At 74.0% G+C, this 55,932-nt stretch carries 53 protein-coding genes, 3 tRNA genes and 1 pseudogene (2 of these 57 cut by a window edge); 37 read left to right on the top strand and 20 right to left on the bottom strand.

Annotated features, from left to right (window positions below):
• The 4 genes from BLU95_RS31685 to BLU95_RS31670 form a co-directional block, all read right to left on the bottom strand.
• Window positions 1-1,319: the 5' portion of a methylaspartate mutase gene (locus tag BLU95_RS31685; protein WP_093862989.1), read on the bottom strand. 115 nt of this gene lie to the left of the window's left edge; only the first 1,319 of its 1,434 coding nucleotides appear in the window; the start codon lies at window positions 1,317-1,319; its stop codon lies beyond the left edge, outside the window.
• Window positions 1,316-1,882 carry a cobalamin B12-binding domain-containing protein gene (locus tag BLU95_RS31680; RefSeq protein WP_353653515.1) on the bottom strand — a complete coding sequence of 189 codons (567 nt, stop codon included), beginning with the start codon at window positions 1,880-1,882 and terminating at the stop codon, window positions 1,316-1,318. Before BLU95_RS31680 ends, BLU95_RS31685 begins: the two co-directional genes overlap by 4 nt.
• Window positions 1,883-2,146: 264 nt before the next feature.
• Window positions 2,147-3,406 (bottom strand): helix-turn-helix domain-containing protein, encoded by a 1,260-nt coding sequence (locus BLU95_RS31675; RefSeq protein ID WP_093862987.1) that lies wholly within the window; start codon window positions 3,404-3,406, stop codon window positions 2,147-2,149.
• Window positions 3,407-3,825: 419 nt separating this feature from the next.
• Window positions 3,826-5,469 carry an alkaline phosphatase D family protein gene (locus BLU95_RS31670; protein WP_093862986.1) on the bottom strand — a complete coding sequence of 548 codons (1,644 nt, stop codon included), beginning with the start codon at window positions 5,467-5,469 and terminating at the stop codon, window positions 3,826-3,828.
• A gap of 817 nt (window positions 5,470-6,286) precedes the next feature.
• Between BLU95_RS31670 and BLU95_RS31665 the strand changes: the two genes are divergently transcribed.
• The 5 genes from BLU95_RS31665 (at window position 6,287) to BLU95_RS31645 (ending at window position 8,617) form a co-directional block, all read left to right on the top strand.
• Window positions 6,287-6,360 (top strand) — tRNA-Met (locus tag BLU95_RS31665).
• A 169-nt stretch (window positions 6,361-6,529) separates the two neighbouring features.
• Window positions 6,530-6,603: transfer RNA gene (locus BLU95_RS31660), tRNA-Met, on the top strand.
• A 138-nt stretch (window positions 6,604-6,741) separates the two neighbouring features.
• A tRNA-Met gene (locus BLU95_RS31655) sits at window positions 6,742-6,815 on the top strand.
• Between the two features lie 163 nt (window positions 6,816-6,978).
• Entirely contained in the window at window positions 6,979-7,572 is a 594-nt protein-coding gene (locus BLU95_RS31650) for a GNAT family N-acetyltransferase (protein WP_231977923.1), read from the top strand.
• A gap of 58 nt (window positions 7,573-7,630) precedes the next feature.
• A complete protein-coding gene (locus BLU95_RS31645; protein ID WP_231977922.1) occupies window positions 7,631-8,617 on the top strand; it encodes a serine hydrolase in 987 nt (328 codons plus the stop codon).
• Here BLU95_RS31645 and BLU95_RS31640 read toward each other — a convergent pair.
• A complete protein-coding gene (locus tag BLU95_RS31640; protein WP_093862985.1) occupies window positions 8,604-9,683 on the bottom strand; it encodes an alpha/beta hydrolase family protein in 1,080 nt (359 codons plus the stop codon). The genes BLU95_RS31645 and BLU95_RS31640 overlap by 14 nt on opposite strands.
• A gap of 112 nt (window positions 9,684-9,795) precedes the next feature.
• Here BLU95_RS31640 and BLU95_RS31635 point away from each other — a divergent pair, with 112 nt between their 5' ends.
• Complete coding sequence (locus tag BLU95_RS31635; protein ID WP_093862984.1) at window positions 9,796-10,449, top strand: GNAT family N-acetyltransferase; 654 nt, start codon at window positions 9,796-9,798, stop codon at window positions 10,447-10,449.
• Entirely contained in the window at window positions 10,446-11,336 is an 891-nt protein-coding gene (locus BLU95_RS31630) for a PaaX family transcriptional regulator C-terminal domain-containing protein (protein ID WP_093862983.1), read from the top strand. Before BLU95_RS31635 ends, BLU95_RS31630 begins: the two co-directional genes overlap by 4 nt.
• A gap of 14 nt (window positions 11,337-11,350) precedes the next feature.
• Here BLU95_RS31630 and BLU95_RS31625 read toward each other — a convergent pair whose 3' ends face one another.
• Window positions 11,351-11,674, bottom strand: a complete 324-nt coding sequence (locus BLU95_RS31625) for a cupin domain-containing protein (protein ID WP_231977921.1) — start codon at window positions 11,672-11,674, stop codon at window positions 11,351-11,353.
• A gap of 146 nt (window positions 11,675-11,820) precedes the next feature.
• Entirely contained in the window at window positions 11,821-12,939 is a 1,119-nt protein-coding gene (locus tag BLU95_RS31620) for a serine hydrolase domain-containing protein (protein WP_093862982.1), read from the bottom strand.
• Window positions 12,940-13,172: 233 nt separating this feature from the next.
• Between BLU95_RS31620 and BLU95_RS31615 the strand changes: the two genes are divergently transcribed.
• Both BLU95_RS31615 and BLU95_RS31610 read left to right on the top strand, forming a co-directional pair.
• Entirely contained in the window at window positions 13,173-13,934 is a 762-nt protein-coding gene (locus BLU95_RS31615) for a class I SAM-dependent methyltransferase (RefSeq protein WP_093865262.1), read from the top strand.
• A 222-nt stretch (window positions 13,935-14,156) separates the two neighbouring features.
• Complete coding sequence (locus tag BLU95_RS31610) at window positions 14,157-14,645, top strand: hypothetical protein (RefSeq protein WP_093862981.1); 489 nt, start codon at window positions 14,157-14,159, stop codon at window positions 14,643-14,645.
• 239 nt (window positions 14,646-14,884) lie between these two features.
• Here the strand turns inward: BLU95_RS31610 and BLU95_RS31605 are convergent, their stop codons facing one another.
• Window positions 14,885-15,367 (bottom strand): ATP-binding protein, encoded by a 483-nt coding sequence (locus BLU95_RS31605; protein ID WP_093862980.1) that lies wholly within the window; start codon window positions 15,365-15,367, stop codon window positions 14,885-14,887.
• Between the two features lie 141 nt (window positions 15,368-15,508).
• Here BLU95_RS31605 and BLU95_RS31600 point away from each other — a divergent pair, with 141 nt between their 5' ends.
• The 3 genes from BLU95_RS31600 (at window position 15,509) to BLU95_RS31590 (ending at window position 16,874) form a co-directional block, all read left to right on the top strand.
• Window positions 15,509-16,384 carry a helix-turn-helix domain-containing protein gene (locus BLU95_RS31600; protein WP_093862979.1) on the top strand — a complete coding sequence of 292 codons (876 nt, stop codon included), beginning with the start codon at window positions 15,509-15,511 and terminating at the stop codon, window positions 16,382-16,384.
• A gap of 2 nt (window positions 16,385-16,386) precedes the next feature.
• The gene (locus tag BLU95_RS31595) at window positions 16,387-16,572 is read left to right on the top strand and encodes a DUF397 domain-containing protein (protein ID WP_093862978.1); all 186 of its coding nucleotides are present in this window, start codon (window positions 16,387-16,389) and stop codon (window positions 16,570-16,572) included.
• A 62-nt stretch (window positions 16,573-16,634) separates the two neighbouring features.
• On the top strand, window positions 16,635-16,874 hold the full coding sequence (locus tag BLU95_RS31590) for a DUF397 domain-containing protein (RefSeq protein WP_093862977.1): 240 nt from the start codon (window positions 16,635-16,637) through the stop codon (window positions 16,872-16,874).
• Between the two features lie 48 nt (window positions 16,875-16,922).
• Here the strand turns inward: BLU95_RS31590 and BLU95_RS31585 are convergent, their stop codons facing one another.
• On the bottom strand, window positions 16,923-17,384 hold the full coding sequence (locus tag BLU95_RS31585; RefSeq protein WP_093862976.1) for a winged helix-turn-helix transcriptional regulator: 462 nt from the start codon (window positions 17,382-17,384) through the stop codon (window positions 16,923-16,925).
• A gap of 73 nt (window positions 17,385-17,457) precedes the next feature.
• On the opposite strand from BLU95_RS31585, the gene BLU95_RS31580 reads away from it, so the two are divergent.
• The 3 genes from BLU95_RS31580 to BLU95_RS31570 all read left to right on the top strand — a co-directional run bounded on the left by BLU95_RS31580 (window position 17,458) and on the right by BLU95_RS31570 (window position 21,081).
• Complete coding sequence (locus BLU95_RS31580; protein ID WP_093862975.1) at window positions 17,458-18,693, top strand: MFS transporter; 1,236 nt, start codon at window positions 17,458-17,460, stop codon at window positions 18,691-18,693.
• A 210-nt stretch (window positions 18,694-18,903) separates the two neighbouring features.
• Window positions 18,904-19,584, top strand: a complete 681-nt coding sequence (locus BLU95_RS31575) for a hypothetical protein (protein WP_093862974.1) — start codon at window positions 18,904-18,906, stop codon at window positions 19,582-19,584.
• Window positions 19,585-19,881: 297 nt separating this feature from the next.
• Window positions 19,882-21,081 (top strand): serine hydrolase domain-containing protein, encoded by a 1,200-nt coding sequence (locus tag BLU95_RS31570; RefSeq protein WP_159425058.1) that lies wholly within the window; start codon window positions 19,882-19,884, stop codon window positions 21,079-21,081.
• 121 nt (window positions 21,082-21,202) lie between these two features.
• Here the strand turns inward: BLU95_RS31570 and BLU95_RS31565 are convergent, their stop codons facing one another.
• The 3 genes from BLU95_RS31565 to BLU95_RS31555 all read right to left on the bottom strand — a co-directional run bounded on the left by BLU95_RS31565 (window position 21,203) and on the right by BLU95_RS31555 (window position 23,305).
• The gene (locus tag BLU95_RS31565; RefSeq protein ID WP_159425057.1) at window positions 21,203-22,252 is read right to left on the bottom strand and encodes a M12 family metallopeptidase; all 1,050 of its coding nucleotides are present in this window, start codon (window positions 22,250-22,252) and stop codon (window positions 21,203-21,205) included.
• Window positions 22,253-22,413: 161 nt separating this feature from the next.
• Window positions 22,414-22,632, bottom strand: coding sequence for a hypothetical protein (locus BLU95_RS31560; protein ID WP_093862971.1), 219 nt, complete (start codon window positions 22,630-22,632; stop codon window positions 22,414-22,416).
• A gap of 313 nt (window positions 22,633-22,945) precedes the next feature.
• Entirely contained in the window at window positions 22,946-23,305 is a 360-nt protein-coding gene (locus BLU95_RS31555) for a DoxX family protein (protein ID WP_093862970.1), read from the bottom strand.
• Between the two features lie 194 nt (window positions 23,306-23,499).
• Here BLU95_RS31555 and BLU95_RS45280 point away from each other — a divergent pair, with 194 nt between their 5' ends.
• Window positions 23,500-24,111: a hypothetical protein gene (locus BLU95_RS45280; RefSeq protein ID WP_197698640.1), complete on the top strand. Its 612-nt coding sequence runs from the start codon at window positions 23,500-23,502 to the stop codon at window positions 24,109-24,111.
• 121 nt (window positions 24,112-24,232) lie between these two features.
• Here BLU95_RS45280 and BLU95_RS43455 read toward each other — a convergent pair whose 3' ends face one another.
• Window positions 24,233-24,946 (bottom strand): hypothetical protein, encoded by a 714-nt coding sequence (locus BLU95_RS43455; protein ID WP_093862969.1) that lies wholly within the window; start codon window positions 24,944-24,946, stop codon window positions 24,233-24,235.
• Window positions 24,947-25,115: 169 nt separating this feature from the next.
• On the opposite strand from BLU95_RS43455, the gene BLU95_RS31540 reads away from it, so the two are divergent.
• The 3 genes from BLU95_RS31540 (at window position 25,116) to BLU95_RS31530 (ending at window position 28,751) form a co-directional block, all read left to right on the top strand.
• Window positions 25,116-25,763, top strand: a complete 648-nt coding sequence (locus BLU95_RS31540) for an MOSC domain-containing protein (protein WP_093862968.1) — start codon at window positions 25,116-25,118, stop codon at window positions 25,761-25,763.
• A 122-nt stretch (window positions 25,764-25,885) separates the two neighbouring features.
• Window positions 25,886-26,914, top strand: a complete 1,029-nt coding sequence (locus BLU95_RS31535; protein WP_093862967.1) for a polyprenyl synthetase family protein — start codon at window positions 25,886-25,888, stop codon at window positions 26,912-26,914.
• Window positions 26,915-27,008: 94 nt separating this feature from the next.
• On the top strand, window positions 27,009-28,751 hold the full coding sequence (locus BLU95_RS31530) for a WD40 repeat domain-containing protein (protein ID WP_159425056.1): 1,743 nt from the start codon (window positions 27,009-27,011) through the stop codon (window positions 28,749-28,751).
• 102 nt (window positions 28,752-28,853) lie between these two features.
• Here BLU95_RS31530 and BLU95_RS31525 read toward each other — a convergent pair whose 3' ends face one another.
• Window positions 28,854-29,426 (bottom strand): helix-turn-helix domain-containing protein, encoded by a 573-nt coding sequence (locus tag BLU95_RS31525; protein ID WP_093862965.1) that lies wholly within the window; start codon window positions 29,424-29,426, stop codon window positions 28,854-28,856.
• A gap of 98 nt (window positions 29,427-29,524) precedes the next feature.
• Between BLU95_RS31525 and BLU95_RS31520 the strand changes: the two genes are divergently transcribed.
• From BLU95_RS31520 to BLU95_RS31510, 3 genes and pseudogenes are all read left to right on the top strand, one after another.
• Window positions 29,525-30,262, top strand: coding sequence for a class I SAM-dependent methyltransferase (locus tag BLU95_RS31520; RefSeq protein WP_093862964.1), 738 nt, complete (start codon window positions 29,525-29,527; stop codon window positions 30,260-30,262).
• 255 nt (window positions 30,263-30,517) lie between these two features.
• Window positions 30,518-30,757 (top strand): annotated as a pseudogene (locus tag BLU95_RS31515) (glycoside hydrolase family 19 protein); the annotation flags it as partial.
• A 355-nt stretch (window positions 30,758-31,112) separates the two neighbouring features.
• On the top strand, window positions 31,113-32,393 hold the full coding sequence (locus BLU95_RS31510) for a serine hydrolase domain-containing protein (RefSeq protein WP_093862963.1): 1,281 nt from the start codon (window positions 31,113-31,115) through the stop codon (window positions 32,391-32,393).
• 172 nt (window positions 32,394-32,565) lie between these two features.
• Here BLU95_RS31510 and BLU95_RS31505 read toward each other — a convergent pair whose 3' ends face one another.
• The 3 genes from BLU95_RS31505 to BLU95_RS31495 form a co-directional block, all read right to left on the bottom strand.
• Window positions 32,566-32,952 (bottom strand): hypothetical protein, encoded by a 387-nt coding sequence (locus BLU95_RS31505; protein WP_093862962.1) that lies wholly within the window; start codon window positions 32,950-32,952, stop codon window positions 32,566-32,568.
• Window positions 32,949-33,620, bottom strand: coding sequence for a GNAT family N-acetyltransferase (locus BLU95_RS31500; RefSeq protein WP_093862961.1), 672 nt, complete (start codon window positions 33,618-33,620; stop codon window positions 32,949-32,951). Before BLU95_RS31500 ends, BLU95_RS31505 begins: the two co-directional genes overlap by 4 nt.
• 90 nt (window positions 33,621-33,710) lie before the next feature.
• Window positions 33,711-34,091, bottom strand: coding sequence for a VOC family protein (locus BLU95_RS31495; protein ID WP_093862960.1), 381 nt, complete (start codon window positions 34,089-34,091; stop codon window positions 33,711-33,713).
• A 137-nt stretch (window positions 34,092-34,228) separates the two neighbouring features.
• On the opposite strand from BLU95_RS31495, the gene BLU95_RS31490 reads away from it, so the two are divergent.
• On the top strand, window positions 34,229-35,344 hold the full coding sequence (locus tag BLU95_RS31490) for a transposase domain-containing protein (protein WP_093862959.1): 1,116 nt from the start codon (window positions 34,229-34,231) through the stop codon (window positions 35,342-35,344).
• A 455-nt stretch (window positions 35,345-35,799) separates the two neighbouring features.
• On the opposite strand, the gene BLU95_RS31485 is transcribed toward BLU95_RS31490, so the two are convergent.
• Window positions 35,800-36,714, bottom strand: coding sequence for a helix-turn-helix domain-containing protein (locus tag BLU95_RS31485; protein ID WP_093862958.1), 915 nt, complete (start codon window positions 36,712-36,714; stop codon window positions 35,800-35,802).
• Between the two features lie 178 nt (window positions 36,715-36,892).
• Between BLU95_RS31485 and BLU95_RS31480 the strand changes: the two genes are divergently transcribed.
• From BLU95_RS31480 to BLU95_RS31420, 13 genes are all read left to right on the top strand, one after another.
• On the top strand, window positions 36,893-37,714 hold the full coding sequence (locus BLU95_RS31480; RefSeq protein ID WP_159425055.1) for a class I SAM-dependent methyltransferase: 822 nt from the start codon (window positions 36,893-36,895) through the stop codon (window positions 37,712-37,714).
• 148 nt (window positions 37,715-37,862) lie between these two features.
• Window positions 37,863-38,936 carry a polyprenyl synthetase family protein gene (locus BLU95_RS31475; RefSeq protein WP_093865261.1) on the top strand — a complete coding sequence of 358 codons (1,074 nt, stop codon included), beginning with the start codon at window positions 37,863-37,865 and terminating at the stop codon, window positions 38,934-38,936.
• A gap of 97 nt (window positions 38,937-39,033) precedes the next feature.
• A complete protein-coding gene (locus BLU95_RS31470) occupies window positions 39,034-39,357 on the top strand; it encodes a hypothetical protein (protein ID WP_197698639.1) in 324 nt (107 codons plus the stop codon).
• An 874-nt stretch (window positions 39,358-40,231) separates the two neighbouring features.
• A complete protein-coding gene (locus tag BLU95_RS31465) occupies window positions 40,232-41,725 on the top strand; it encodes an amino acid adenylation domain-containing protein (RefSeq protein ID WP_197698638.1) in 1,494 nt (497 codons plus the stop codon).
• A 215-nt stretch (window positions 41,726-41,940) separates the two neighbouring features.
• Window positions 41,941-42,183, top strand: coding sequence for a phosphopantetheine-binding protein (locus tag BLU95_RS31460; protein WP_093862955.1), 243 nt, complete (start codon window positions 41,941-41,943; stop codon window positions 42,181-42,183).
• Entirely contained in the window at window positions 42,180-43,652 is a 1,473-nt protein-coding gene (locus BLU95_RS31455) for a flavin monoamine oxidase family protein (protein WP_093862954.1), read from the top strand. Before BLU95_RS31460 ends, BLU95_RS31455 begins: the two co-directional genes overlap by 4 nt.
• A gap of 135 nt (window positions 43,653-43,787) precedes the next feature.
• Entirely contained in the window at window positions 43,788-45,551 is a 1,764-nt protein-coding gene (locus BLU95_RS31450; protein WP_093862953.1) for a class I adenylate-forming enzyme family protein, read from the top strand.
• A 7-nt stretch (window positions 45,552-45,558) separates the two neighbouring features.
• Complete coding sequence (locus BLU95_RS31445) at window positions 45,559-47,145, top strand: KamA family radical SAM protein (protein ID WP_231977920.1); 1,587 nt, start codon at window positions 45,559-45,561, stop codon at window positions 47,143-47,145.
• The gene (locus tag BLU95_RS31440) at window positions 47,142-48,281 is read left to right on the top strand and encodes an ATP-grasp domain-containing protein (RefSeq protein WP_093862952.1); all 1,140 of its coding nucleotides are present in this window, start codon (window positions 47,142-47,144) and stop codon (window positions 48,279-48,281) included. The genes BLU95_RS31445 and BLU95_RS31440 overlap by 4 nt, the downstream gene beginning before the upstream one ends.
• Window positions 48,278-49,510: a phenylacetate--CoA ligase family protein gene (locus tag BLU95_RS31435; protein ID WP_093862951.1), complete on the top strand. Its 1,233-nt coding sequence runs from the start codon at window positions 48,278-48,280 to the stop codon at window positions 49,508-49,510. The genes BLU95_RS31440 and BLU95_RS31435 overlap by 4 nt, the downstream gene beginning before the upstream one ends.
• The gene (locus BLU95_RS31430) at window positions 49,507-50,808 is read left to right on the top strand and encodes an MFS transporter (RefSeq protein ID WP_107452618.1); all 1,302 of its coding nucleotides are present in this window, start codon (window positions 49,507-49,509) and stop codon (window positions 50,806-50,808) included. The genes BLU95_RS31435 and BLU95_RS31430 overlap by 4 nt, the downstream gene beginning before the upstream one ends.
• A complete protein-coding gene (locus tag BLU95_RS31425) occupies window positions 50,805-51,680 on the top strand; it encodes an SDR family NAD(P)-dependent oxidoreductase (RefSeq protein ID WP_093862950.1) in 876 nt (291 codons plus the stop codon). The genes BLU95_RS31430 and BLU95_RS31425 overlap by 4 nt, the downstream gene beginning before the upstream one ends.
• Window positions 51,681-51,713: 33 nt before the next feature.
• Window positions 51,714-52,967 (top strand): phenylacetate--CoA ligase family protein, encoded by a 1,254-nt coding sequence (locus BLU95_RS31420; protein WP_093862949.1) that lies wholly within the window; start codon window positions 51,714-51,716, stop codon window positions 52,965-52,967.
• Between the two features lie 48 nt (window positions 52,968-53,015).
• Here BLU95_RS31420 and paaI read toward each other — a convergent pair whose 3' ends face one another.
• The gene (gene paaI / locus BLU95_RS31415; RefSeq protein ID WP_400746327.1) at window positions 53,016-53,516 is read right to left on the bottom strand and encodes a hydroxyphenylacetyl-CoA thioesterase PaaI; all 501 of its coding nucleotides are present in this window, start codon (window positions 53,514-53,516) and stop codon (window positions 53,016-53,018) included.
• Between the two features lie 138 nt (window positions 53,517-53,654).
• Complete coding sequence (locus BLU95_RS31410) at window positions 53,655-55,106, bottom strand: WGR domain-containing protein (protein WP_093862948.1); 1,452 nt, start codon at window positions 55,104-55,106, stop codon at window positions 53,655-53,657.
• A gap of 332 nt (window positions 55,107-55,438) precedes the next feature.
• Between BLU95_RS31410 and BLU95_RS31405 the strand changes: the two genes are divergently transcribed.
• On the top strand, window positions 55,439-55,932 hold the beginning of the coding sequence (locus tag BLU95_RS31405) for a hypothetical protein (RefSeq protein ID WP_093862947.1). The gene runs 2,350 nt beyond the window's last position; only the first 494 of its 2,844 coding nucleotides appear in the window; its start codon is at window positions 55,439-55,441; its stop codon lies beyond the right edge, outside the window.

Below are 55,932 nucleotides of genomic sequence, written 5' to 3'. Positions count from 1 at the left end.
TCGCCGGTCGTCCGGCCGAGCTCCCGGGCTTCGGCGGCGCGGCTGTCGTAGCTCCACTGGACGTAGGAGAGCGCGCCGAGCAGTTCGGCGGAGCCGAGGATCGGCGGGCGCGGGCCCCCGGACAGGCCGGCGATCGGCATCGAGCCGACGTTCGACCACTGGAGGCGCCCGTCCGGCCCGAGCGAGCTGCGGGCCCGCCCGGCGTTGTCGGGGTGCAGGCAGTAGGGCACGTCCAGGTAGCCGGCCGCGAAGGCGCGGACCAGGGCCCGGCCGATGTCGGCGTCCAGCTCCAGCACCGCCCCGATCAGCGCCCGCGCCTCCGCCTCGACCCCGGTGTCCGGTACGGCGGTGAGCGGCGGGCGCAGGCGCTCGGCGGCGGCCGCGGCGGCGGCCGTCTCCAGCGCCGTCACGTTCTCGCCGACGGTCGGGATCCGGTGCGCCTCGGCCGTCGTCTTCACGATCAGCCGGGCCGCGCCGGTCCGCACCGCCAGCCGGGCCGCGTCCTCCAGCAGCAGCCTGGCCCCGCCGGGGGTGCGCGGGAAGACACCCATGTAGGCGTAGAGGACGATGTGCCGCTCGACGTCGGGCAGCAGCTCGTCGGCGAGCCGGCCCAGGACGGTGATGGCCTCCTCGTCGTACCGCGGCTCGGGCTGCTGGGCGTAGCTGAGCGAGACGCTGCGCAGCCCGTGCTGACGGAAGAACATCGCCTCCAGCACACTGATCGCGATCAGCAGGCTCGGCGGGCAGAGCTGGCCCATGAGACAGCCGCCGAACGTCTCCAGGTGCGGCTCCGCGCCGAACTCCCTCAGCGAGGCCAGCAGTTCGCAGCTGCGGCGCCAGCAGGCCACCGCCTCGCTGAGCGGGGTGCGGCTGTACGGCAGGCAGTAGGAGACCGGGCCGCCCTCGGTCGCGTCCAGACCGACCGCGATCAGTGCCCTGATGATGTGCTCGGGCATCGCCGAGCCGTGCCGGACCTGCACCGGGAAGCGGGCGTCGGCGATCCCGCGCAGCACGGCCCGGGTGACGTCGACCGGGTGGCTGGCGATCGGGTAGCCGTTGAGGCCGACACCCTCGGTGAGGGCGCTCCGGGCGGCGGCGAGGTCCCCGGTGCGGGTGTAGCTGTCCAGGGTGATGGTGCCGACCGTGGTGGCGGCGGCGCCGCGGGTGGCGAGCAGGCCGTCGCGCATCCGCAGCGGGTCGGCCATGCCCATCCGGGGCTGGACCACCAGGGTCCCGGCGGCCCTGGCGCGGGCGACGAAGGCGCCGAAGCCCGGGGCGGCGGGGGCGTCCCCGCGCGGCGCGGTGGCGAGGCCGCTCATCGCCGCGTCCCGGAGGCGGTGGCCCCGGACCGCACCCCGACGACCGCCTCGGCGGACAGCGCCCGGCCGGGAGCGGGCAGGGCGAGCCCGGCGGAGGCCGGGAGCGACCGCCCGGCCGACGCGGGCAGGGCGCCGACGAAGGAGCGGAAGTCGGCGACCGAGCGCCCCTCCTCGAACACCCCGTCGTACCCGGCGGCGAGCAGCGAGCGCTGCCGCTCCGGGTCCCCGGAGCCGGCGATGCCGAGCTTGCCCCCGATCACCGTGGGCGTGCGGGCCAGTTCGGGACAGGCCCGCAGCGCGGCGATCACCCGCAGGCCGTCGTGGTAGCCGTGTCCGTTGACGCTGCTCAGCACGATCAGGTCGGGCTCGATCCGGCGGCACTCGGAGACCAGCAGCTCGTCCGGGACACAGGCGCCGAGGTTGGTGACCCGGTGACCGAGCTCCTCCAGCAGCAGCTGCAGGAAGACCAGGTTCCAGGTGTGCGAGTCCGAGGACATGGTTGTCACGACGACCTCAAGACCCGCCGGTACGGCCTCGCCGCGCTGCGGCTCCAACTGGTTCACGGCGCAAACCCTCTGTAGTCGGTGGGTGGTGGGAGTCCCGGCCGGCGGCACCGGCGACCGGCCGGCCCGGCCTGAGCAGAACGCTAGGGACGATCCGGCGGGCGGACCGGCAGCTCGCCCGGCAAGTGACGGGCAGTATCGGGCCCGGCGGGGCGGTGCCCCGCCGTCCGGCGGTCCGGCGCCGAGCCGTCCGGCGGCCCGGTGCTGGGCGTCCGGCGGTCCGGTCCTCAGCGTCCGGCGCCCGGTCCTGGGCCGTCCGGCGGTTCAGCCCGCCGCCGCCAGCAGCGGGTACGCCCCGGCGCCGCCGAACAGTCGGCGGCAGAGGTTCAGCACGGTGAACCGGACGCCGTCCCGGGCCGGCACGCTGCGGATCAGCCCACTGGCCAGCAGTTCGTGCACGGCGGCCAGCGACTCCTGCGGCGGCCGTCCGCTCAGCTCCACGGCGTCCTCCCCGGACCAGTCCCCCGGCTCGGCCGCCAGCCGCTCCAGCAGGTCGCGCTGGCCCAGGGTCAGCCGGTCCACCGCCGCGTCCAGCGCCTCGCCCACGCCCCCGCGCCCGCCGAATCCGGCCGGCGGCGGCCCCAGCTGGAACGGCCCGTCCGCCATCCGCGCCACCAGCTGGCGCGGCGAGAGCACCGTCGACCAGCCGGCGGCCAGCTCCAAGGCGCCGGGCAGCCCGTCCAGCTGCCGGCAGAGCGCGGCGACCGCGGGCGCCTCCTCCGGCTCCAGCCGGTACCCGGGGCGCAAGCGGCGCAGGTGGGAGAGCAGCAGCCGGACGGCACCGACCTCGGCCAGCGCCACCGGGTCGTGGTCGAGTTCCGGGCCCGGTGTGGGCAGCGGCGCGAGCGGGACCACCTGCCCGCCGGGCAGCGGCTGCGCGACCCGGGCGGTGATCAGCACGCTGAGGCCGGGGCAGCGCTGGAACAGCTCGTCCAGCAGGGCGGTCTCCACGCCGGCGTCGGCGCCGTCCAGGACCAGCAGGGTGGGGTGGGCGCCGATCGCCGCGACCAGGTCGGCCCGGCGCTCCGGGCCCATTCCGGGCTGGCGGGCCCAGTCGATCCAGCGCACCGACCAGCGGGCGGTCAGGTGCAGCCGGCGGGCCACCTCCAGCACCAGCCGGGTCTTGCCGACCCCGCCGAGGCCGGCCACGGTGACCAGCCGGTCACCGTGCACGGCGAGGGCCTCGGTGAGCACGTCGATCTCCGGTTCGCGGCCGACGATCGCGCCCCGGGCGACCGGCGGCGCGGTCGGCTCGTCGCGCGGCTCCTCGGCGAGCGCCTGGCGTCGCGCGGCCGCCTCGAAGACCGAGCGGCTGCGGCCCTCCAGCCGCAGTGCGTCGGCGAGCAGCCGGACCGTCTCCTGCCGGGGGCGCTGGACCCGTCCGCTCTCCATGTCGCGGATCGCCCGGACGCTCAGTGTCGCGTGGTCGGCGAGCACCTGCTGGGTCAGTCCGATGCGCTCGCGCCGGATCCTGAGCAGCTCGCCGAAGCCCGCCGTCAACTGCAGGGTGTGACCGCCGTCCATGCTCCGTCCGCCTTCCGTGGGTTGGCCAAGTACCGGGGACCAGGGGCCCGCGCCCCCGTCAGGCGGGCCCGAGTGCGGCGCCGGACGGTGGTGACCGTCGGACCGGCTTTCCCCTGGCGCCGATGGTCCACGGCCCGGCTCTACGGCCGATCAACGGCCGATCACCACAGATTCACGGCACCTCCGCATCGTCCACGAACCCCCCGGACGCCGGAAGGCGGGGAGCGGGATCGACGGCGGTCGGCGGGACGGCCGGGAAAAGGGCAGCGGGACGGGACCGGCCCGGGCGTACCGCATCGGGGAACGGTACGACCGGGCCGGTGGCTCGGGGGCGGGACGGGGCGGGACCGGAAGGGGCAGGACGGGACCGGGGCGGGACCGGAAGGGGCAGGACGGGACCGGGGCGGGACGGGGAGGCGTCAGGCGGGCCTGAGCCCCGGGTTGTACGCCTCGCTGACGAAGGACGCGGCGGTGGACACGGTCCCGCCGGGGCGGGTGATGTGCGAGACCACCCGGTAGTCGGCGCGGGCGTGCTCCTCGTCGAGCGTGATCGCGGTGTAGCCGCGCCGCCCGTCGTAGAACTTCAGGTGCGGGTTGGCGGCGGTCAGCGTGGCCCAGTTGCCCGGGTGCTCCTCGCCGTCCCCGTCGCTGGCGATCGAGGTGCCGACGATCTCCACGCCGACGGTCCGCGAGTCCGGGTCGTCGAAGTCGCGCTTGACGTCCATCGCGTAGGCGACGTGCACGTCGCCGGTGAGGACCACGAGGTTCTCGACGCCGATGTCCTCCACTCCGGCCAGCAGCCGTTCGCGCGCGGCCGGGTAGCCGTCCCAGGCGTCCATGGACAGCTTGGAGACCTCCGCGGTGGTGTTCTTGCGGCGGGAGAGCACCACCTGCTGCGGCACCACGTTCCACACCGCGCGGGAGCTGCGGAAGCCGTCCAGCAGCCAGCGCTCCTGGGTGGCGCCCATCAGGGTGCGGCGCGGGTCCGCCGACTCGGTGGTGGGGTACTGCCAGCCGTCGCCGTTGGCCTGGTCGGAGCGGTACTGGCGGGTGTCGAGGATGTCGAACTGCGCCAGCCGCCCGTAGTGGTGGCGCCGGTACAGCTTGAGTTCGGCGGCGTTCGGCCGCGGCATCCGCAGCGGCATGTTCTCCCAGTACGCGCGGGTGGCGGCGGCGCGGCGGGCGACGAAGGCCTCCGGGGACTGGCCCTTCTCGGGGATGCCCGCCGCGTAGTTGTTCTCCACCTCGTGGTCGTCCCAGGTGACGTACCAGGGGAAGGCGGCGTGCGCGGCCCGGAGGTCGGGATCGGTCTTGTAGAGCGAGTAGCGCAGCCGGTAGTCCGCCAGGGTGGTGGTCTCGTGGGCGAACAGCGAGGGCAGGGTCCGGTCGGTGTACTTGCGGTCGCCGCCGGCGGCGTCGATCCCGTACTCGTAGATGTAGTCGCCGACGTGGAAGACGGCGTCGAGGTCCTCCTCCGCGAGGTGCCGGTAGGCGGTGAAGTAACCGTCCTCGTAGGCCTGGCAGGAGACCAGACCGAAGCGGACCCGGTCGACGTTGCGGTTGCGGGCCGGGGCGGTGCGGGTCCGGCCGACCGGGCTGGTCCAGGCGCCCACCCGGAAGCGGTACCAGTACACCCGGTCGTGGTCGAGGCCGTCGACGTCCACGTGCACCGACCAGTCGAACTCGGCGTGGGCCCTGGCGGTGCCGCGCCGGGCGACCCTGCGGAAGCCCTCGTCCCGGGCCACCTCCCAGTCGACCCGGACCAGTCCGGCCGGCGGCAGGCCGCTGCCGGGCTCCAGCGGACGGGGCGCGAGCCTGGTCCAGAGCACCACCGCGTCGCCGAGCGCGTCACCGGAGGCGACACCGAGGGTGAACGGGTCCTCGGTCAGGGTGCGGGGCGCGAGTTCGGCGTCGGCGGCGTGGGCGCTCGGCAGCTCGGTGGTGAACGCGAGCGCGGCGGCCGCCGAGGCGACCGTCAGGAAGCGGCGGCGGCCGAGGCCGAGCCGGGCCGCCGCCTCGGTCAACCGCCGGTCGGGCGAGGGCTGCTGGTCTGTACTGGCCACGGGCTGGACTGCCTTCCGTACGCGGGGACGGACCGGCGGCGCACGTCGGCCGGGCAGACCGGACGTACGCACCGACTGTGTACGGAGGGAAATTGGACCGGCCCGGGCGGTACGGCGGGCGTCGGAGCACCGGCCGACAGGTGATCATCGTGTGATCACAGCGGTCGGACCGGACAATCGGGAGATTCGTCCCGGAGACCCGGCGGGGTCGCTCCGGGCGCACCGCGCGGAGCCCGCTGCGGTCCGTACCGGGCCGGGCTCGTTCCGGCTTCGTTCCGGGCCGGGGCTCGCCCCGGCTTCGCACCGAGCGGGGCGGTCGGCGCGGACCCGCCCGCCCCACTCGGCCCGCCGGTCCTGCCCCGCGCGCAGGTGGACGAGCGCCGCCCGTCCCTCCACCGCGCACGGGGTGCACGCCCGTCGGCGGGACCTCAACGGCCCCGCGCCGGACGGCGACCGGCAGGTCCTCGGCCACCGCGAAGGCCGAGGTGAACGGCGTTCGCGGCAGAGCCCGGAGCGAGATCACCCCGGTGGGCCTGCGGGTGGGTGGCGGCAGCCAATCACGACACCGCACCCACCCGCAAACCCGCCGCTCACGGGACCGGACGCTGCGTCATACTCCGAGCCCGGAAGGGTTGTTCACGGCCTACGGGCAGGTGCGGAGCAGCCTGCCGGCCGGCCACCGGGAGACCGACGCACGAGGGCCGGGCGCAGCCGCGCGGAGGTCGCCGCCGACGGCCGGGCGGATGCCCGGGGCGGACCGTGCGGGAACAACCGATTGGCTTTCGACCGGCCAGGTGCGTAAGGTCGTGTTCACCGACGCGGGGTGGAGCAGCTCGGTAGCTCGCTGGGCTCATAACCCAGAGGTCGCAGGTTCAAATCCTGTCCCCGCTACTCAGTAGCACCGAAGGCCCGGAGGATCCGTCCCCCGGGCCTTCGCCGTTCCCGGACCCGAAAGCCGGCCCCGAGCCGTTCCCCCCGACCGGAGAACCGAGCCCGGCACCCCCGCCCCGAAAGCGATTCGCTTCCACCTCACCCGATGCCGTAAGGTCGTGTTCACCGACGCGGGGTGGAGCAGCTCGGTAGCTCGCTGGGCTCATAACCCAGAGGTCGCAGGTTCAAATCCTGTCCCCGCTACTCAGTAGCACCGAAGGCCCGGAGGATCCGTCCCCCGGGCCTTCGCCGTTCCCGGACCCGAAAACCGGCCCCTCCCACCCTCGCCCCGCAAGCGATTCGCTTCCGCCCCACCCGATGCCGTAAGGTCGTGTTCACCGACGCGGGGTGGAGCAGCTCGGTAGCTCGCTGGGCTCATAACCCAGAGGTCGCAGGTTCAAATCCTGTCCCCGCTACTCAGTAGCACCGAAGGCCCGGAGGATCCGTCCCCCGGGCCTTCGCCGTTCCCGGACCCGAAAACCGGCCCCTCCCACCCGGCAGCACCCGGCAGGGCCTGGCCCCGGTGGCACGTGGTGCGCGAGAGTGGCCCGACCGCTGCCGCGACCGATGGAGCCGCCCGTGACCGTCGCCAGGATCATCCACTACCACCCCGAGTTGCCGGTCGACTTCGATCAGTTGCTGCTCGGCATCCACGCCGACGTCCGCTCCGACCGGATGCTCGACCCGTTCACCCACCGGTTCCACCAGGTCGTCGGCCACTGGACGGCCCGCCCCGGCTTCTCCTGCGTCGTCTCCTACGACGGCCGCGAACCGACCGGCTTCGCCTACGGCGCACCGCTGGCGGCCGGCCGTGAGTGGTGGCGCGGGCTGCTCGCTCCCGCGCCGGACCCCGCCGTGACCTTCGGCCTGTCCGAGCTGATGGTCCGCCCCGCCTGGCGCGGGCAGGGCCTCGCCGGGCGGCTGCACGACGCCCTGCTGGAGGACCGGCCCGAGGACTTGGTGTGCCTGCTGACCGAGTCCGGCCAGCCGCGCGTGCGGGCCCGCTCCGAGGCGTGGGGCTACCGCCCGGTGGGCCCGACCCGGCCCGTCGCCGGCAGTCCCGCGTACACGGTGATGCTGCGGCGACTCCGGCCCGCGCCCCGGGGATCCGGCGAGGAGTACCGTGAAGGAGCAGTCGCACATCCGGACGGTCGGGCGGCCGGCGGGTCCTGAGAAAATGTCCATGCCGTCCTCATGATGTTCAAAGCCGCGCGCCCTACTCTCATCGATCATGGCGATACGAAGCGTCCCCCGGGCAAGAGTGCTGGTGCCGGTCGGCCTCCTCGTGGCGGCGGGGGCGGTGGCCGCGGCGCTGCAGGGGCCGTCCGGCGGTGTGGGCAGCGGGCCGCAGATGTCCGTCGTGGCCGACACGACCTCGACCGCTCCGCCGGCGGTCACCCCGGCCGCCCCCGGGAACGGCCCTGCGGTCACGCCCACCGCCCCGGCCGCACCCACCACCGCCCAACCCACCACCGCGGCAGCAGCCGCCCCCACCGCCTCGCCCGGAGACGCCGTCGCGGCCCTGCACAGCGCCGTCGACCGGGCGGAGGGCGCGGTCTCGGTGGCGGTCACCGATCTGGGCACCGGGCAGTCGCTCAGTTACGGCGGCCCCGGCCACGGCTTCGCCACCGCCAGCATCGTCAAACTCGACATACTGGCCACGCTGCTGCTGCGGACCCAGGACGCGGGCGCCGCCCCGACCGCCGCCCAGCGCGACCTGGCCACCACGATGATCGAGAACAGCGACAACGACTCCGCCACCGGCCTGTGGGAGGAGATCGGCGCGGACCCGGGTCTGGACGCCGCCAACGCGCGCTTCGGCCTGACCGCCACCGAGGCCGGCCAGGACGGCTACTGGGGCCTCACCACGACCACCGCCGACGACCAACTGCGGCTGCTGCGCCAGGTATTCACCGGCGATTCGCTGCTCTCCGCCACCTCCCGCGACTACATCCGGGAACTGCTGGACCAGGTGGAGGAGGACCAGCGCTGGGGTGTCGGCGCGGCGGCGAGCGACGGCGGGTTCGCGGTGAAGAACGGCTGGCTGCCGAGGGACTCGGACGGACTGTGGGTGATCAACAGCATCGGCCGGGTCGAGCGGGACGGGCACGAGCTGCTGATCGCCGTGGTCTCGGACGGGAACACGACCGACACCGACGGCGTGGACCTGGTGGAGTCGGTGGCCCGGGCGGCGGCCGAGGCGGTCACCGGGAGCTGAGGGCCCGTCCCTGAACCGGGGCCCGGCCCGATCGGTCGAGGAACCGCCGCTGGCCGTCCAGGAAGCCGTCCGCGAACAGCGAGCGGGGCGAGAACAGCGCGGTGAGCGCGAGCCTGAGCTCCGACCGCTCGACGGACCGCTCGACCAGCGAGTGGGCCGCGTCCGGGTAGTGCTCGACCGTCAGCGCGCCGCCCGTCTCCAGCGCCTCGCGGTAGCCGCGCTCCGTGTCGGCGGTGTCCACGTTGGTGTCCTGGCCGGCGAGGACCAGCAGCACCGGGACGCCGCGCAGGGCGGGGAGGTCCGGGGTGGCGTCGGCGGTGTGGTTCCTAGAGACGAAGCCCCAGCGGTCGGCGGTCATGCCGTGCGCGTCGCCGCCCATGGCCGCGACGTACTCCTCGAAGCCCGCGTGGCGTGCGAGCAGCGCCCGGACGGTGTCGCTCCTGGCGGTCTCGGCCTCGATCCGGGCGGGCGAGGCACCGTCGGCGCGCAGTTCGGCGAGAAGGTTGTAGCGACCCTGCCGGAGCCAGTTGATCGCGGGCGAGACGGCGACCACGAATCCCACCGGCGTCCTGGCCGCGACCTTCGGCAGCACCCAGCCGGCCTGACTGGCACCCCAGAGCCCGATCCGGTCGCCGTCGACGTCCGGGCGGGCGCGGGCCCAGGCGATCGCGGCGGCCACCTCGTCGGCCCGGTCGTCCATGGACTGGTCGAGCCAGTTGCCGGGGGCACCCCCCACCCCGGGCTTGTCCCAGGAGAGGGACGCGTACCCGGCGGCGGCGTTCGCCTCCCAGATCGGCCTGTAGCCGTCGTCGTGGGTCGCGTCGACGGGACCGTCGCCGTGCACGTACACGACGAGGCCGTGGCGCTCGCGCCCGTCCCTGGGGACGGCGAGCACGGCGTTGAGGACGTGGCCGCCGTGGCGGATCGTGACCCGCCGCTCGTCCAGGTCGTAGGAGTGCTGCCACAGCACCGTGCCGGCGAGGCCGGCGGCCACGAGGACGGCGGCGACGAGCGACCGCACGGCGATGCGGATCCCCCTCCGCCGGGGGCGGGTCTTCGGGCGCACGGAACGGCACCTCCGCTCGGGTTCGAACAGGCCAAATAACTATCGCAGCGAGAACGATCGTAGCGAGTCTGATAGATTTGAGCCCTGGGCACAAGACGACGAGGGGCACGGCATGAGCCGGAACACACCCGACCCCGGCGCCGGAGCGGTGACCGTACGGCGGGGCCTGCCCGCGGGCACCGAACGGCGGGCGGCGGAGCTCTACTGGGAGGCCTTCGGCCGCAAGCTCGGCCCCGCCCTGAACCCGCCGGACAAGGCCGTACCCTTCATCGCCGCCCATCTCGACGCCGACCGGGCCGTCTGCGCCCTGCTCGACGGGCGGCTCGTCGGCCTCGCCGGGTACCGGCACCAGGGGCGCGGCCTCACCGGCGGCTCGGCCCGCGCCGTGCTGCGCGCGTACGGCCACCTGCGCGGGCTGCACCGGCTCCCGCTGCTGGCCCTGTTCGAGCGCAGGCCCGCCCCGGGCCGGCTGCTCATGGACGGGATCGCCGTGGGTCCGGGCCTACGGGGCCGCGGCATCGGGAGCCTGCTCATCGAGGAGGTGGCCGCGGTCGCGGCGGAACACGGCTACCGTGAGATCGCGCTCGACGTGATCGACACCAACCCGCGCGCCCGGGCCCTCTACGAGCGGCTCGGCTTCACGGCCGTACGGACCGAGCGGACGCCGTACCTGCGCGGGCTGCTCGGCTTCGGCGCCGTCACCGCCATGCGCCGCCCCGTCGACCCCGTCGACCCCGTCAACCCCGGAACGGAGGCTCCACGATGAACACCGGAACCGACCGCGTCGAGGTCCCCACCCGGATGCTCGTCCACGCGCTGGTCCGCGAGGACGGCACCGTCGCCACAGGCGAGCTGTACGACGTCGCCACCACCCTGGGCATGACCGACCAGCAGGTGCGCCTGTGCGTCAAACGCCTGGTGGCCGAGGACCGGTTCACCCACGAGGGGCGGGGCCGCAAGGCGGTACTGCGCGCGACCCCGGACACCGTCCGGGCCCTGGCCCCCGACGTGGACTTCCTGCGGCACGCCTTCCGCCAGGACACCGGGGGCGCACCCTGGGACGGCGTCTGGCACCTGGCCGCCTTCGCGGTGCCCGAATCCGCGCGCACCGCCCGGGACACCCTGCGCGAGACGCTCGTCCACCTCGGCGGCGCCCCGCTCCAGGGCGGGCTGTACGTCAGCGCCAACGCCTGGGAACCGTACGTCGAGGAAGCGGCCCACCGCCTGGGCGCCCACGGCGCGCTGACCCTGCTCACCACGACCGACCTGCGCCGGGGCGACACCCGCGAGCCCGCCGAACTCGCCCGGGAGCTCTGGCCCTTGGCGGAGATCGCCGAGCGCTACCACCGGCTCGACCGCGTCACCGGGCCCCGACTCGCCCGGCTCACCGGCCCCGCCGAACTCTCCTCCGCCGAACTCCTGACCATCGCCGTCGAGTTGGCCGCCGAACTCACCCGCGCCATGGACCCCGACCCGCTGCTGCCGCCCGAACTGCTGCCGCAGCCGTGGCCCGGCGCCACGGCCAGGGAGCAGGTCGCCCGCTGCTGGACCGCCCTGTACGCCCGCGACCGGGGCGGAGCCGAGGCCCGTCCGGTGCTCTTCCGCCACTACGCCGACGTCGCCCGGGAGGCGGCCGAGCGGGTCACGGACTGACCGGCCCGCGGCCGTCATTCCGCCTCCGGGACCTCCACGATCAGCAGCGTCCCCCGGCTCCCGGGCCGCACGGCGTGCTCCGCGCGCGCCGGGATCCGGTGCAGCTCCCCCGGCCCGACCGTCACCTCGGCCCCGTCCAGCAGCAGTTCGAGCCGGCCGTCGAGGACGACCAGCACCTCGGCGTTGTCGTGCGACTCCACGGGCAGCGGCCGCCCGTCCATCCGCAGCACCTTCACGGCGGCCGTGCCCACCTGCTCCAGCAGCTGCGACGCCCACGGCGCGGGCAGGGCCGACGCGGCGGCGGACAGGTCGATCGGGTTCACGGCGACGGGGTTCACGGCATACCTCCACGGCGGACCGGACCCGCCGTGGAGGCAGGGCCGGACCGCGCTGTGTTCGTTCGAAGGGGACGTGCTGGACGCTATCCGAGCAGCCGGACCCGTTGGTCGACCGTTTGGTAAAACCTCGCGCCGCCCGCCCTCCCTCACTGGCAGAGGGCCGCGTCGAGCACGCCCTCCAGCTTCCGGGCGGCCGCCTTGTCCGGTGCCTGGACCGTCATCGTCACGGTGGCCGCGCGGCCGTCCGCCGTGACGCCGACCCGGGTCTCGTAGCCGGGGATGCTGCCGCCGTGCCCCCAGTACTCGCCGCCGCAGGACAGCGGGGTGCTCACCAGCCCCAGCCCGTACGCCGACCCCGGCGCGAACGGGTCCCCGGCCGGGGTGGTGGTGCGCATCTCGGCGAGCTGCTCGGGCGGGAGGAGTTCACCGTCCAGCAGTGCCGCGAAGAAGCGGTTCAGCTCGGAGGGGGTGGAGACGAGCTGGCCGGCCGCCCAGGCCCAGGACGGGTCCATGTCGGTGATGTCGACCAGCGGCCCGTCCGCCGACTCGCGGTAGTAGCCGTGCGGATGGGCCCCGCGGACCGTCGCGTCCCCCGGAGCGGGGAAGTAGGTGCGGCGCAGGCCGAGCGGCCGCACGATCCGCCGCTCGATCTCCTGGGCGAGGCTGTGCCGCGTCACCGCCTCCACGACCAGCCCGGCCAGCACGTAATTCGTGTTGCTGTAGGCCCATTTGTGGTCCTCCGGCGCGGCATCGGCCGGGTGGCGGAGGGCGATGTCGAGCAGTTCGCGCGGCTCGTAGCGGCGGACGTCGTCGCCGAGGTGGAGGGTGTAGTTCGGCAGCCCGCTGGTCTGTTGGAGCAACTGCCGGAGGAGGATCCGGTCGCCGTCGATCCCGTCGCCCCGGACGACGCCCGGCAGGTAGCGTTCTACCGGCGCGTCCAGGTCGAGCCCGCCCTCGGCGACGAGTTGGAGCACGACCACGGACGTGAAGGTCTTGGTGTTGCTGCCGACCCGCACCCGCCCGTCCTTCGGCACCTTCGCACCGGTCGCCACGTCGCCGACCCCGGCGGTGTAGCCGCGGGTGCGCCCGTCCAGGTAGCGGACGGTGCCCAGCGCACCCGGTGCGCCCGTCTCCGTGAGCAGCGCGTCCAGCCGCTGCTGGACGGCGTCCGGCCGGGGGCCGGCGGCGGCCGTCGCCGGGGCGGCGGCCGTGGCGGCCAGGACGGCGGCGGTGACGACCAGGGTCGCGGTCTTCCAGCGGCTCATGAACTGCCTCTCGTACGAAGGTGCGTGTGCTCGGTGCGGTTCCACGTGATCACGCGACCGTTCGAGCGGTCGTCAGCTCGCCGGAGGACCGGAGGCGGCCGACCATGATCCCGAAGTCTGGTCCGCGTTCCTCCTCCGGGCTGACACGGCCGACCGCGGCGGAGTGGGAAGTCGGCGCCGTCGACTTCCCACTCCCCTTGTGCCGGGCGACCCGCCCCGGAAGCATGGCCCGCATGATCGACTACGACGGCGAGGCCCGGGCGTACGACGCGACCCGGGGCGGCGAACCGCGGGCGCGGGCGGCGGCGGAGGCGCTGGAGCGGCTGCTCCCGCAGGGGCCCGGCACGGTGCTGGACATCGCCTGCGGGACCGGGATCGTGACGCGGCGGCTGCAACGGCCCGGCCGTGTCGTGCTGGGCGTCGACCGCTCGCCCGGGATGCTCGCCGCGGCCGCCCGGCGGATACCCGGTGGCGCGGTGTGCGGCGACGCGACCCGGCTGCCGTTCGCCTCGGGGAGCGTGGACGCGGTGGTGATGGTCTGGCTGCTGCACCTGCTGCCGGAGGACGCGGCGGACGCCGTCCTGTCCGAGGCCGCCCGGGTGCTGCGGCCCGGCGGGAGGCTGGTGACCACGGTCGACAAGGAGCAGGCGTACTTCACCGAGGACAGCGAAGTAGCCCGGGCGACAGCCGAGTTGCGCGACTCGTACACCCCGCACGCCCCCGACCGCCACGCCCGGATCCGGGACTGGGCGGCGGGCCGCGGCCTGCGCCCCGCCGGGGAGGCGCTGTTCCCCGGCACCGGGCAGGGGCGCGGAGCCCAGAAGTGGCGGGAGGCCATCGACGCGGGCCGCATCCCCTGGTGCAGGCGCGCCGAGCCCGCGCAGGTCGCGGAGGTGGTCCGGCGGCTCGCGGAACTCCCCGACCAGGACACCCCGATCGCCGACCCGCTCTACCGCCTTGTCGCCCTGGAGGCGAGCGGGCCGTCGGTTCCCTGACTGTGCCCGTTCCGTCGCCGCGACAGGAGCCATCGGACGTACGGGTGACCGTGCGGCGGGCAGCGGCTCGGCGCAGGATCGTTCCTGCGGGCGGGCGTCGACAAGCCGCACGACTCGCGCGATCTCCCACCCGGGACACGCACCCGGCGGTTGTTTCCCCAGGTCAGAAGCGATTGCTACGGTGCGCACCGGTTCTCTGTCCGACCTTGTGGAGAGGTTCGCATGGCCCACCGTACGAAGCTGCGCGTCACGATCACCGGCGCCTGCGCCTGCGCCGCGATGCTGATGGCCGGCATCACCCCGCTGACGCTCCCCGCCCAGGCCGTTGGCCACCACGTCTCGGCGGGCCGTACCGCCCAGGAGGACCCCCGGGCCCGACGACAGGTCGAAGGCTTCATCTCCGAGTACCACGACGCCAGCCTCCAGGTGCACCACGAGGGCAAGAACACGATCACCGTCCGGTCGGAGTACCTCACCCCTGAGCTCGACGAGGCCCTCGCCGCCTGGACCGAGGAGCACGGTGTCGACCCGGTCTTCCGGCGGGACGAGGTCGACAAGTACTCGGCCGCCGTCGACGCGGGCAGCGACCTCGCGGGCCACGAGAAGATCGTCCTCACGATGACCTTCGAGGACGGCACCAGCACGGACGTCTGGTACCAGGTCCGCACCGACAACTACCTCATCGACGGGCTCCAGGACCCCACGCCCTGACGGGACCGGGAGGCGGCACCGGGCCGGGCCGGTGCCGCCTCGAACAGCACCGGGACCGACGGCGGTCCGCCCGCCTCCTCAACGCACCGTGGCGGTCGCGGTGGGGTCGGGGCCGGGCGGGGGCGGGCGTGGTGACGGGTGGTGAGGGGTATGCCCAGGCGAGGAGGGCGAGCAGGAGGACGAACGGGAGCAGGGTGCAGAGCGCGGCGCTGCCGGCGGCAGTCGCGGCACGGCGGGACTCAGCGGGCATCGGCGATGGCGAGTTCGGTGAGGTCGAGTTCGGCGAGGTCGACCTCGGCCCAGACGGTCTTGGCGCCGGGATCACGGGGGTCCGTGCCCCAGCGGTCGGCGAGGGTGTCGATCAGGACCAGCCCCCGGCCGGACTGCCCGTCGGAGATGCGCGCCGGCGGGAGCACGGGCAGGCGGTCGCCCCGGCAGTCGGACACCTCGATCCGGAGGGTGGCGCCCCGGCGCACGGTGGTGGTGAGGCACAGGCAGAGTTCGAACCCGCGCCCCGGAACGCGCCCGTGCGTGATGGCGTTCGCCGCCAGCTCGGCGACGATCAGCAGCGCGGAATGGAACGGCTCGCCGAGAGCGGAATCCACTCCCCAGTGAGCGAGTTGGCGTCTGACGATGCGTCGGCAGAGGCACGCGCCCTTCGGCGTCGCGGCGAGGACGACAGTGTGGCGGCGGGGGTTGTCGAGCGGAATTTCGGTCGTCATGGGGAAAAGCCTGACGGCCCGGACGTACGCTGACCACGAATCCGGCGGGCACGGAGCGTGCTTGTACGGACGCGGAGGGTCCGCTTGTTGGCGGAGCCCGGATCAACAGGTCGCAAACTCGTGTGAGCAGGGGTGGTTCCCATGGTGAGTGGCGTCGAGCGCACGGTCTCCGACGACGGCGAGACGGCGGAGAACTCGGACGGGATCGCGGAGTTCTACAGCGCCGTGGGCAAGCTGGTCAAGCTGTTCCGCGAGCGGGCTGGGCTGACGCAGCGCGAACTCGCCGAGCGGATCGGGTACAGCGAGGACATGGTCGGCCTCATCGAGCGGGGCAAGCGCACGCCCAGAATCGAGTTCCTGACGGTGGTGGATCCCATCGTCAACGCGGGTGGGGCGCTGACGGTCGTCGCGGACGACGTGATGAAGGCGAAGGTGCGGGTGAGCGAGCGTCACCCAGCGTTCTCGAAGGCTTTCACGGCGGAGGAAGCCAAGGCGATCGAGATCCACGACTACAGCACGATGGTGATCCCGGGACTGCTCCAGACCGAGGCTTACATCCGGGCGCTCTACGAGATGCGTCGGCCGCTGCTCTCCCCCGAAAAGATCGACGAATGGGTGGAAGCGCGACTGAACCGGCAGCAGATTCTGACCCGTTGGCCCCTCCCGGTAGTGACGTGGGTGATCGATGAAAGCGTCCTTCGTCGCCCGCTGGGTGGCTGGGACGTTCACACCGAGCAGCTCGAACATCTCCTCAAGGTCGGTCAAATGCGCGGCCCTGAGCTCCAGGTGATGCCACTCGACCGACTCACGCACGCCGGGATGGGCGGCTCCTTCATCCTGCTCACGCCTGCCGGACGCTCGCAGATGGGATATGTCGCGGCACAGCACGTCAATCGGTTGGTCACGGACCCGGTCGAGGTACGTAATATGGCCGCACGGTACAGCAGCATCCGGGCCCAGGCCCTGAGCCTGAGGGAGTCCCTGGCCCTGATCGAGCAGATTCTGGGAGAGCGGTAGGCATGGCCGAATTGGCATGGTTCAAGAGCAGCCACAGCACCAATGAGGATGCTGCGTGCGTCGAGATCGCCGAGACGCCCGGCACCGTCCACGTCCGTGACTCCAAGGACAAGAGCGGCCCCCAGCTGGCCTTCGAGCCGGCCGCATGGAAGGCATTCGTCGACTTCGCCGCGAACGCCACCGTCTGAAACACCACCACCCCCACGGCCCGCCGCTTCCCTGCGGCGGGCCGTCGGCGCATCCTGGTCCCATGACCGAGCTGACATGGTTCAAGAGCAGCCACAGCAGCAACGAGGACGCCGCATGCGTCGAAGTCGCCTGGCGCAAGAGCACGTACAGCAGCAACGAAGGCGCACAGTGCGTCGAGGTCGCCGAGACGCCCGGCACCGTCCACCTCCGTGACTCCAAGGACAAGACCGGCCCGCAACTGACCTTCGAGCCGGCCGCATGGAAGGCGTTCATCGACTTCGCCGCGAACGCCGACGTCTGATACAGCGCACCCCGACAAATTCCACCTGTACGACCAGCCGACGGTCCGTCAGGCCTGGTCCGGCTCAGCCACCTTGCGCACGGCGGTGTCCGCCGGCCCGACCGGGCGGCCGTCGGCGGCCAGTACGGTCAGCTCGCGCAGGGGCCGGTCGTCGCGGCGGTCCAGGAGTTCGGAGTGCGGCTCGTCGGGGTCGAAGAAGTGCCGCTCACCCCACTGGCGGAGCGCGACGACCACCGGGAAGAGGTCCTCGCCCTTCGGAGTGAGCACGTACGCCTGGTAGGCGCTGCCGTCGGCGGCGGGTTCCACGGCGAGGATCCCGGCCTCGACCAGCGCGCGCAGCCGGGCACTGAGGATGTTCTTGGCGACACCCAGGCTGCGCTGGAACTCGCCGAACCGGCGGCTGCCGTCGAAGGCGTCGCGGACGATCAGCAGTGACCACCAGTCGCCGATCGCGTCCACCGAGCGCGCCACGGGGCACGAGCTGTCGTCGAACCTGGTCCGCTTCACCATCTCCGGCCTCCTCGGCACCGACCATCACCACATCTGGTTGCAACATGCTACCCCTCCGGCCTATGGTGCGACCATGTCGGTAGCATCATGCAACCAGAATCCCCCGCGGGTCCTGACCCGCCCCCTCACCCTGCTGTTCGCGCTCGCCGCCGGGGCCGCCGTGGCCAACGTGTACGCGGCCCAACCCCTGCTGGTCGCCATCGCCGACGAACTCCACATCGGCCGGGCCGCCGTCGGCGCGGTGGTGACCTGTACGCAGATCGGCTACGGGCTGGGCCTCGTCCTGCTGGTCCCGCTCGGCGACCTGCTCGAACGTCGGCGCCTGGTCACCGTGCAGGCCGTACTGCTCGCCCTCGCCCTGACCGCCGTGGCCACTGCGGGCAGCGCGGCGGCGCTGCTGGCCGGGCTGATGGGCGTGGGCCTGCTCGCCGTGCTCACCCAGGCCCTGGTGGCCTTCGCCTCGGCCCTCGCCCCGGACGGCGAGCGCGGGCGGGTCGTGGGCACCGTGACCAGCGGCGTCGTGCTCGGCATCCTGCTGGCCCGGACCGTCGCCGGGGCGGTCGCCGACCTCGCCGGGTGGCGCGCCGTGTACGCGCTCTCCGCCGTCCTCACTCTCGCCCTCGCCGCCGCCCTGCGCCGCGCCCTCCCCCGAACGGCTCCCCGCGCCGCTCCGCGCGCCCCGGCAAGGTCGGTGGCCGCCGAGTACCGCCGCGCGCTGCGCGAACTCGCCCGACTGCCGCTGCGGGAACCGGTCTTCCGGCGGCGCGGGCTGATCACCCTCCTGGTGTTCGCGTCCTTCAGCACGCTCTGGAGCAGCGTCGCCCTCCCCCTGAGCGAAGCCCCGCTCTCGCTCACCCCAGCCGCCGTCGGAGCCTTCGGCCTGGCCGGCGCGGCCGGTGCGGCGGCCGCGGCTCCGGCGGGCCGGCTCTTCGACCGCGGACTCGGCCAGTGGACGGCGGGCGGTGGCCTCGCCCTGCTCGCCCTCTCCTGGCTGCCGCTCGCGCTCACCCGGCAGTCGCTCTGGGCCCTCGCCCTCGGCGCGGTCCTGCTGGACTTCGCCGTCCAGGCGGTCCACGTCACCAACCAGAGCACCGTGCTCGCCCTGGACCCGGCCGCCGGCGGGCGGCTGATCGGCGGCTACATGGTGTTCTACTCCCTCGGCAGCGCCCTCGGCGCGATCACCTCCACGGCGGCGTACGCGGCGGCCGGCTGGTCCGCCGTCTGCCTGCTCGGCACCGCGTTCAGCCTGCTCGCCCTGCTCGCCTGGGCCCGCGACCTCCGCCCGGCGGGGAACGCGGCCGGGCGCTGAACGACGGGACGCGGCGCCGGTGGTCACCGCCCGTCCCGACAGAACGCAGCTGTACGCGGCCTCGTGCAGGCTCGGCAGACAGCGCGCCCGGCCGCGCGGACCCACCACCTCCTTCCAGGAAAGGCCGGTTCATCACGCGTGACGGGTTGTTGATCAGTAGGCTGGCCAGCCGACTATCAGGTCGTGTTGCTACGACGAGGCGGGGGCTCCGTGTCGGATGCAGTGCTGAATGTCATGATCGGGCTCATCACGAGCGTCGTCAGCGGAGTGTCCGTCTGGGCCTGGAAGCGTGTCAGCACGGCTCGCGTCCTGCATCAGAGGCAGGCGCTGCTCGGTCTGCGGCCCGGCGTGCCGTGCGTCATCATCCTGAACAGCCACTGGCAGATTCCCGCCGTCACCGAGCACAGTGACGTCTACGCGATCATCGACCTCGCGATGCTCGCGGAGGAGTCCGGGTGCGCGTTCTCTCTCGTTGCCGCGGACGCTCCGGAGCTGAACGGGGACCGCACCGAACTCAGTATCGGTGGCCTGGGATCGAACCGGCGCAACGTCGAGTACCTGGCGCGGCACTTGCCCGGTGTGACGGTCGATCGAAGTGGCGACTTCAGCGTCGGCGGTGAGCACTTCCCTCACGAATACGGTCGGACGGACCACGCGTTGGTGGCGAAGTTCACCCCACCGCAGTCCGCACAGCCCGTTCTCATGATCATGGGACAGTCGGCGATCGCCAACCGTGCGGCGGTACACCTGCTCAAACACGACCACAAGCGCCTCGTCAGGGAGGTCGAGTCCCTCGACCGATTCTGTCTCATGCTGCGCGTCGACGCGGCCGACACCTACGGCTACCAGGCCGTCGAGGTCGCCACCGATCTCTCGGGCTCCGCGTTCTGACACAGTCACGCTTCCACAGCGACCGACCTCGGTCGCCGATCGCGTGCCCGGGGGCCGGCCTCGAGTTCGCGGACCTGCGGCCCCAAGAACCCGCAGGTCGCCGACCGGCGCCGGGGATCCGGCACCCGGCCCGCCTGCCCCTAGGGGGCACCCCTCCGTGCCGTCGGGGCTGATCGCCCGCGCCGTAGTCCTCCTGAAGGACCGTCGGTTCGTCGTTCGGAGCGACTGATCGCCGATGGTTCGCTGACAGGCTTTTCCCGAAGCGGACGCACGTCCGCCGGATCGGGAGGAAGCCCCTTGTCACCTCGCACGTCACCTCGCACGTCACGTCGCCTGTCCCGTTCGCTGGCCGCCGCCGCGGTCGCGGCGCTCTTCCTCGGCGCCGCCGTGCCGGCCTCCGCCGACACCTCCGTCTCCGCCTCCGCCCCGGCCGACACCTCCGCGACCGCCGTCGTCGGCGGGCCGCTCCAGCCGCTGCTGAAGGGCATGACGGACGCCGGAGCGGTCTCCGTCATCGCCAAGGTCACCGACGGCCGCCAGGTCTGGACCGGCGGTTCGGGTGTCGCCGAGCAGGGCCGCCGGGCACCCGTCGACCCCGAGGGACGGTTCCGGATCGCCAGCGTCACCAAGACCTTCGTCGCCACCACCGTGCTGCAACTGGTCGGCGAGCACCGGCTCGGCCTGGACGACCCGGTGGCCCGGCACCTGCCGGGGCTGCTGCCCGAGGAGCAGAGCACCATCACGGTCAGGCAGTTGCTCAACCAGCGCACCGGCCTCTTCGACCCCACCAACGACGGCGTCTCGATCATCCCCGACCCGGGCAACGAGTTGGCCTTCCGGACCTGGGCCGCGCTCGGCGGGCTGAACCGGACCTACACCCCGGCCGGGAAGGTGGCGGCCTCCGTCCTCCACGGACCGCTGTTCGCCCCGGGCGAGCGCTGGGACTACTCCAACACCAACTTCGACGTGCTCGGCATGCTCGTGGAGAAGGTCACCGGCCGCCCGTACGGCGAGGAGATCACCCGCCGCATCCTGCGGCCGCTCGGCATGAACCGGAGCTTCCTGCCCGGGACTTCCTCCGGCATCCCCGGCCCGCACGCCCACGGGTACACCGACGGCGTCGACGTCACCGAGCAGAACCCCTCGTGGATCGGCGCCGCGGGCGAGATGATCTCCACCACCGGCGACCTGCTGCGCTTCGGCCGGGCCCTGCTCCAGGACAGGCTGCTGCCGCCCGAGCAGCAGCGCGAGATGACGACGATGCTCGCCACCGGGACCGCCCCCAGCTACGGCATGGGCCTGGCCGGTGTCCGGCTCTCCTGCACCACCGTGCTCGGGCACAACGGCGAAGTCCTGGGCTTCAAGAGCGACTTGTGGGGCACCGCGGACCGGCAGCTCGCCCTCTCCTACGCGCCGGGCGGCGACGCCACCGCCCAGGCCGCCCAGTCGGCAGCGGAGTTCAAGCTCCTCGACGCGGCCTTCTGCGGCGGGAACTGAGGTCGGCGTCCGACGGTCCTCCGCGCCGCACGCGGGCACGGAGGACCGTCGGGCGTGCCCCGCGCGCGGGCAGCGGCCGGGAGACCCGGGCACCACGCGGTCGTGGGGTGTGAGGACCGGCCTACTCGTACATCGCCTTGACGCCCGCGATGTCGCCCGCGGACAGCTCCTTGGCCGCGCCCATGACGACCCCGGCGGGGAGCTTCTGCTTCGGCGTGATCGTGTTCTTGCCGTTCTTCGAAGCCGCCGTCGCGCCGTAGTGCATGATCGACGCGAAATCGTAGGCCGTGCCGAACGTACTCTCCTTGCGGATCTGGAAGTTCGGCTTGGCCGACGCCGCCATGTTCTCGAACGAGACCGTGACGTACTTGTCCCGGTCCGGGCGGCTGTGCTCGTGCATCAGGCCGACCGTGTGTCCGATCTCGTGGATGAGGTCGGTGGCACCGCACCAGTCGGGGACGTAGACGCCCTGCTGCCCGCCGGTGCGGCCGACGACGGAGCCGCAGCCGCCGTCCTTGCTGGGCTGGAACGCCACGTAGTCCGGGTACTTCCTCGCGTTCCCGACGGCACGCTCGACGAACCTGATGGGGGTCTTCCGCTCCCAGTGGGCCATCGCCGCCCTGATGTCGTTCTGCTGGTCCCGGGAGAGTCCGGCGTCGATGAGGTAGGGGACGACTCCCTGCTTCCAGCGGTAGGAGGTCTTCGACCGGCCGAGGGAACGCCGCGGGCGTTCCTCGTCCTCCTCCCCGACGACGAACTCCTCCTCGACGACCGGCTCGTCGGTGCCGGCCAGCGTGACGACGACCTGACCGGTGGCAGGGTCCGTGTAGTCCGCGCCGCCCTCGCTCCTGGGGATGTCGACGGTCACGGTCCGGACCTCGTCGTCGCAGGTGATCTCCTCGATCTCCGCGCTCCCCGCAGCTTCCTCCTCCTCGTCCAACTCCTCCTCGTAGCCGACCGCCAGGAACGTGGCGGTCTCGGGCGAGCAACTGTAGGAGACGACGGCCGTCACGGTGTCCGGCGTCGAGAAGGTCAGGCTCTCCAGGGAGACCGTGCCCTCGGGGTCGTTCGGGTCGGGTTCTGCGACGGCGGACGGGCTCAGCGGCCCGGCGACGGCGGCCAGCATCAGGACGGAGGCGGCGACATGGGTCAGGAATCGGCGGACGGCCACGGTTTCGGAGTCCCTCGGTGTCTGGAGGAGGAGGTCCGGACCGGGGCCACGGTTCATCAGCGTCGCCCCGGTCCGCACGAACGATCGGTCGTTCGGTGGTGGGACCCGGGCGCACGCGGAACAGTGCCCGGCCCCTGCGGCCGGCCCGGATCCCCGCCGGGTCAGTCCCCCGCACCCACGGTGACGGACCCGTCGGCACTCCCGCCCCAGGTGAGCACCCCCGGGTTCACGAGGTCGTTCCCGGGAACGGCGACGGCACCGGACCGGGAGCCGTCGATGTCGATCTGCCCGACAACGGCGGCCGCACAGCCGGCCGCCGGTGCGGTCAGGACCAGGGCGAGTCCGGCCAGCAGGGCAGTTGTCGCAGGGCGAAGGCGCACGATGTCTCCGGCTTTCGAAAGGGTCGTTCACGCACCACACCGCACTGCCGCCGCACGGGGCCGCCGACACGCCCGGCGGACCGGCCCGACTCCCCCGACCGGCCTCCCCGCGACGTACCGCAGCCGCGTGCCGTATCACCCTTGCGTGTGGGAGTGGGAAGTCGGCGGCGTCGACTTCCCACTCCCACACAGCGGTCGGCGGGTCGGCACGTGCGGATGCGGTGAGCGGCACCACGGACGTACGACCGGGGCGCCGTGCGGCGTGGCAGCCAGGATCCGGCGGTGCCCCCGGCCCCACCGGGGGCACCGCCTGTCACAGCCCGGCGGCGAGCCGGACGGCCGCGGCAGCACCGGTGACGAGGCCGATGTTGAGTGCGATCCGGCGGTCGCCGCCGGTCAGGTGGACGGCGATCGCGCCGGCCTGGAGCACGACCAGACCGGCGGCCGCGACCCCCGCCAGCGAGACCGCGACGCCTGTCAGCGGGGGCAGCACCAGGCCGGCCGCGGCGAGGACCTCCACCGTCCCCAACGCCCTCAGGGCGGGCACGGGGATGCGGTCGACCCAGGCCATCATCGGCCGCAGCTGCTCGGGGCTGCGGATCGCTTTCAGCGTGCCCGCGTAGAGGTAGAAGAGCGCGAGCGGTCCCGCGACGGTCCAGTAGGCGATGTCCATGGTGAGAAGTGCACCGCCGGGCGGCCACCGGCGTCCAAGACCCGTTCTGGCTGCGCCGATACCGTGCGGGTATTGGCGCGGCTGGGAGCCGGTCCGTCCGCCCCGAAGCGCCGGCAGCCGTCTCCCGCACCACGGACTCCGGCCGTACGGCGGCGAAACACGTTGTGCGGTCCGCCGGACCAGGGGTAATAACCATGGGTGGGCGCGCAGTTGTGGGCGCCGACCCGGCGGTGCCGGTCCTGGCGGGAGGGGGCGCGATGCGGTGGGTGATGGTCGTCGCTCGTGCGGTGGCCGTGGTCCTCGTGACCTGGCTGGCGCTGGTCGCGCTGATGGTGCTGGTGGTCCTGCTGGGTGCGCTGCTGCCGGGCGGCTCGGCCCGTGGTGTCCTCTCCTCCTCGGTCGTTCCGCTGTGGCTGCTCGCCGTGCTCCTCGGACCGCTGGTCGCCTGCCTCGTACTGCGCCGGTGGATCGCGGTCGGCCGGGCCGGGAGCCCGGGCGGACCGCCCCCGCCCTGGCCCCCTCGGGCCGAGCAGGACACCACGCCTCCGCCGCGGTACGACGAGCAGTGGCACTTCCGGGCCCCGCACGCCCCGGAGGCTCCGTCCGCCCCGGAGGATCCATCTGCCCCGGAGGCTCCGTCCGCTCCGCAGGACCCGGACGCCGAGGCGCGGCAACGGGCGGACGCCGAACGGGCCCGGGCGGCAGCCGAGCGAGCGCGGGCGGCAGCCGAGCGGGCCCGCGAGGAGGAAGCCCGACGACGGGCTGCGCGCAACCGCCGCCTGCGCGCGCGAGGTCGGCGGTACTGAGCGAAAGCTGCCGGCCCATCGGGGACGGCCCCCACGCCGGGGGCGCCGTCGAAGATCACGGAGTGGGAAGTCGACGATGCCAACCTCCCACTCCGTTCGCGCCAGTTCGACGGCCACCTCGTCAGGATCCGCCGCAGACCGGCGAACTCCTGTCCTCCGCCATCCACTTCTCGCCGTTGTCGACACGGTTCCCGCGCGACGACCGCGTGTCCGCAGGGGCGGGAGTCACGACCCCCGCACTGTCCCGGCGCCACACCTGTCCGTCCGGGTCGGTGACCTCCAACTGGAGCTGCGCCAGGTCCGCCGGACCCAGCTCGACCGACGACGCCGCCGTCTTCATCGACGCCAGGAGCTCGCCGAAGGGGATGACGACCTGGCGGCACGGGGCCGGCTGGACGCCACCCCACCAGACGCCCTTCTGCGGGAGGACCAGGCGCATGGACATCACCCGGTCGCTGCTGTTGACGACGACCGCCGCGGTGTCGGTCTCGTAGAAGTAGGTGCGCTCGACGGCGGCCCGCCGGCGATCCTCGGTGACGCGCTGGTCCTCCTTCACCGCGCGCCCGTGGTCCTCGCTCGCCCGGCTCTCGGCCCGGAGGCCGAGGATCAGCCCCGCCAGGGCGGCGACGAACGTCATGGCCCCGACCAGGAGCTTGCCGAGGTCGACGATCGTGAAGGTGGTCCCGGCTCCGGTGGGCTCGGGCGCAGGGGCGGGTACGGGTACGGGCGCAGGGGCAGGTACGGGCTCGGGCGCAGGGGCATGTACGGGTACGGGTTCGGGTGCAGGTACGGGTTCCGGTGTCGGCGAGGGGTCCCCGCCATCCGTCTCGGCCATGGCAGCGAGGCTACGCGGCAACCGCCCGGCAGAGGCCGGTGTGGCAGAACCGTGCCCGGTCCGCAGCACGGTGGCGACACGGCCTCGATACCGGGCCGCACCGGGCCACGCCGGGCCGGTGACGGGAAACGGTTCGCCCCCGGAGCGCCCGGCCCGTACCGTCGAAGGCATGAAGCTGCTCACGGTCAACATCGGCAGGCCACGTCCCAACCCGTGGAAGGGGCTCGACGCCACGGGCATCGACAAGCGGCCCGTCGACGGACCGGTGCGCGTCGCCGCTCCCGGACCTAAGGGCACCGGCGAGGTCGGTCTCGCGGGCGACCGGGTCTACGACGTCAAGCACCACGGCGGCCCCGATCAGGCCGTCTACGCCTACGCCCGGGAGGACCTGGACGCCTGGCAGGAGGAGCTGGGCCGACCGCTCGCGAACGGGGTGTTCGGGGAGAACCTCACCACCCTCGGCCTCGACGTCAACGGCGCGCTGATCGGCGAGCGCTGGCGGATCGGGCCGGACGTCGTGCTGGAGGTCTCGGCCCCCCGGGTGCCGTGCGCCACGTTCCAGGGCCGGCTGGAACAGGAGGGCTGGATCAAGCGGTTCACGCGGGCCGCCGTGCCCGGCGCCTATCTGCGCGTGGTCGAGCCGGGGGACGTCCGCGCCGCCGACCGGATCGACGTCGTGCACCGGCCCGGGCACGAGGTCACGGTGGCCCTCGCCTTCCGCGCGCTGACACTCGAACCGGAGCTGCTGCCGCTCCTGCCGGCCGCCGACGCCCTGCCGGAGGAGATCCGGGCGCTCGTCCACCGCCGGACCGCCTGACGGAGACTCCGAAGAACTGACCGGTCGTCACGAGGGTTCGGTCGCCGTACTAGTGTCTCCGTACCTCGATTCTCGAATCTTCGAACGAATTCAAGCGCCCGGGCATTCACACGGAGGACACCATGACGGCAAGTCGACCCACCTGGAGTTCGGACGCCGTGCTGCGGCGGCTGCGCGGCACGGGCGAGGCGCTGACCGGCTCGACCGGTCCCGGCGCGGCCGCCGACCGCGCGATGGGACGGGCCCTGACCGGCTTCCTGGACCGGATCGCCGGTCGTGGCTCGGGGCCGGCCGTGGACGGGATCGTCGCGCTGCCGTTCCTGGTGCACGGGACGCACTCCGGCGACCCGGCGGCGGCCGAGCCCGCGGCGGTGGTGCACGTGCTGTGGTGGGTCTCGGCACGCTACCTGGACGACCTGTCCGACGCCGGGCCCCGGCCGTCCTCCGCCACCGACACGGACAGCGCGGACCAGGATCTGCTCGCCGTGCTGGGGATCGCCTGCCACCTGGCGGCCGAGGTGCTCGACGAGGCGTGCCGGGACGACCCGGCGCGGGCGCTGAGGCTGCGCCAGGAGCTGTCCCGCAGCTGGCACCGGGCGATAGCCGGGCAGATCACGGACCTCACGGCGACCGCCGCGACGGCGAGCACCGACGAGGTCATGGCCGGCTATCTGGGAAAGACCGGTGCGCCGTACGCCATGGCCGCGGCGATCGGCGCGGTGCTGGCCGGGTGCGACGGGGCGCGCGTGGACGCGTGGCGCGATTTCGGTGCTCGGTTCGGCGTCCTGCGGCAATTGGTCAACGACCAGCGGGACATCACCTCGGGACGGTACGAGGACCTTCGCAACGGGACTGCCACCTTCATGGTGGTGCAGTACCTGAACTCGCTGCCCGAGCCGGAACGCGCGGTGGCGGAGAAGCTGCTCATCGGGTGCGCGGACTCCGCGACGGCCCGGGAGGAGTTCGCGGCGCAGCTGACCGAGCCGGGCCGGCTGCGGGCGTTCGCGGCGGTCGTCCGGCCGCTGATCGACGGACTGCACGCGAGTATCGACGAGGCCGGCGGGGTGGGCGAGTACGTCGCGGGGCTGCACGGGCTGGTCGATCAAACGGTGAACCTGTTCCCGGAGTTCCTGCTGGGCGCCCGGGACTGAGCGCCGGGCCCGGGGCGGGGCCGCGCGGCACGGTGGGAGCGTGCCGCGCGGGCCCGGCCGGACGCTGTCGGGGCGGACCGCTACTGTGCCGGGCGTGACCGATGACCACAGCCGTGACCGTCAGGCCTTCGAAACCCGCTCCGCGGAAGGGGACTTGGCGGACGCCGCGTTCCTGGTGACCGCCCCTCCCGACGAGGTCGCGACCGTCCTGTCCGCGGCCCTGCTGTCGGCGACCGCCGGGTCCGGGGCGCGGGTGGCCGCCGCCGTGTACCGGGCCTCGGGCGCCGTGCACGGCGGGGCGGACCCGGCCGCCCGGCGCCAGCTGCTGGCGCTGGACGCGGCCCGGTTCGGGGCGCACGGGCTGGCGGACCGGATCACCGCGGTCCCCGTGCCCGGCGCCCCGGTGGCGGCGTGGCGCCCGGTGTGGGCGACCGGAAGCGCCGTCCACCCCGGACGGACCGGGCCCGAGGCGGCCGGGGCCGCACCGCCGGCCCCGGTCACCCCGCTCGACCCCGTCACTCCGCCCGCCCCCGTCACCCCGCTGGACCCGACCGCCCCCGCGCCGGCCGCCACCGTCACCATGGACGGCCGGGCCGCGGAGCTCCGCTGCGACCCGGCGGCGGGTCTCCTCCTCGACGGGGAGCCGCTGCCCGGCCTCCACCCCGACGAGGTCCTGGCGCTCACCCTCGACGGGCGGCCGCACGCGCTCGGCGGCGCCGACGAGCGGCACCTCGCACTCTGGGACCTGACGACCCGCCGGGTGGTGCTGGAGCTCGATCCCTTCGGCACCGCCGACGACCTCACCGGCTGGACGGTCGCCCTGCTCGACGGTGAGCCTCACCTGCTGGCCGGCAGCTTCGGCGGCACCCTCGCCCTGCACCACCTCCCCTCCGGCGCGCCGCGCGCCAGCGCCCGCGCCGACGAGGAGGAGCTGCGCCTTCTCGTCCCGCTCACCGTCGACGGCCGCCCGCACGCCCTGGTGGCCGGCTGCGACCGCTACGTGGGCGAGCCGGTGGACCGCGCCGAGCTGTGGAGCCTCGACCCGCTGCGCCCGGTGGACCGGCTGCTGATCGACAACCACGAGGTGGGGCGGGTCACGGCCGGCGGCCGCGAGTTCGTCCGCACCGGCACCGGTCAGTACTGGGACTTCTGCGACCTGCCGCCCGTGCGCCGTACGCCCGGGCACCGGGAGGCCGTGCGCGCCCTCGCCGTGACCGTGCTGGACGGCCGGGAGGCGGTGGTGACCGGCGGCGACGACCAGACGCTGCTGCTGCGCGACCTCGCCACCGGCGAACCGCTCGCCGAGCCGCTCTCCACGGTCCGGCCGCCGGACGACTGGGAGGGTGTCGTCGCCATGGTCGCGGACGGTCCCGGCAGGCTGGTGACGGAGCACGTCGACCGGTACGAGAACACCGCCGTCCGCGCCTGGGACCTCGACCGCCGTGCCGAACTCGGCCTCGACGCACCGCCGCCGCGCCCGTTCCGCACCCACACTCTCAACGCGGGCGGGGACGGCGGCTCGCTGACCGTCACCACCCACCGGCACGAGGTCGCCGTCCACGACACCGCCACCGGCGAGGCCGTCCCGCACAGCGCGCTCGGCGCCACCGGGGACCTCACCGCGGTGACCACCGGCACGGTGCACGGCCGCCCGGCGGTCGCGGTCGCCGACGGGCGGCACGTGCGCGTCCACGCGGCGTCCCCCGGCCTCGCCCTGCTCTCCGAACTCACCCTGCCCGCCCGGGTGACGGCCCTCCTGTTCACCCCGGACGGCCGGCTGCTGGTCGCCTTCGGCCCGGACGTCGCCCTGTTCGGCCCCACTCCCGCTCACCCCTGACGGTCCGGGGGCGTCCCCGGCCCGGGGTCGGTCGTCGGGCGACCGCCGGGGCGGGGGCCCGCGCCGCACGGACGGCGCCGGCACCGCACGGCACGGCCGGGCTCAGTCCGCGCGGGCCCTGAGGTGGGCGCGCTCGCCCTGGTGCCCGAACAGGATGAGGAGTTCGACCGCCCGCTCGTCGTCGGACCCCAGCCAGTGCGGCACCCTGGTGTCGAACTCGGCCGCCTCGCCGGGGCCGAGGACCACCACCCGGTCGCCCAGCAGCAGGCGCAACCGCCCGGCGAGCACGTAGACCCACTCGAACCCCTCGTGCGTCCTGAGCTCGGGCTCGGCGTCCGGGACCGGTGGGACGATCAGCTTGTGGGCCTGGACGCCGCCGGGACGGCTGAGCGGCACGTAGGTCATGCCGTCCCTGGCCACCGGTCGCAGGTGGATCCGCGGGTCCCCGGTGCGGGGCGCGCCGACCAGCTCGTCCAGCGGGACGGCGTGGACCTCGGCGAGCGCCAGCAGCAGTTCCAGGGTCGGCTTGCGGCTGCCGCCCTCCAGGCGGGAGAGGGTGCTCTCGTTGATCCCGGTCCGGTCGGCCAGCTCCGCCAGTGTCATCCCGCGCCGCCGCCGCAGCTCGCGCAGGCGGGGGCCGACCGCGTCCAGGACGTCCTTCCTCGCGTTCACCATGGGCCCAGGTTGCCGAAACGGCATGATTCCTTGCAACTCCGGCAGCCGGGGCTGCACCGTCGTCGTGACGGCCCGCCCCGATCGAGAGGACACCCCTCGTGCACACCCCCGACACCGCCGCTCCCGACACCGCCGCTCCCTTCGCCGCCACCCCCGACACCGCGCCCCGCACTGCCCCCGGCACCCCCGCCGACTCCGAGTCCGGCGCCTTCTGGGAGCGGCACTACGCCGGACTCGACGCCCACTGGGGCACCTCGCCCAACGCCGTCCTGGCCGGACTGGTCACCGACCTCGCCCCCACCCCCGGCACGGCACTGGACCTGGGCTGCGGCCACGGCGGCGACGCCCTGTGGCTGGCCGGGCGCGGCTGGGACGTCACCGCCGTCGACGTCGCCCGGACGGCGCTGGACCGGGTCGCGGCCGGCGCGCGGGCCGCGGGCGTCGCCGAGCGCGTGCACCCGGTCCGCCACGACCTCGCACTGACCTTCCCGGACGGGCGCTTCGACCTCGTCTGCGCGACCTACTTCCACACCCCCGTCGAGATCCCCCGCGCCCAGGTGCTGCGGCGGGCCGCCGCGGCGGTGGCCCCGGGCGGACTACTGGTCGTGGTGGAGCACGGCTCGGTGGCCCCGTGGTCCTGGCAGAACGGGACGGAGGTGCGCTTCCCCGCACCGGAGGAGGTCAGGGCCGCACTGGACCTCGGCCCGGACTGGCTCACCGAGCGCTGCCACACCCCGCAGCGGACCGCCACCGGGCCCGGCGGCCGGACGGCGACCGTCACCGACATCGTGGTCGCCCTGCGCCGCACGGACCGACCGGGCGACGCCGCCGACTGACCGGGCGGCGCCGGCCGACCGTCACGCCCGGCCCGGTCCAGCCCGACCGGGCGTCCCGACAGCGAGCGGCAGAGCCGGAGGCGGTTGACGGGAAACAACCCCAACGAGCGGTTCGGGGCCTCACGCGACGGGATTCCCCGGATTCGACCCCGATGATGCTTCGGGCGCTTCGCCCACGAAGCGCCCACATGATCATTTCGACGGACCGAATTCCCGCACCCGAGGAACGACGAAGCTCTTCCGCGCCCTGTCACCAAGCGGCTTGAGGCCGCCGCGCTGCTCGCCAACGTCAGCCACGAGACCGGCGGCCCCATGTACGTGGTGGAACAGAACACCGCCAACTACCCCCACTACTGAAACACTTCACAGCCCTACGGCTGCCCGGCCGGGCAGTCCGCGTACTACGGGCGCGGACCGCTGCAGCTGAGCTGGAACTTCGACTACAAGGCGGCGGGCGACGCCCTGCACCTCGATCTGCTGCACGACCCGTACCTGCACGACCCGTACCTGCTCGACCCGTACCTGCTCGACCCGCACGGGGACCGACCCGTGGGCGCCGACGGCCCCCACGGGTCGCGCGGTGGCACTGCTCCCTCCCACCCCCCGAACTGCTCCCCCCGCAGTACCCGGAGCAGGCCGCCCCCGCTCCCGACCCCGGCCCCACCACCTGCGCACGAAGCCAAGTCAAGCCCCCTGATGGGGATTTCGGCTGACGGCCGACACCTCTCCGGGCCGACCTCCGCTCGTCGCCGGGAGGCAGCCGACGACCTTCCGCAGGACGACGCGGGCGGCGCGGTACGGGTGCGAACGTGGCCGTGGGGCCCGGGGGTCGGGTCCGGGAGGGAACACCATGAACACCAACCACTGGGCCGGGCCGCGTCGTCGGGAGCGGCTCGGCCTGCGGCTCGCCGCCGTCGCGGTGGCCGGGGCCACGGTCGCCACGCTCGCCCCGACCGCCGCGGTCGCGGCAGGGGTCGGGGTGCCCGCCGCCGTGGCGGAGGCCGAGCGGCCCCGGCCGGCCGTCGACCTGGGCCCGGAGCTGCGGGCCCTGGTCCAGCGCGGCGGGGCGACGGCCGCGCTGGGCGAGTCGCGCGAGACCGGGCGCCGGACGTGGCGCGACGCCGCCGGGGTCACCGATCTGGACTCCGGGCGGGCGGTGCGCACCGAAAGCCGCTTCCGGATCGGCAGCGTGACCAAGACCTTCGTCTCCACCGTCGTCCTCCAACTGGCCGACGAGGGGCGGCTCCGGCTGGACGACCCGGTGGAGAAGTACCTGCCGGGTGTCGTCCCCGACGGCGGCGCGATCACCCTGCGCCAGTTGCTCCAGCACACCAGCGGCCTGTTCGACTACCTGGAGGACCAGCGGTTCCTCTACCACGACGAGGCGAGCCTGCGCACGTACCTGGCCGAGGGGCGGTGGACGGACTTCCGGCCCGAGGATCTGGTCTCCGTCGGCGTCGGCCACGCCCCGTACTTCGCGCCCGGACAGGGCTGGCACTACTCCAACACCAACTACATCCTCACCGGGATGATCATCCGCAAGGTCACCGGGCGCAGCTGGCAGCGCGAGGTGGAACGGCGGATCGTCGAACCGCTGCACCTCGACGACACCACGTTCCCGAACTCCTCCGCCCGGATCCCCGGCCCGCACGCGCACGGGTACGTCCAGCTGCCGGAGGGCCCGGCGGACGTCACCCGCATCAACCCGACCGTCGCGGACGCCGCCGGCAACGGCATCTCCACCACGGCCGACCTGGACCGCTTCCACGCGGCCCTGTTCGGCGGCAAGCTGCTCACCGCCGCCCGGCTGGCCGAGATGACCACGGCCGTCCCGGCGCCGATGATCGCCGCGCACTACGGCCTCGGCCTGATCCGCTACGACCTGCCGTGCGGCGAGGTCTGGGGCCACACCGGCGGCATCCCCGGCTACAACACGATCATGCTCGGGGCGCGGGACGGCTCGCGGCAGTTCGCCCTCTCGTTCAACGTCCTGGAGGGCGCCGAGACGGACGAGACCGGCGCAGCGATCGACGCGCTCCTCGTCAAGGCGGCCTGCGGCCCGGACGGCACCGGGGCGGCCTCGGCGGCGAAGCCCGGCACCGACCGGTCGCCGCTGAAGCTGCTGCGCTGAAGCCGCTCACCGACACCTGCGCCGACACCTGCGCCGAGACCGCCGGGCCGCCGCAGATCGCCGCGGCGGGCCGGCGCCGGCCGGAAACGGCCGAGCGGCCGAGCGGCCGAGCCTCAGGGGAGCAGCGTGATCCGGCAGGCAGGAGGACACCGCCCGCGGCTGATCGGTGGGTTCAGCGGTCGACCGACCACAGGGTGTCGGCGGGCGGGCGACCAGTGGCGAGGATGTGCTCAACGATCCTGAGGGCGCGACCGATGGGCACCGTGTCCTCGTCCGGGTATTCGTCGTACTGGCCGTTGGTCAGGACGAAGCCACTGCTCCGGCCTTCGGCGCCCGGGTCGACAGCGTGCCCGCCCGGGTCGCCCGCCCCCTCCGTCAGCACGACCATCACCCGCTCCGTATTGGAGACCACCGCCAACTGCCGCCCGGATCCGTTGGTCAGCCATGCCTCGAACCCACCCTCGGCCGCCATTGCCCGGAGTTCCGCCAGTGCCGCCCCCGGTCCGACCGGTCCGACCGGTCCGACCCCGGCGACTTCCCACTCCCGTTCCTCGGTCACGGGCGCGACGGTCCCACGGCCGCCGCCCGGCGCTCCCGCAGGTCGTCGATCCGGTGCTCCAGGGCGGCGCGGCAGGAGGGCCACTCCGCCGCCGTGATCGAGAAGACGGCCGAGTCCCGGAGCAGGCCCTCCTCACCAGGGGCCCAGGAAATGGACCAGTTCCGCAGCACACCCTCGAAGGTGGCGCCCGTCTTCGCGATCGCCGCGCGGGAACGGCCGTTGCGGGCATCGGTCTTGAGGTCCAGCCGGGAGACGTCCCAGTCCTCGAAGGCATGCCGGAAGAGCAGGTACTTGGCCTCGGTGTTCAGCCCGCTGCCCTGGGCGGAGGCCGCCAGCCAGGTGAAGCCGACCTCGATCGCGAACAGCCTGCCGTCCGCCGGGTGACGGCGCGGGTCCAGGTACGCCGTCGCGCCGACGGCCCGGCCGGTGGCGCGGTCCACCTGGGCGTACGGGACCGCCCAACCGGCGTCCCGCCTGGCCAGTTGGGTGTCCACATAGGCGGCGAAGTCGCTCGCCGGCGGCACCCAGGTGAAGCCGTAGCCGCCCCGGTCCTCCTCCGCGGCGAGGGCCAGCTCCGGCGCGTGGGCGTGGGCCAGCGGTTCCAGGCGGACGAACTCGCCCTCGAGCACGGGCCCTTCGAGCGGAGTTACCCCGGTGGCGGAACCCATGGTTCCTCCTCGACACGATCGACGACAGCGGCCCCGGCAGCCTCCCAGGCCCCCGGAGTCCGCCGCACCACAATTTCCGGCGAGTGCCGCTCAGACGGGCGCGAGGCGGGTGCTCAGCAGGCAGAACTCATTGCCCTCCGGGTCGGCGAGCACGTGCCAGGACGCGTCCTCCGGCTGGCCGACGTCGACCGGCACGGCCCCGGCGGCCAGCAGGCGTTCCAGCTCGGCGGCCTGGTCGCGGTCGGTGGGGTTGACGTCGATGTGCAGCCGGTTGTTCCCGGGCCTCGGCAGGTCGGTGCGGATCAGGAAGATCGTCGACTGCGGGCCGCCGAACCCCTCGCGCGGACCGATCTCGATGCAGCCCTCGGCCTCCCGGTCCAGCTCGACGAAGTCCAGGACCTCGCACCAGAACCGGGCCAGCGCCTCCGGGTCGTGGCACTGGAGCACAATCTCACTGATCCGGCACGCCATGGAAAGAACCCACTCTCTCGGGACGAGGAAGTACCTTCGCGGGAACTTACCAGTCGGACAGATCGGCGTCGATCGCGTTCCGCAGCCCCGGCCGCGGACCGGGACCAGGGCGCGCCGTCCGCTCTAGGATCCTCGTCATGGCTTCGGAATCCGTCGAGCAGGAGGGTCCGGTCGTGCGACCGGGCGGGGTGTCGGTGGGCGACCTGCCGGCGGCGGTGCCGCGGTCGCTGATCGAGGAGGCCGCCGACGCCCTGGGGCTGGGCGGGCCGGCCCCGGACGGGGACCTCCCGCCGCACCTGACCGCCTACCTGACGATGGCGCTGTGCCTGTTCCCCGACGAGCCGGCCGAGGATGTCGGGCGGAGGGTCGTCGCGGAGCTGTTCCGGCTCGACGGCGGCCACGGCCCGCTGCGGGGACCGCTGACGGAAGCAGGGATCGACCGGGCCCGGCGGCGGCTGGGCCGGGACGTGCTGCGGGCGACGTTCTACCGGGTCGCGCAGCCGGTCGCCTTCCCCGGCACCTGGCTCGGCGGCCGACGGCTGATGGCCTTCGAGGGGTTCGGGCTCGAGGTGCCCGACTCGGCGGAGAACGCGGCCGAGTTCGGCACCGACGGCGCCGGGCAGGCCCTCGCGACGGCCCCGGGAGCCCGGGTGGTGGCCGTCGTCGACTGCGGTTCGGGCACCGTCGTCGACGCCGAGGTCGGACCGCGCGGCCGCGACGAGGGGGCGATGGCGGCCTCGCTGCTGGCCACTGCCTGCAGCGAGTGGGCGCTGCTCGGCGATCCGAGCCGGTACTCCTTCGCGGCGTTCGGTGCCGCGGCCCTGACCGGGGCCGCGGTGTGCTGGCGGGTCCCGCCCCGGATCCCGCTGCCGGTCCTGGAGGTGCTGCCGGAAGGGTCGTACCTGTCGCTCCTGGTCCGCCCCGGCCTGCCCGCGCACGAGCGGGCCGAGGTGCTCCTCGAGGCACGGTCCGGTGCGAAGCCCGACCCGTACGTCGCCCATCCGGTGCGGGTGGTCGAGGACGGCGACGCGGGCCGCCTCGTCACCACGTTCAGGGACCCGGAGGAGCTGACGGCCGCCGAGGTGGCGGACGCCCACCGTCGGTGGTGGGGGCGGTCGGCCGGGGCAGGGCGGACGGGCGCGGCGCTGCGCGGGCCCGGCGGGGTGCGGGCGACCGATCCCGACCTGGTCCACCAGGAGATCTGGGCCCACCTGCTGGTCGAGTACGCCGCCGGTTCCCCCGCCCCGGCCTGAGGTCCCGTCCGCGCAGGGAGTCGGGCGGGCCGACTTCCTGCGCGGACGGTGGAGTCGCCCTCGGCGCGGGGTCTGCGGTCGGGGGGCCGCTGCGCGGAGGGCTCCCGCACGGCGCGGTGGGGCGTGCCGTGCGCGGACCGGTCGCCGCAGCACGGAACGGCGCGGCGCGGGGCTGTGCGGCATGGGAACGGGGACGGGGTCGGGGCGGGAACAGGCACGGGAACGGGAGCAGGGACGGGGACGGGAACAGGCACGGGAACCGGAGCAGGCACGGGAACCGGAGCGGGAGTGGGAGGTCGACCGGGCCGACTTCCCACTCCTGCCCCCCGGCGGGTCCGAGATGCTGCGGGGCAGCGGGCGGCGGACGAGTGCGGGGGCGGCTCCCCCGTCGCCGCCCCGTCGGATCAGGATGCCGCGCGGGCGGCGGGCCGGGCTTGTAAAAATGCGCACTCCGGTCAGCGGTCCGGGCCCGCCTCCACGAAGTCGACCACGGTGGTGACCCGCCCGGACACGCGGTCGCTCGGCTCGGGGGCCTGCGCGGCCCGGCGGGCGGCGAAGAACGCGGTCGGCGAGCAGCCCACCATGGCGCGGAAGGAGTGCACCAGGTGCGCCTGGTCGTAGAAGCCGCAGTGGTCGGCGATCCGGGCCCCGCCCCAGCCGGGCCGCCGTTCGTAGGTCAGCAGGGCGCGCTGGAGGCGGAGGATGTCGGCGGCCTGCTTCGGGGCCAGGCCGAGGTGCTCGCGGAAGCGCTGCTCCAGTCGCCGGCGGCTCCAGCCGGTACTGTCCACCAGCGTCCGGACCGAGGCCCGCCCGTGCGAGGCACGCAGCTGTTCCCAGGCCCAGCTCACCGAGGGGTCCCAGATCCGCCCCTCCGCGAACCGCGCGTCGAAGTAGGCGTCGAGCAGGGCGAACCGCCCCGACCAGGTCCGCGACTCCCGCAGCCGGTCGACGAGTTCGCGCGGGCCCCGGCCGGGGAAGGCGGCGCCCGCCTCGATCCACCGGCCGTCGAGGTCGCCGAGCGCCGGGCCGAGGATGCGGTAGGCGCCCTGCGGGGTGAGCGAGACGGCGAGGCCGTGCAGCCGGCCGCCGTGCTCGGCGACCGTCGCGGTGCGCCGCAGCCCGGCCAGGACGGACCCGAAGGAGCCGCTGTCGCGGCCGGCGACGGCGTCGGTGAGCCGCAGCGCCCCGTCGAAGCCGACGGTCAGCGTCACCACGTCGGTGGGCACTTCGAGCCGGCGGCGGGGCCGGTCGGAATCCAGCCGGTAGCCGCGGTAGCCGAGCACGTACTCGCGCAGTCTCGGCCGGGCCGCGCCGTACGCCATCTCGCACTCGCCGTCGACGAGGTCCGGTGTTGCGCTGCCGCGTTCCATGGGCGCTCCCGCATCGCAGGGACAGAGACTTGACGTGTCCACGATGCCATGGTGCGGGGGCGACCCGGGCGGCGCGGCCGGAACGGACGTGGGGGGCCGGCGCCGTCGGCCCCCCACGCGCCCCACGGAGCCGGACGGGCCACTTGACCCCCGCTCCGAGTTAGGTAAGCCTAACCTTATGTCAGACGACTCCCCCGTGCACGGCCTGAGCGGTGTGGCGATGACCCTGCTCACCCCCCTCTACGGCCGTGCCCACGCGCAGCAGCTGCTCCCCGGTACCGAGTTCAGCGACCCGCAGGCCACCCGGGTGCTCCGGGAAACCGGCTTCAAGGACTCCGAGGTACTGACCGACCGCTCCAACGCGCTCGGCTCCGTCCACCGGGCCATCGTCCTCGACGAGATCACCCGGCGCTTCGCCCGCGCCCACCCCACCGGCACCGTCCTGTCCGCCGGCATCGGCCTCTGCACCCGGGACGAGCGGCTCGCTGGCACCGTGCCCGACGGGATCCGCTGGCTCGGCGTCGACGTCCCCGAGGTGGTGGAGCTGCGCCGCCGACTGCTGCCCGACAGCCGGGCCCTGGTCCACCCGGCCTCGCTCACCGCACCGGAGTGGACCGGGGTGGTGGAGGCGGGCACCGGCCCCACGCTGGTCATCGCCGAAGGGGTCCTGATGTACCTCTCCCCCGCCGAGGTCACCGGCTTCCTCGGCGACGTCCGCCGCCACCTCGGACCCGGCACCCGCCTCGCCGCCGACTTCTTCCACCCCTGGATCGCCCTCAGCGGCCTCCATCCCATCTCCCGCGCCACCGGCGCCCGCTTCCGCTCCGGCGCCCGCAGCAGCACCGGCCTCGCCGCCCTCTCCCCGGGCTGGACGTCCACCGCCGAACACCCCGTCATGGAACGCATCGGGCCGGCCCAGCGCATCGCCGCAGCCGCCCTCCGCCCCCTCCTCCTCGGCCACCGGCCCTACGCCGTCGCGGAACTGGCCGCCACTCCGTGACCCGCGCCGGGCCGCCCCCGGGGGAGGCGGCCCGCCGGGGCATCGGCCCTACAGGGGGCCGCCGGGACGACAGGGCATCGGCACCGCAGGGGGCCGCCGGAGCGCCGGGACGGGCGGATGCGAGGGTGGGGGCGTGAACGAGACGATCATGGCCGCCGCCCGCGAACGGGCCACCGGGCACCGGCAGCGGTTCGACCGCAGCTTCGAGGCGTACTTCGACACCCTGCCGGAGCGCCTCGACACACCCCCGCTCAGCCGCTTCACCCCACGCTGCCTGGAGCTGCTGCGGGACCTCTCGCTGCGCGGCGGCAAACGGCTGCGGGTCGCCCTGCTGCACGAGGCCGCCCGACTGGTGACCACCGCACCGGTACCCGGTCTGAGGGAGGCCGCGCTGAGCATCGAACTGCTGCAGACGCACGGCCTGGTCCACGACGACATCATCGACGACGCGCCCCTGCGGCGCGGCGGCCCGTCCACCTACTACGCCTACCGCGGCGAGTTCCCGGCGGCGGACCGCACCGCGCTCGGCCTGGCCGTCCTGGCCGGGGACCTCGCCGCCTTCCTGTCGATCCGGGTCCTGCTGGAGGCGGACGCCCCCGCCGAACTGCGGCAGGCGATGCTGGAGGTGCAACTGGACGCCGGCGCCGAGACCGTGGCGGGCCAGATCATCGACCTCGAACGCGACCTCCGGCCGGTCCCGGACGAGGAGTTCCTGCACACCGTCTGCGAGTACAAGTCCACCCGGTACTCCGTGCTCGCGCCGCTGCGGCTGGGCCTGCTGGCCGCCGGCGAGGACATCGCCGCCCACGACGCGGCGCTGCGCCGCTACGCGATCCCGGTCGGCATCGGCGGCCAGCTGCGGGACGACTACCTCGACCTGTTCGGCGACGAGGACAGCACCGGCAAGTCCACCGGTGCCGACCTCCGCGCGGGCCGCCGCAGCTACGCCGTGAGCGCCCTGCTCGCGGCCGCCGACGAGGAGCAGCGGGCCGTGGTGGAGTCCGCGCTCGGCGACCCGCACTGCCCGGCCGCGACGGTCGAACGGATCCGCGAGCTGGCCCGCCGGCTGGGCGTGGACCGCAAGCTCCGCGCCGACATGCGCCGCTGCGCCGAGACGGCCGCCGCCGAGGCCGCGACCTGGCGCCCGCACTGGCGCGAGGAGGCGGTGGCCTTCTTCGAGGGCCTGCCGCTCGCGAACGCGGTGCGGCCGTCCTCGCCGTAGGAGCGGCCACGTTCCCGGGACCGGGGCCGGATCGCAAGGTCGGGTGGGACACCGGCAGTGTCGCGAGAGACGGGACAGGCACAGCGACGGAACGACGGTGGTCGGCGGCGAAGCGCTCCTTCCTCGCCGAAAGGACCACCATGAATTCGGAACGACGCATCGCCGCCGCCATTCCACCCTCGCCCTCGCCCTCGGTGGTGTCGTCGCGCCGGCCCCGGCCGCGCACGCGACGCCGCCGGGCTGCTTCTACTACGCGCTGGAGCACGCCCCGGACACCGACCAGCAGCTCATCGAGGAAGCCTGCGCGACCAGCGGGGCCGGAGGCGAGGCGGCGTCCCGGGCCTGTTACCGGAAGCTGCGCGACGACCGCGTACCCACCGTCATCGCGGCCGACGGCTGCCGCAAGGCCGGCCAGGAGTAGGGCCCGTCGAGGCGGGTGCGGCGCGGGAGGTCGACCGGTCCGACTTCCCGTGCCGCACCCGACGGCACTCGGTCGGGCCGGCAACGCCCTGCTGCGGCCCGACCGTTCCCCAGGGCGAACAGGTCTCTTGGAAGGCCGCCAGCCGGTGGCGCGGGGCCGAGGTCGGGCCGGCAGGCGTGGCGAGGACGGTGGGGGCGGTGAGGTCGCGGACCTTCCGGGGGTCGCGACCCCCGGAGTGGAGCGGTTCGGGTACTTCCGCGCCCTGGCCGACGTGGCCGCGGGACGGCTGCCGTTCGAGGAGCTTCGGGGCCGACAGGAACGGTACGACGTGTACTTCGGGTCGAGTCCCGTCCGGGATGCGGCACGCGGTTGACAGGTGGACGATCCATCGGCGTCCGACCGATTCGGATCGGCCTGACGCCACGTCAATTCTCCGCGAATCCGGAACCGTCCGACAGGCGGCCGCGAGCAGCGGGAACGTCGACGAACGGCCCCCCCGGACCGGTGGCGGGACAATCGGGCGGGCCGGGGAATTGCCGGAACTCCGGAATACGCGGCGGAGCGGAACGGGAGGGAATCCCCGCGCGAATCGGCAATCGCACCCAGGCACTCCGGGTAACAGAGTGCGTACGCTGCGCAGTCACTCGGGTCACAGGAGACCGCCGAGGCAGACCTCGCCCCGTTCACATGTCAACCACACATCCTTGAAGCGACATCCTCAACAGCCATTGTGGCTCCGCAGGCTCGGCGGGTAGAGTCCCGGTCCGCCGAGCACCGAACAAGTGCTCGCACGGCATTCTTTGGGGCGGGCATGACAAATAACCGCAACATCCACGGGGCCAGTTCCGACTTGATTGACGCGTTCACGGAAACCGTGCGCCGATATCCCGAACGACCGGCGATCGTCCACCACGGGGACGCGCTGACTTACCGCCAACTCGGCGAGTTGGTACGTACCTTGGCCGACGGCCTGGGTGCCGCGCCCGGCGTGGTGGCCGTTCCGGCGACCCACACGCCGGACACCGTCGTCGCCCTGCTCGGCATCCTCGCCGCAGGTGGGACGTACTGCCCGGTCGACCCGGCGTTCCCGCCGCAGCGGCGGCAGGACATGCTGGCCGCGGTCGGCTGCCGCACGGCGGTCGGCGACGGCCTCGCTCAACCCGGCCTGCGCGTCGTCGGGTTACCCGACGAAGCCGCGGGCACGACCGCCGCGACGGGGACCGGTCCGGAACGGACCGAGCCGGAGCGGCCGGCGTACCTGCTCTTCACCTCGGGTTCGACCGGGCAGCCGAAACCCGTGGTCACACCGCGCCGGGCGATCTCCGCCACGGTGGACTCCCTGCGCACCCTGTTCGGCCTCACCGCCGAGGACCGGGTGCTGCAGTTCGCCTCGCTGAACTGGGACACCTGCTTCGAGGAGATCCTCCCGGCCCTCACCGGCGGTGCCGCGCTCGTCCTCGACCGCGACGCCCACTCCGGCTCGTTCCCGCGCTTCCTGCGGCTGGTGGAACGGGAACGGATCGGCGTACTGGACCTGCCCACCGCGTTCTGGCACGAACTGGTCCTCCACCTCACCGAGGAGCGCCTCGCGCTGCCCGAGTGCGTCCGGCTGCTGGTGATCGGCGGGGAGGCCGCCAACCCGGCCCGGCTCGCCGACTGGGCCGCCCTGGACACCGGGCGGGTCCGGCTGCTCAACACCTACGGGTCCACCGAGACCACGCTGATCACCCATGCCGTCGACCTGCACGGGCCGCTGGCCGCCGCGCGGGACCGGCCGTGGGCGGCGGGCGACCGGGTGCCGATCGGGCGCGCCCTGCCCCACGTGCACGAACGGATCAGCGAGCGGGGCGAGTTGCTGATTGGCGGCCCCGCGGTCGCGCTCGGCTACCTGGGACTGCCCGAGGCCACCGCGGACCGCTTCACCGAGGACGCCGAGGGCGTGCGCTGGTACCGCACCGGCGACCGGGTGGGCCGGGCACCGGACGGTGTGCTGACCCACCAGGGGCGGCTGGACGGCGAGTTCAAGGTGCGCGGGATCCGGGTCGACCCGGCCGAGGTCGAGGCGCACCTCGCCGGGCATCCGGGCGTGCACGCCGTCGCGGTCACGGGGACGACCCTGGCCGGGCGGTCGGCGCTGGTCGCGTACGTCGTGCCGCGCGCCGCGGCGGCGACCGGAACCCTGGGCGCCGAACTCCGGACGTACCTGCGGGACCGGGTGCCCGGCCATCTGGTGCCCAGCCGGATCACCGTCGTGCCGGAGCTGGTGCTCACGGCGAGCGGCAAGGTCGACCGGGCCGGCTCGCACCGCCTCCACTCCGCGCGCGGCCCCCGCGAGGGCGCCCAACTGCCCGAACCCGCGCACCGCTAGCGCCACCTGGGTCACCCGAGCCACCCGCGTCGGCGCCCCCGGCACCCCCGCACCCGGCACCGCCGCCCGGCCCGACAGGAGCCGGAGCCGCGCCCGTCCGTCGCACCACCCGCCCGGCGTACCCACTCGCCGTACCACCTCGGGCCCACCCGTACGGCCCCCGCACCAGGTGCCCCACCGGCGCACCGCAGTCCGACGGTCAAAGGAGATCCTCGTTGAGCAGCGTAGACACCACCCCCGCCGACACGGACGGCCTGGTGACGATCTTCCGCCGCGTCCTGGAGACGGACGACGTCGCGGCGGACTCGGACTTCTTCCTCCTCGGCGGTGACTCGCTCATCGCCACCCGCGTGCTGAGCGCGGTCGCCCGGAACTACGGCGTCGAGCTGACCTTCGAGGACTTCGTGCTCGCACCGACCCCGGCCGGTCTGGTCGAGCTGATCGCGGCCGCGGGATGACCGGCCCCACCACCAGCGGCCCCACCACCAGCGGCCCCACCACGAGCGGCTCCACGACGAGCGGCCCCGCCGCGAACGGCCCCGCACCGGTCGCCTCCGCCGTGGTGATCGGCGCCGGCCTGGCCGGGCTGACCGCCGCAGAGGAGCTGGCGGCGCGCGGGGTGCGGGTCACCGTGCTGGAGGCGCGCCCACGGGTCGGCGGGCGCACGCACGGGATCGAGGTCGCACCCGGTGCCTGGATCGACGCGGGCGCCGCCTACCTCGGCGCCAAGCACACCGAACTCCTGGCGCTGATCAAGGAGCTGGGCCTCGCCACCACGCCCACCACCATGCTCGGCGCGAGCCGGTTCGCGCTCGCCGACGCCACTCCGGTCCCCGACGCGAACGGCGAACCCGCCACCCGGGACGGCCGGTTCCCACCGCTCAACGCCGTCGCGCTCGGTGAACTGTTCGACCGGCTCGCCGAACTCACCGCCCGGCTCGACCCCGAGGCGCCCTGGCGCACCCCGGACGCCGAACGGCTGGACACCCTCACCGCCGCCGAGTGGGCCGAGCAGGAGCTCGACCACCCGGACGCCCGGCTGTTCTTCCCGCTCTTCCTCGGCGAGATGATGGCCGCCGACCCGGCCGACGTCTCGGTCCTGCACATGGCCTTCTACCTGCGTTCGGGCGGCGGACTGCGCTATCTGAACGCCTTCGAGGGCGGCGCCCAGGAGGACCGGGTCGCCGGCGGCGCGCACCTGCTGTGCGAGCGGCTCGCCGCCCGGCTGACGGACCGGCGGCCCAGTTCGGTACGGCTCGGCGAACCGGTGCGGTCCGTCGTCCAGGACGGCGAGGGCGTGACCGTGCACACCGAGGGCGGGGCGGCGTACCGGGCCGACGTCGCGGTGGTGGCGCTGCCGCCGCTGCTCGCGGAGTCGCTCGACTTCCGGCCCGTACGGCCCGCCCCGCGCGCGGGCGAACGGACCGGACGCGGCTGCGCGGTCAAGGTCAACCTGGTCTATCCCGCGCCGGTCTGGCGCGAGCACGGGCTCTCCGGCTGGTCGGTCAACGCCCGGGGCCCGCTGCTCTCCACCGTGGACGACTCGCCGGCCGACGCGCCGGACGGCTCCCGGGTCGGCGTGCTCACCGGCTTCGTCACCGGTGCGGAGGCGCACCGCTACGCGGCCCTGGAGCCGGAGGAGCAGCGCGCGGCCGCCGTCGCGCAGGCCCGCTCGCTGTTCCCGATGCTGCCCGAGCCGATCGGCTTCCACTGCACCGACTGGGTGAACGAGCCCTACAGCAAGGGGTGTTACGCGGCCCTCTTCGGCCCCGGCGACTGGTCGCGGCTCGGCCCGGCGCTGACCGCGCCGCACGGCCGGGTGCACTGGGCCGGCACCGAGACCAGTACCGAGTTCTTCGGCCTGCTGGAGGGCGCGATCCGCTCCGGCCGGCGGGTCGTCGCGGAGATCCTCCGCACCGGGGGCTGACCCCCGCTCCGCCGAACCACCAGCACCACCGGCACCACCTCCCCGGCACGAGCACCCACGCACGAGTTCTCCCTCACCACGCAACCCGCGCTCCGTTCCACAAGAACCGCGGGCCACCCCCCTCAGGAGACCGCCATGAGCGACGAGAGTTCCTCCCCGGACAACGGCGCGTCCGCCGCCACCGCCGCACCCTCCGCCCCCTCCCCGGTCGCACCGCTCGCCGCTCGCGAGCGGCTGATGGCCGAACCGGAGCTCGGGGCCGGCAACTTCCTCGACCACGCCCTCGCCGTGAACCCCAACCGCGCGGTCCCCTTCGCCTACAGCCACCACCTCGACCACCGCGGCGCGGTGGTGCTGCGCGGCCACAGCCTCCAGGACCTCGCCGACCTGCGCGACCGCTACGCCGCCTGGTACCACGCGAACGGCGTGCGCCCGGGCGAGCCGGTGGCGGTGGTGATCGCCGAGGGCCTGGAACCGCTGCTGCACTTCCTGGCGCTCACCGCGCTGGGCGCCGTCCCGGCCCTGGTGAACGACGCCATGCGGCACGACGTGATGGTCCGCTACCTCAACCACGTCGGCGTGGTCGGCGTGGTCGCCGACGACACCACCCGCCTCGCCGCCGCCTACCGCCAGGACCCGCAGCGCCGCCCCCGGTTCATCGCACTCGCCGCCGAGATCCAGGCCTTCGACGCGGACGCCTCCGGCGGCCTGCCCGCCGAGTACCCGTACCGGCACGCGGCGGAGGACGTGGTCGCGCTGATCCACTCCTCCGGCACCACCGGCACGCCGAAGTCGACGATGCTGGCGCACCGGCAGTTCTGGGACGGCAAGCAGCCGCGCATGGTGCGCTTCCCGGCCGAGCCGGAGGACCGGCTGATGTCGCTGATGCCGCACACCCACGCCGGCGGTCTGAGCTACTTCCTCACCGCGACCCTGCTCGGCCTGCCGACCGTGGTGATGGCGGACTGGCGCCGCTCGGTGGTCGAGCCGGTGATGGAGGCCTTCCGGCCCACCATGGTCGCCTCCTTCCCGCGCACCTTCGTCGAACTCGCCACCGGCGAGCTGCCGGTGGCGGGCGCGGCCAAGGTGCACTCCTGGTTCAACACCGGCGACAGCGCGCACTACGGGCACATCCGCCGACTGGTGCAGCTGGGCGAGCGCCCGGCCGGGCTGATCCGGCCCTGGCTGCTGCCGCAGGAGAAGGCCGAGCAACCCGCGCTGCCCGGTTCGCAGTTCGTCGACGGGCTGGGCTCCTCCGAGATGGGCATGGCACTGTTCGGCCAGGTCACCACACCGGAGAGCGTCCGCAACGACCGCTGTGTCGGCAAGCCGCTCGAAGTGGTGCGCCGGGCGGCCGTGCTGGACCAGGACGGCAACGAACTGCCGGACGGCACGGTCGGGCTGCTCGGGATCGACTCGCCCTCGCGGACACCGGGCTACTGGAACAACGCGCGGCTGACCGGGAGCTTCGAACTGGCCGGCTACTGGCTGACCGGGGACCTCGCCCGGCGCGACGCCGAGGGCCGGTTCTACCACCTGGACCGCACCGTGGACGTCATCGACACCTCCGCCGGGCCGGTCTACAGCCTGCCGGTCGAGGAGGTGCTGCTGGCGGACTGCGCCGAGCTGGTCCGGGACTGCTCGGTGGTGGGCGTGCCCGGTGCCACCGGTGAGGGGCAACGGCCCGTCGCGGTGGTTCAGTTGCAGCAGGACGCGGAGTCCGCGACCGCCGAGGAGGTCCTGGAGGCCGCCAACAAGGCCCTGGCCGGGGCCGGACTGGCCGCGCTCGCCGCCGTCCGGATCGCCCGCACGGCGGCGGACTTCCCGCTCGGGCCGACCGGCAAGGTGCTCAAGCGCGAACTGCGCACCCGCTTCGCCACCCTCCTCACCGCCCAGTAGCACCGGAATGACCGACCACCTCCTGTCCCCCGCGCGCACCCCCGCCGCGCCGGTGACCACCGCGCCCGCACTCCCGACCCCCGCACTCCCGGCCCCCGCACTCCCGGCCCCCGCGCTCCCGACCGCCGCATCCAGCACCGTCACCACCACCGCCGCACCGCCCCCGCTCCGGCAGCCGTACCAGTACGTCCGGGCCCGGCTGGTGGAGCCGGACTGGCGCCGGCTGCCCGGCTGGCGCGACGTCACCGAGGCGCAGTGGCGCGACGCCCAGTGGCAGCGCGCGCACTGCGTCAAGAACGCCCGCCAGCTCCGGGCGGTCGTCGGCGAACTGCTCACGCCCGAGTTCTACGAGCAACTCGCAGCCGATCAGGCCGAGTTCGCGACCATGCCGATCCTGCTGCCACCGCAGCTGCTGAACACCATGGCCGCGCACTCCCCCACCACCCCGGCGGCGTTCACCGCTGCGTTCCTGGCCGACCCGGTGCGTCGCTACATGCTGCCGGTGCTCGCCGACCGGCACCCGCGCTGGCCCAGCCACCCGAAGGCCGAGCGCGACTCGCTGCACGAGGCCGAGATGTGGGTGGTCGAGGGCCTCACCCACCGTTACCCCACCAAGGTGCTGGCCGAGCTGGTCTCCACCTGCCCGCAGTACTGCGGGCACTGCACCCGGATGGACCTGGTCGGCACCTCCACGCCCCAGGTCACCAAGGCCCGGCTGGTGCTGCGGCCGGCCCACCGGCAGGAGCAGATGCTCGACTACCTCAAGCGCACCCCGGCCGTGCGCGACGTGGTGGTGTCCGGCGGCGACCTCGCCAATGTGCCGTGGCCGCAGCTCGAGTCCTTCCTGCTGCGGCTGCTGGAGCTGGAGTCGGTCCGCGACATCCGGCTCGCCAGCAAGGCGGTGGTCGGCCTTCCGCAGCACTGGCTGCAGCCGCAGGTCCTGGAGGGCGTGCACCGGGTCGCGACGATCGCCGCCCGGCGCGCCGTCAACCTCGCCGTGCACACCCACGCCAACCACGTGCGCTCGGTGACCCCGCTGGTCGCCGAGGCGGCCCGGGCGCTGCTCGACGCGGGTGTGCGCGACGTGCGCAACCAGGGCGTGCTGATGCGGGGCGTCAACGACACCCCGGAGGACCTGCTGGACCTCTGCTTCGCGCTCCAGGGCGAGGCGAACATCCTCCCCTACTACTTCTACCTCTGCGACATGATCCCCAACGCCGAGCACTGGCGCACCAGCGTCCACCGGGCCCAGTACCTCCAGGAGGCGATCATGGGCTACCTGCCCGGCTACGCCACCCCGCGCCTGGTCTGCGACGTGCCGCGGCTCGGCAAGCGCTGGGTGCACCAGGCCGTGGCGTACGACCGCGAACGCGGCATCTCCTACTGGACCAAGAACTACCGCACGGCCCTGGAGGCCCGCTCCGGCGGCGCCGCGCCGTCCGGCGGCAGCGGGGCGGAGGACCCGCTCGACCGCCGCCACCCCTACTACGACCCGGTGGACACCCTCCCCGAGTCCGGCCGCCGCTGGTGGACGGAGCGGGCCGCGCGCGCCGCTGCCGCCGCACCGGCCCCGCAGGAAGGAGCAGCCCGGTGACGAACCGCAGCGACCAGCAGGAGCACGGCCCGCAGGAGGCCGCCCCGCTGCGCCGGATGTGCTGGATCTTCCCCGACCGCGAGTCGACCCGGACCACCGCGATGTGGCGGTACTTCTTCTGGGACCTCTACGAGGAGATCGCCGAGGAGCTGGGCCTCTCCTGGTGCCGGCACTCCCCGGACGCCGTCACGGTGGACGCCAGTGACCCCGCCCGCCCGGTGGTGTACGTGGACGAGGAGCCGGTGACCCCGCAGGACACCCTGTTCGTCACCGCGCTGTACTCGCTGCCGTACCAGTCGATGGACATCTTCAACCAGTACTCGCTGTACGCGGTGCTGGAGCAGGCCGGGTTCTACCTGCCGTTCCCGCCGTACGTCTCGCTGATCGGCAACGACAAGGTCGCCACCGTGCTGCACCTGGCCGACTCGCCGGTACCGCCGATCCCGTCGATCCGGATCGGCTCCGGCCGGGACGTCGCCAAGCACCAGTACGAGGTGGCGCTCGACCGGCTGACCTACCCGGCGATCGTCAAGCCCGCCGGCTGGTGCGGGGGCGGCGGGATCAACCTCGCCCGCGGGCCGGAGGACATCCGTGGTCTGGCCAGCCTCGCCCAGGGCGGGGACACCACGCTCGTCGCCCAGCCGTACCTGGGCGACGGCACCGTCGACTACCGGGTGTACGTGGTGAACGGCGAGCCGTACGCGGTGATGCGACGGGTGCCGGAGGCCGGTTCGCCGGTGGCCAACGCCAGCCGGGGCGGGACGATGGAGTTCCCGCCCGTCCCGCCGGAACTCGCCGAGGCCACGGCCTACTTCGCCGAGAAGCTGAGGATCCCGTTCTTCTGCGTGGACTTCCTGTACGACGGCGAGAAGTACTGGTTCTCGGAGCTGGAGCCGGACGGCGTGATCGCCCCGGACTTCACCGACCCGGACCGCTCGCTGCAGCGCGACATCGTCCGGGCCCGGTTCACCGCCTACCGGGACGCCCACGCCAAGTGGCTCGCCGACGGCACGCCGTCCGCCCCCGTCGGCCTGATGTCCCCCCTCCCGCACCGCACCCCGACCCCCGCCCCCGCGACCGCCACCCCGACGACCCTCGCCCCGACGACCTCCGCCCCCCGATCGGAAACCCGATGACCGACGCGTTCTCCCTGCCGCCGGACGCGGCCGAACCACGACTGACCGTCGCCGCCGCCACCCTGGAGCGGCTGCGCACCGTGCCCGCGCTCGCCCCCCGCTACGCCGACCGCCCGGCGGCCGTCCGCACCCTGGACGAGCTGGCCGCGCTGCCGCCGCTGCTCAAGGACGACCTGAACACCGCCCTCGCCCACCTGGAGCCGCGCTCCGACACGGCCGCCACCTGGCTGTTCCAGAGCGGCGGTTCCACCGGCGCGCCCAAGGTCGGCTACGCGCCGACCGGGTTCTACATGGCCGGGGTGCACGAGCACTGGCCGGTGCTGGACCGCGCGGACGTGTTCGCCAACGCCTGGGGCGCCGGCCGGATGTGGGGCGCGCACTTCCTGGCCGCCGCGCTGGCCGACCGGGCCGGCTGCCGGGTGATCGCGCTCGGCTCGATCACCCGCGAGGAGTACCCGGACTGGCTGGGCTTCCTCGCCGACCGCGGGGTGACGGCGATCGGCGGCACCCCCAGCGTGCTGCGGCTCTGGTTCGCGCACGCCCGCGCGGCCGGGCTGAAGCTGCCCTCGCTGCGCAAGGTGCTGTGGCTGGGCGAGGCCTGGCAGCCGCAGCTGGAGGAGGACCTCGCGGTGGTCGCGCCCGGGGCCCGCCGCTGGGGCATGTTCGGCTCCACCGAGACCTGGGTGGTCGGCACCAACACGCCCGACTGCCCGGCCGACACCTTCCATCCGCTGCCCACCCAGCTGGTGCACGCCGGAGCGGACGGGCTGCTGGACTTCACCACCCTCGACCCGGAGATGCTCAACCCGGTGCTCCGCTACCGCACCGGGGACGCGGGCGGGCTGACCACCTGCCCGTGCGGCCGCCCCGGCGCCGCGATGCGGGTGCTGGGGCGGCGGGACAACGTCGTCCAGGTGCGCGGCCTCGGCCTGCACGTGGACGAGCTGGTCGCCCGGGCCGAGCGGGAGCCCGGCGTCTCCCGGGCCCAGGTGGTGGTCACCGAGGACGGCGGCCGGGCCACCGGCGTCGAGGTGCTGCTGCTGGCCGACCCGGCCGCCGGGGTGGACCCGGCGGCGCTGCGGGCCGAGCTGCTGGCCGGGACGTTCACCCTCAGCACCGCGTTCCAGCACGACCCCGAGCACGTGACGGTCCGGGTCGTCGAGGCGCTGGTCAGCAACGACCGCACCGGCAAGACCGCCTCCCTGGTGGTCCGCGGGGAGGCCTCGTGAAGCTGCGAAAGCCGGCGGACCTCGGGCGCGGCTTCAACCTGTTCTGGACCGGCCAGACCGTCAGCGTGGTCGGCGACCGGATCACCGTGTTCGTCGTCCCGACCCTGATGATCTTCGTGCTGCACGCCTCCGCCCTCCAGGTCGGCGTGGTGGCGATGGCCCAGTACCTCGGCATCCCGCTGCTGGGCCCGGTCGCCGGAGTGCTGGTGGACCGCTGGGACAAGCGCCGCACCATGCTGGTCTGCGACCTGCTCCGACTGGCCGCCGTCCTGGTGATCCCGCTCGCGTACTGGCTGGACCTGCTCTCCACCCCGCTGCTGTTCGGCTGTGTGGCCGTGATCAGCGGCGCCACCATCTTCTTCAACGTCGGGTACCTGATCGCCGTCCCCGCGGTGGTCCCCGAGGAGCGGATGGTGCGCGCCTACTCCCGGCTGGAGGGCAGCAACTCGGTCGCCGAGGTGGCCGGGCCCTCGATCGCCGCCGGCCTCTACAGCGCGCTCGGCGTCGGCGCCCTCGTGGTCGACGCCGCCAGCTACCTGATCTCCGCCACCTGCTTCCGCTACATGCGGCCGTGGGGCGAGCGCACCGTCGTCGAGGGCACCGTCTGGGAGCGGCTGACCATCGGGTTCCGGATGAACTGGGCCGACCCGGTGCTGCGCCGGGTGGTCCTGGCGGCGGTCACGCTCAACTGCGGCGGGCCGGTGTTCGTCACGGTGCTGCCCGTGCTCGCCTACCGGGGCCTGGACCTCTCGGTCGGCCAGTTCGGCGCCGCCATGTCGGTCGGCGCGGTCGGCGCGCTCACCGGCGCCGTGGTCGCCCCCAGGATCAGCCGGCGGCTGGGCCTGGGCCGCACCCTGGCCTGGTCGCTGCTGCTGCACTGCCTGGTCGGGCTGGGCGTGCTGGCCGCGCCCGCGCTGCCCTCCGTGCTCGTGATCGCGGTGACCATGGGCTGCTACGGCTTCTTCATGTCCTGCATCAACGTGTGCAGCGCACCCACCCGCCAGTCCCGGATGTCCGCCGAGCACCAGGGCGTGATGCACGCGGCGTTCCGCACCGTCACCTGGGGCGTGATCCCGCTCGCCGCGCTGGTCGGCGGCCTGGCCGTGTCCGCGCTCACCGACCCGCTCGGGGTCCTGGACGCGGCGCGCTGGACGATGGCCGGCGGCACCCTGCTCGCCGCCTGCTCCTTCCTGCCCGCTCTCGGCGTCCAGGGCCGGATGGACGCCGCCGCCCGCGAGGCGGAGCAGCGGCCCACCGACGCCCGGCCCGAGCCCGAGCTGACGGAGAGCGCACCGTGAGCGCCGCACCGGCCGACGGCGTCCTGCTCGTCACCGGCTGCTCCTCCGGCATCGGCCTGGCCACCGCCGTGGCCGCCGCCCGGGCCGGGTTCACCACCGTGGCCACCCTGCGCGACCCGGACCGCGCCGACGACCTGCGGAAGGCCGCCGGGGAGGCCGGGGTGGAGCTGGACGTCCGCCGGCTCGACGTCACCGACGCCGCCTCCGTCGCCGCCTGCGTCGACGGCGTGGCCGCCACCCACGGGCGGCTGGACGCGGTGGTCAACAACGCCGGTGTCTCCAACTCCGACCCCACGCTGGAGATGTCCACCGACGCCGCGCTGCGGGCCAACCTGGAGGTGAACTTCTTCGGCGTGATCGCCGTGAGCCGCGCCGCCCTGCCGCTGCTGCGCGCCTCCGGCGGCCGGCTGGTCACGATCGGCAGCGTGCACGGCGTGGTCGGCCAGCCGTTCAACGAGGCGTACTGCGCCGCCAAGGCCGCCGTCGAGGGGTTCATGGAGAGCCTCGCCCCGGTGGCCGGCGCACACGGCGTGCGGGTATCCGTGGTCGTCCCCGGCTTCGTGCCGGACACCCGGTTCGGGATCTTCCCCGACATCGACCGCCGCACCATCGCGGCGGCCTCCGGGCCCTACGCGCCGACCTTCGAGGACTACCTCGCCTGGGTCGGCGGCCAGGGCTGGGAGGCCGCCGGACAGCCAGCCCGGGAGGTGGCCGAGGTCGTCGTGCGCACGCTGCGCGCCGAACGGCCCGCCTTCCGGGTGCCCACCAACGCCTGGGCCGCCGACTACCTGGCGCAGAAGCTCGCCGACCCGGACGGCTCGGCCGTCCAGACCCTCGCCCGTACCTGGATCGGCCGCCCCGACCCCAGCTGACCCGCCGCTGACCCACTGTCAGGAGTCCCGCGCATGCCCGCCAAACCGCTGCCCGAACTGATCGACTTCGCCCGCCGCAACTCCCCCTTCTACGCCGACCTCTACCGGGACCTGCCGGAGCGCGTCGAACACCTCTCGCAGCTCCCACTGATCGAGCAGACCGCGTTCTGGGCCGCCAACTCCTGGCCGGACAACCGCCTGCTGACCGGACCGCTGCTCGACGGCGGCGTCTACAAGACCGGCGGCACCACCGGCGTCCCCAAGTTCTCCCCCTGGTCGCGCACCGAGCACGCCGACTCGGTCACCGCCTTCGGCGCGGGTCTGGTCCAGGCCGGCCTCAAGCCCGGTCACCGGGTCGCCAACCTGTTCTGGGCCGGCGAGCTGTACGGGGGCTTCCTGTACATCGAGAACGCCCTGCACCACGCCCCCGTGGACAACGTCCGGCTGCCGGTCGGCGCCGCGCCCGACGCCTACGTCGCCGGGCTGATCGCCGACTTCGGGGTGGACGTGCTGGCCGGCGAGCCGATGAAGCTCAGCTCGGTCGCCGAGTACCTGGTCAAGCACGAGCAGGTGGCCGAGCGGATCGAACTCCTGCTGTTCGGCGGGGACCTGCTCTTCGCCGACCTGCGGCCGATCCTCTCCCGCGCGTTCCCCAACGCGGCCGTCGCCTCGATCGGCTACGCCTCGGTGGACGCCGGCCTGGTCGGCGCGCCGGTCCCCGGCGACGACGTCCGGGTGCACGAGGCCTTCCCGAACCGGACGGTGGTGGAGCTGGTCGACGACGTCACCGGCGAACCGATCACCGAACTCGGCGTGCCCGGCCGGGTGGTGGTCACCAACCTGTTCCGCACCCTGATGCCGATCCTGCGCTACCCCACCGGCGACCGGGCCGAGTGGGTCGACCTTGAGCGCGGCCGGTTCCGGCTGGTCGGACGGTCGGTCGAGGGTGCCCGGGTGGGCACCGTGGCGATGCCGACCGAGGAGATCCGCGCCGTCCTGCTCGCCCACGACCCGGACCAGGTGATCTCCGGGATGCAGATGGTGCAGCGCCGCTGGGACGGCAAGGACGGGCTGGTGCTGCGACTCGGGTACACCGAGGAGCCGCCGGCCGGTCTGGCCGGAACGCTGGTCGAGGCGGTGTACCGGGCCCGGCCGCTCTACCCGGACGACGTGGCGGCCGGGGTGATCCACGACCTGGAGGTGGAGTGGGTGCCCCGCGCGGAGCTGGTCACCAACCCGCGCACCGGCAAGCTCCAGCAGGTCGTGGACGAGCGCCCGCCGGCGTGACGCGCCCGTGGGCCGGGGGAATCCGCTCCCCCCGGCCCACCTCGCCGCTCAGGCCGTGTGCGGCTGTCCTGCCAGCATCACGCTCTGGCCCCGGAATTCCGCGATCACCTTTTCGGCCGCATTCCGCACCGTCACGTCGTAAATGCCGGTGCGCCCGGAACGCGTGCGTTCCACCGCCTCCGCCACCAGTTCGTCCCCGACCGCCGCCGGTGCCAGGAAAGTCACCTGCGCGGCCTGCGCCACCGTCACCGGGCCGTAGCTGTTGCAGGCGTAGGAGAAGGCCGCGTCGGCGAGCAGGAACAGGTAGCCGCCGTGCGCGATGCCGTGCCCGTTCACCATCGCCGGGGCCACCGTCATCCGCATCGACGCCCGCCCGGTGGACACCTCCTCGAGCGTGATCCCCAGGCCCTGGCAGGCCAGGTCGCGCTCGTACAGGGCGGCCATCCGGGAATTCGGCACCGCGGCCCCGGCCGCACCCGGCGAGTCCGGCGCCCCCGCCGAATCCGCCGCCCCCGCCGAATCCTCGACGGCCACGGTGTCCACGCTCATGACGCCCTGCTTTCCCCGGGAACAGCCCGAAACGGTCGGTCGGTGTGCCGTGCGTGCGTATTGCACCCGCATTACACCGAGGCCCGTGACGGGCTGTCAACGGTCTCCCGACGGGGACGGAAAGTCCGTCAGGAGAACTCAGAGCAGCCGCTTGATGTCCCCCCGCGCCCGGTAGAACGAGCCGCTGCCGGACTCCAGCACCTCGGCCACCAGGTAGCGCGCGCCGGGCACCCGGATGTCCTTCGGGAACTGCACCCGGCGGGTCGCGTCGTAACCCGGCGAGACCACCCGCACCCGCAGCCGGGTGCCGTCCTGCACGCACTCCACCTCGATGCCGCCCGCGGCGCCGACCGAACCGACCGCCACCGACTCGATCTCCGCGCCGGCCACAGCCGCCGTCCAGCCGCTGCCGTCCACCTCGGCGGCCTCCGGCAGCCTGCCCTCCTCGGCCGCGCGCACCGCCCCCTCGCTCGCGTCCAGGCAGACCAGCGAACCGTCCGTGGTCACCAGGTACAGCCGGCCGTCGCGGTACTGCATGCTGTACGCCGAGCCGGAGCCGGTGCCGAGCTTCCACAACCGGGTGCCGTCGGCGTCGAAGCAGTACACCGAGGAGTGGTTGTCCCCCGCGAACACGTACCGGCCGTCGGGCGAGGCGGCGCAGGAGAACACCGCGGCGTCGCAGCGGTAGCGGGCCACCTCCGAGCCGTCCGCCTTGCGCAGCCGGTGCACCCAGCCGCGCCCCGTACCGGCGAACACCTCCTCCCGCTCCTGCCAGCCGAACAGCACCTCACCCTCGGTGCGGGTGTGCCAGACCGGGGCGCCGCCGCGCGCCGCGTACCGGCTCACGCCGCGCGAATGGCCGTGGTAGACGCCGTCGTTGTCGCAGCGCACCATCCAGCCGTCGGTGCCCTCGGCCGAGCGCCGCCACTGGAACTCGTCCTCGTGGTCGACGGTGGTGATCCCGCCGCGCGCGTCGGCCACGCCGAGCACGCCGTCGTGGATGTCCAGCCAGTAGATGTCGACGTCCTCGGCTATCTCGTACGCCACCCGCGGCACCTTGCCGCCCAGGTCGTACACCTTGCCGTTGTCACAGCCCGCGTAGATCCACCAGTCGTCCGCGACGATGCACTTGACGCCGTCCGGCAGCCCGAAGCGGCCGGTCACCGCGCCGTCGTGGGTCAGCGTGTAGACGTCGCCGCGCTCGTTGCCCACCCAGGCGTGCTCCTCGCCGACGAAGATGCCGAACGCCGCCGCGCCGGAGCTGAACCGCCACAGCACCGGCGCCTGCCGGGCCGTCGAACGGGTGCTGACGATCGCCCGCCGCGTCACCGCCCGCCGCTCGCGCACGCCGCGCACCGCCGGGGCGTAGCCCTTGCGGACCTTCTCGCCGATCTTCTTGGCGGCCGCCGCCGCGGCCTTCTCCGGCGTGGGGTAGGCGGTGGTCTTCGTCTGGCCGCTCTCGCCGATCCGCCCGTAGGTGATGGTGACGTCCACGCCGGCCACCAGGACCTCGTAGAACTTGTGCGCGCTGCCGCTGTCCTCGGACAGCTCCAGGTACGTCGACTGCGTGTCGGTGGCAGTGGCTGACATGGCGTGGGCCCCTTCCGGGCACGGGCGTGACGGGTTGCTTCGGCGCTGCGGGCGCGGTGCCCGGCGACACCTCAGAACCTAGCCCCCGGCACCGACAGGGCCCCCGCGGGCCCCTCCCCCGTCCCGGGCCCCCGCCGTCCGGCGCGGGCCGGACCGCACCGGACGGCGACGAACCACCCGCCCCCGCACCGCCCGGACGCCCCCCGCGGTCTGCCCGAACGGACCTTCCGCCGCGCCACCCGCTCTGACAGCATCGTCCGCTCCGGTCACCATGGGCCGGGATCGGCGACCGCCCGCCCGCAGGGACGGGCGCAGGGGGCGGGAGAACGCGGATGCAGGGCAGCCCGGCGACGGCGACCACCCCACCCCGGGCGCGCACCGGGTTCCGGCCCGCCCGCTGGGTCCGCGTCCGGCTGCGGGCCGCGCCCTGGACGGCGCTGCTCAACGGCGTGCTGGTGTTCGTGGTGGTGCTGCTCTGCGCCGGGCTCCCCCGGGGTGTCGACCGGGGCGAGGACGCCGCCCTGCACGACTTCCTGCGCGACCGCGGCATCGGCGCGACCAGCCTGGTCAGCCGCTCCGACCTCCGCCACGACGACGACTCCGCCACCCTGGCCTCGGTCGCCGCGCACCTGACCGCCCGCACCGGCGGGGAGTTCCGCGTCTCGGCGAGCGGACCGGTGTTCGGCGTCCGCGGCATCAGCTCGAAGATCCTCGGCAATCCGCAGCTGTCCCGGCCCGACGGCCCGTCCCCGCGCCTGGAACTGCGCCACCTGGCCGGGCTCGCCGAACACGCCACCCTGGTCGAGGGCCGCTGGCCGAGCGCCAC

This window comes from Streptomyces sp. TLI_053, from assembly GCF_900105395.1.
In the GTDB taxonomy this organism is placed as follows: Bacteria; Actinomycetota; Actinomycetes; order Streptomycetales; family Streptomycetaceae; genus Kitasatospora.
The sequence above is the reverse complement of the archived record's forward strand: the minus strand, read 5'-3'. Positions and strand labels throughout refer to the sequence as shown.

What these genes read in the sequence shown, in the direction of transcription:
- BLU95_RS31675 (WP_093862987.1), bottom strand. Translation starts at nt 3,406, where the DNA reads ATGGACGGCGGTCACACCCTGCAGTTGACGGCGGGCTTCGGCGAGCTG.
- BLU95_RS31645 (WP_231977922.1), top strand. Translation starts at nt 7,631, where the DNA reads ATGGCGATACGAAGCGTCCCCCGGGCAAGAGTGCTGGTGCCGGTCGGC.
- BLU95_RS31635 (WP_093862984.1), top strand. Translation starts at nt 9,796, where the DNA reads ATGAGCCGGAACACACCCGACCCCGGCGCCGGAGCGGTGACCGTACGG.
- BLU95_RS31630 (WP_093862983.1), top strand. Translation starts at nt 10,446, where the DNA reads ATGAACACCGGAACCGACCGCGTCGAGGTCCCCACCCGGATGCTCGTC.
- BLU95_RS31620 (WP_093862982.1), bottom strand. Translation starts at nt 12,939, where the DNA reads ATGAGCCGCTGGAAGACCGCGACCCTGGTCGTCACCGCCGCCGTCCTG.
- BLU95_RS31615 (WP_093865262.1), top strand. Translation starts at nt 13,173, where the DNA reads ATGATCGACTACGACGGCGAGGCCCGGGCGTACGACGCGACCCGGGGC.
- BLU95_RS31610 (WP_093862981.1), top strand. Translation starts at nt 14,157, where the DNA reads ATGGCCCACCGTACGAAGCTGCGCGTCACGATCACCGGCGCCTGCGCC.
- BLU95_RS31605 (WP_093862980.1), bottom strand. Translation starts at nt 15,367, where the DNA reads ATGACGACCGAAATTCCGCTCGACAACCCCCGCCGCCACACTGTCGTC.
- BLU95_RS31600 (WP_093862979.1), top strand. Translation starts at nt 15,509, where the DNA reads ATGGTGAGTGGCGTCGAGCGCACGGTCTCCGACGACGGCGAGACGGCG.
- BLU95_RS31595 (WP_093862978.1), top strand. Translation starts at nt 16,387, where the DNA reads ATGGCCGAATTGGCATGGTTCAAGAGCAGCCACAGCACCAATGAGGAT.
- BLU95_RS31590 (WP_093862977.1), top strand. Translation starts at nt 16,635, where the DNA reads ATGACCGAGCTGACATGGTTCAAGAGCAGCCACAGCAGCAACGAGGAC.
- BLU95_RS31585 (WP_093862976.1), bottom strand. Translation starts at nt 17,384, where the DNA reads ATGGTGAAGCGGACCAGGTTCGACGACAGCTCGTGCCCCGTGGCGCGC.
- BLU95_RS31580 (WP_093862975.1), top strand. Translation starts at nt 17,458, where the DNA reads ATGTCGGTAGCATCATGCAACCAGAATCCCCCGCGGGTCCTGACCCGC.
- BLU95_RS31555 (WP_093862970.1), bottom strand. Translation starts at nt 23,305, where the DNA reads ATGGACATCGCCTACTGGACCGTCGCGGGACCGCTCGCGCTCTTCTAC.
- BLU95_RS45280 (WP_197698640.1), top strand. Translation starts at nt 23,500, where the DNA reads ATGGGTGGGCGCGCAGTTGTGGGCGCCGACCCGGCGGTGCCGGTCCTG.
- BLU95_RS43455 (WP_093862969.1), bottom strand. Translation starts at nt 24,946, where the DNA reads ATGGCCGAGACGGATGGCGGGGACCCCTCGCCGACACCGGAACCCGTA.
- BLU95_RS31540 (WP_093862968.1), top strand. Translation starts at nt 25,116, where the DNA reads ATGAAGCTGCTCACGGTCAACATCGGCAGGCCACGTCCCAACCCGTGG.
- BLU95_RS31535 (WP_093862967.1), top strand. Translation starts at nt 25,886, where the DNA reads ATGACGGCAAGTCGACCCACCTGGAGTTCGGACGCCGTGCTGCGGCGG.
- BLU95_RS31525 (WP_093862965.1), bottom strand. Translation starts at nt 29,426, where the DNA reads ATGGTGAACGCGAGGAAGGACGTCCTGGACGCGGTCGGCCCCCGCCTG.
- BLU95_RS31510 (WP_093862963.1), top strand. Translation starts at nt 31,113, where the DNA reads ATGAACACCAACCACTGGGCCGGGCCGCGTCGTCGGGAGCGGCTCGGC.
- BLU95_RS31500 (WP_093862961.1), bottom strand. Translation starts at nt 33,620, where the DNA reads ATGGGTTCCGCCACCGGGGTAACTCCGCTCGAAGGGCCCGTGCTCGAG.
- BLU95_RS31495 (WP_093862960.1), bottom strand. Translation starts at nt 34,091, where the DNA reads ATGGCGTGCCGGATCAGTGAGATTGTGCTCCAGTGCCACGACCCGGAG.
- BLU95_RS31490 (WP_093862959.1), top strand. Translation starts at nt 34,229, where the DNA reads ATGGCTTCGGAATCCGTCGAGCAGGAGGGTCCGGTCGTGCGACCGGGC.
- BLU95_RS31485 (WP_093862958.1), bottom strand. Translation starts at nt 36,714, where the DNA reads ATGGAACGCGGCAGCGCAACACCGGACCTCGTCGACGGCGAGTGCGAG.
- BLU95_RS31480 (WP_159425055.1), top strand. Translation starts at nt 36,893, where the DNA reads ATGTCAGACGACTCCCCCGTGCACGGCCTGAGCGGTGTGGCGATGACC.
- BLU95_RS31475 (WP_093865261.1), top strand. Translation starts at nt 37,863, where the DNA reads ATGGCCGCCGCCCGCGAACGGGCCACCGGGCACCGGCAGCGGTTCGAC.
- BLU95_RS31455 (WP_093862954.1), top strand. Translation starts at nt 42,180, where the DNA reads ATGACCGGCCCCACCACCAGCGGCCCCACCACCAGCGGCCCCACCACG.
- BLU95_RS31450 (WP_093862953.1), top strand. Translation starts at nt 43,788, where the DNA reads ATGAGCGACGAGAGTTCCTCCCCGGACAACGGCGCGTCCGCCGCCACC.
- BLU95_RS31445 (WP_231977920.1), top strand. Translation starts at nt 45,559, where the DNA reads ATGACCGACCACCTCCTGTCCCCCGCGCGCACCCCCGCCGCGCCGGTG.
- BLU95_RS31435 (WP_093862951.1), top strand. Translation starts at nt 48,278, where the DNA reads ATGACCGACGCGTTCTCCCTGCCGCCGGACGCGGCCGAACCACGACTG.
- BLU95_RS31420 (WP_093862949.1), top strand. Translation starts at nt 51,714, where the DNA reads ATGCCCGCCAAACCGCTGCCCGAACTGATCGACTTCGCCCGCCGCAAC.
- paaI (WP_400746327.1), bottom strand. Translation starts at nt 53,516, where the DNA reads ATGAGCGTGGACACCGTGGCCGTCGAGGATTCGGCGGGGGCGGCGGAT.
- BLU95_RS31410 (WP_093862948.1), bottom strand. Translation starts at nt 55,106, where the DNA reads ATGTCAGCCACTGCCACCGACACGCAGTCGACGTACCTGGAGCTGTCC.